The 57,671-nt window shown below is 52.3% G+C and carries 58 protein-coding genes and 2 riboswitches (1 of these 60 running past the window's edge); of the genes, 52 read left to right on the plus strand and 6 right to left on the minus strand.

Annotated features, from left to right (window positions below):
* Positions 1-343 precede the first annotated feature (343 nt).
* On the minus strand, positions 344-1,195 hold the full coding sequence (locus ACFPOF_RS28770) for a phytanoyl-CoA dioxygenase family protein (protein WP_378138834.1): 852 nt from the start codon (positions 1,193-1,195) through the stop codon (positions 344-346).
* A gap of 159 nt (positions 1,196-1,354) precedes the next feature.
* Here ACFPOF_RS28770 and ACFPOF_RS28775 point away from each other — a divergent pair, with 159 nt between their 5' ends.
* Both ACFPOF_RS28775 and ACFPOF_RS28780 read left to right on the plus strand, forming a co-directional pair.
* The gene (locus ACFPOF_RS28775) at positions 1,355-2,230 is read left to right on the plus strand and encodes an AraC family transcriptional regulator (RefSeq protein WP_378138835.1); all 876 of its coding nucleotides are present in this window, start codon (positions 1,355-1,357) and stop codon (positions 2,228-2,230) included.
* Positions 2,231-2,368: 138 nt separating this feature from the next.
* On the plus strand, positions 2,369-2,596 hold the full coding sequence (locus ACFPOF_RS28780; RefSeq protein ID WP_378138836.1) for a hypothetical protein: 228 nt from the start codon (positions 2,369-2,371) through the stop codon (positions 2,594-2,596).
* Positions 2,597-2,650: 54 nt separating this feature from the next.
* Here ACFPOF_RS28780 and ACFPOF_RS28785 read toward each other — a convergent pair whose 3' ends face one another.
* Entirely contained in the window at positions 2,651-3,178 is a 528-nt protein-coding gene (locus ACFPOF_RS28785; protein ID WP_378138837.1) for a transposase, read from the minus strand.
* A 159-nt stretch (positions 3,179-3,337) separates the two neighbouring features.
* On the opposite strand from ACFPOF_RS28785, the gene ACFPOF_RS28790 reads away from it, so the two are divergent.
* From ACFPOF_RS28790 to rsmI, 12 genes are all read left to right on the plus strand, one after another.
* Complete coding sequence (locus ACFPOF_RS28790; protein WP_378138838.1) at positions 3,338-3,523, plus strand: sigma factor G inhibitor Gin; 186 nt, start codon at positions 3,338-3,340, stop codon at positions 3,521-3,523.
* A gap of 90 nt (positions 3,524-3,613) precedes the next feature.
* Positions 3,614-5,080, plus strand: coding sequence for an aminotransferase class I/II-fold pyridoxal phosphate-dependent enzyme (locus ACFPOF_RS28795; protein ID WP_465251474.1), 1,467 nt, complete (start codon positions 3,614-3,616; stop codon positions 5,078-5,080).
* Positions 5,081-5,102: 22 nt separating this feature from the next.
* Positions 5,103-6,566, plus strand: coding sequence for a glycan biosynthesis hexose transferase WsfD (gene wsfD / locus ACFPOF_RS28800; protein ID WP_378138840.1), 1,464 nt, complete (start codon positions 5,103-5,105; stop codon positions 6,564-6,566).
* A 17-nt stretch (positions 6,567-6,583) separates the two neighbouring features.
* Positions 6,584-7,213: a dTMP kinase gene (gene tmk / locus ACFPOF_RS28805; RefSeq protein WP_378139014.1), complete on the plus strand. Its 630-nt coding sequence runs from the start codon at positions 6,584-6,586 to the stop codon at positions 7,211-7,213.
* Between the two features lie 83 nt (positions 7,214-7,296).
* Positions 7,297-7,626: a cyclic-di-AMP receptor gene (locus ACFPOF_RS28810; RefSeq protein WP_115995932.1), complete on the plus strand. Its 330-nt coding sequence runs from the start codon at positions 7,297-7,299 to the stop codon at positions 7,624-7,626.
* A gap of 24 nt (positions 7,627-7,650) precedes the next feature.
* Positions 7,651-8,094 (plus strand): YaaR family protein, encoded by a 444-nt coding sequence (locus ACFPOF_RS28815; RefSeq protein ID WP_378138841.1) that lies wholly within the window; start codon positions 7,651-7,653, stop codon positions 8,092-8,094.
* 26 nt (positions 8,095-8,120) lie between these two features.
* On the plus strand, positions 8,121-9,098 hold the full coding sequence (holB, locus tag ACFPOF_RS28820; RefSeq protein WP_378138842.1) for a DNA polymerase III subunit delta': 978 nt from the start codon (positions 8,121-8,123) through the stop codon (positions 9,096-9,098).
* Positions 9,099-9,100: 2 nt separating this feature from the next.
* Entirely contained in the window at positions 9,101-9,901 is an 801-nt protein-coding gene (locus ACFPOF_RS28825; RefSeq protein WP_378138843.1) for a PSP1 domain-containing protein, read from the plus strand.
* Between the two features lie 32 nt (positions 9,902-9,933).
* Positions 9,934-10,314 carry an initiation-control protein YabA gene (locus tag ACFPOF_RS28830; RefSeq protein WP_378138844.1) on the plus strand — a complete coding sequence of 127 codons (381 nt, stop codon included), beginning with the start codon at positions 9,934-9,936 and terminating at the stop codon, positions 10,312-10,314.
* Between the two features lie 492 nt (positions 10,315-10,806).
* Positions 10,807-11,256, plus strand: coding sequence for an RpnC/YadD family protein (locus ACFPOF_RS28835; protein WP_378138845.1), 450 nt, complete (start codon positions 10,807-10,809; stop codon positions 11,254-11,256).
* A 103-nt stretch (positions 11,257-11,359) separates the two neighbouring features.
* Positions 11,360-12,247, plus strand: coding sequence for a tRNA1(Val) (adenine(37)-N6)-methyltransferase (locus ACFPOF_RS28840; protein WP_378138846.1), 888 nt, complete (start codon positions 11,360-11,362; stop codon positions 12,245-12,247).
* Positions 12,228-13,202: a 16S rRNA (cytidine(1402)-2'-O)-methyltransferase gene (rsmI, locus tag ACFPOF_RS28845; RefSeq protein ID WP_378138847.1), complete on the plus strand. Its 975-nt coding sequence runs from the start codon at positions 12,228-12,230 to the stop codon at positions 13,200-13,202. The genes ACFPOF_RS28840 and rsmI overlap by 20 nt, the downstream gene beginning before the upstream one ends.
* 123 nt (positions 13,203-13,325) lie before the next feature.
* Here rsmI and ACFPOF_RS28850 read toward each other — a convergent pair whose 3' ends face one another.
* Entirely contained in the window at positions 13,326-13,580 is a 255-nt protein-coding gene (locus tag ACFPOF_RS28850; protein WP_027086730.1) for an AbrB/MazE/SpoVT family DNA-binding domain-containing protein, read from the minus strand.
* A gap of 320 nt (positions 13,581-13,900) precedes the next feature.
* Between ACFPOF_RS28850 and ACFPOF_RS28855 the strand changes: the two genes are divergently transcribed.
* The 15 genes from ACFPOF_RS28855 (at position 13,901) to ACFPOF_RS28925 (ending at position 27,222) form a co-directional block, all read left to right on the plus strand.
* Entirely contained in the window at positions 13,901-15,193 is a 1,293-nt protein-coding gene (locus tag ACFPOF_RS28855) for an HD domain-containing protein (RefSeq protein ID WP_378138848.1), read from the plus strand.
* A 21-nt stretch (positions 15,194-15,214) separates the two neighbouring features.
* Positions 15,215-15,988 (plus strand): TatD family hydrolase, encoded by a 774-nt coding sequence (locus ACFPOF_RS28860; protein ID WP_378138849.1) that lies wholly within the window; start codon positions 15,215-15,217, stop codon positions 15,986-15,988.
* A gap of 178 nt (positions 15,989-16,166) precedes the next feature.
* Positions 16,167-16,385, plus strand: a riboswitch (cyclic di-AMP (ydaO/yuaA leader).
* A 283-nt stretch (positions 16,386-16,668) separates the two neighbouring features.
* A complete protein-coding gene (locus ACFPOF_RS28865; protein WP_378138850.1) occupies positions 16,669-17,826 on the plus strand; it encodes a ubiquitin-like domain-containing protein in 1,158 nt (385 codons plus the stop codon).
* 152 nt (positions 17,827-17,978) lie between these two features.
* Positions 17,979-18,545, plus strand: coding sequence for a ribonuclease M5 (gene rnmV, locus ACFPOF_RS28870; protein ID WP_378138851.1), 567 nt, complete (start codon positions 17,979-17,981; stop codon positions 18,543-18,545).
* A gap of 6 nt (positions 18,546-18,551) precedes the next feature.
* The gene (gene rsmA / locus ACFPOF_RS28875; protein ID WP_378138852.1) at positions 18,552-19,469 is read left to right on the plus strand and encodes a 16S rRNA (adenine(1518)-N(6)/adenine(1519)-N(6))-dimethyltransferase RsmA; all 918 of its coding nucleotides are present in this window, start codon (positions 18,552-18,554) and stop codon (positions 19,467-19,469) included.
* 101 nt (positions 19,470-19,570) lie between these two features.
* On the plus strand, positions 19,571-20,449 hold the full coding sequence (yabG, locus tag ACFPOF_RS28880; protein ID WP_378138853.1) for a sporulation peptidase YabG: 879 nt from the start codon (positions 19,571-19,573) through the stop codon (positions 20,447-20,449).
* A gap of 149 nt (positions 20,450-20,598) precedes the next feature.
* The gene (gene veg / locus ACFPOF_RS28885) at positions 20,599-20,865 is read left to right on the plus strand and encodes a biofilm formation stimulator Veg (protein WP_378138854.1); all 267 of its coding nucleotides are present in this window, start codon (positions 20,599-20,601) and stop codon (positions 20,863-20,865) included.
* A 149-nt stretch (positions 20,866-21,014) separates the two neighbouring features.
* Positions 21,015-21,197 carry a small, acid-soluble spore protein, alpha/beta type gene (locus ACFPOF_RS28890; RefSeq protein WP_378138855.1) on the plus strand — a complete coding sequence of 61 codons (183 nt, stop codon included), beginning with the start codon at positions 21,015-21,017 and terminating at the stop codon, positions 21,195-21,197.
* A 188-nt stretch (positions 21,198-21,385) separates the two neighbouring features.
* Positions 21,386-22,249, plus strand: a complete 864-nt coding sequence (gene ispE / locus ACFPOF_RS28895) for a 4-(cytidine 5'-diphospho)-2-C-methyl-D-erythritol kinase (protein ID WP_378138856.1) — start codon at positions 21,386-21,388, stop codon at positions 22,247-22,249.
* 91 nt (positions 22,250-22,340) lie between these two features.
* Complete coding sequence (gene purR / locus ACFPOF_RS28900; protein ID WP_378138857.1) at positions 22,341-23,162, plus strand: pur operon repressor; 822 nt, start codon at positions 22,341-22,343, stop codon at positions 23,160-23,162.
* A 25-nt stretch (positions 23,163-23,187) separates the two neighbouring features.
* A complete protein-coding gene (locus ACFPOF_RS28905) occupies positions 23,188-23,592 on the plus strand; it encodes a RidA family protein (RefSeq protein ID WP_378138858.1) in 405 nt (134 codons plus the stop codon).
* A gap of 109 nt (positions 23,593-23,701) precedes the next feature.
* Positions 23,702-23,986 carry a septation regulator SpoVG gene (spoVG, locus tag ACFPOF_RS28910; RefSeq protein ID WP_115995948.1) on the plus strand — a complete coding sequence of 95 codons (285 nt, stop codon included), beginning with the start codon at positions 23,702-23,704 and terminating at the stop codon, positions 23,984-23,986.
* A 113-nt stretch (positions 23,987-24,099) separates the two neighbouring features.
* A complete protein-coding gene (glmU, locus tag ACFPOF_RS28915) occupies positions 24,100-25,503 on the plus strand; it encodes a bifunctional UDP-N-acetylglucosamine diphosphorylase/glucosamine-1-phosphate N-acetyltransferase GlmU (protein WP_378138859.1) in 1,404 nt (467 codons plus the stop codon).
* A 20-nt stretch (positions 25,504-25,523) separates the two neighbouring features.
* Positions 25,524-26,480, plus strand: a complete 957-nt coding sequence (locus ACFPOF_RS28920; RefSeq protein WP_378139016.1) for a ribose-phosphate diphosphokinase — start codon at positions 25,524-25,526, stop codon at positions 26,478-26,480.
* A gap of 97 nt (positions 26,481-26,577) precedes the next feature.
* Positions 26,578-27,222 carry a 50S ribosomal protein L25 gene (locus ACFPOF_RS28925; protein ID WP_378138860.1) on the plus strand — a complete coding sequence of 215 codons (645 nt, stop codon included), beginning with the start codon at positions 26,578-26,580 and terminating at the stop codon, positions 27,220-27,222.
* 70 nt (positions 27,223-27,292) lie between these two features.
* Here the strand turns inward: ACFPOF_RS28925 and ACFPOF_RS28930 are convergent, their stop codons facing one another.
* Positions 27,293-27,487: a hypothetical protein gene (locus tag ACFPOF_RS28930; RefSeq protein WP_378139018.1), complete on the minus strand. Its 195-nt coding sequence runs from the start codon at positions 27,485-27,487 to the stop codon at positions 27,293-27,295.
* 174 nt (positions 27,488-27,661) lie between these two features.
* Here ACFPOF_RS28930 and pth point away from each other — a divergent pair, with 174 nt between their 5' ends.
* From pth to ACFPOF_RS28975, 9 genes are all read left to right on the plus strand, one after another.
* Entirely contained in the window at positions 27,662-28,228 is a 567-nt protein-coding gene (gene pth, locus ACFPOF_RS28935) for an aminoacyl-tRNA hydrolase (protein ID WP_378138861.1), read from the plus strand.
* A 107-nt stretch (positions 28,229-28,335) separates the two neighbouring features.
* The gene (locus ACFPOF_RS28940; RefSeq protein ID WP_378138862.1) at positions 28,336-28,566 is read left to right on the plus strand and encodes an anti-sigma-F factor Fin; all 231 of its coding nucleotides are present in this window, start codon (positions 28,336-28,338) and stop codon (positions 28,564-28,566) included.
* 169 nt (positions 28,567-28,735) lie between these two features.
* Complete coding sequence (locus ACFPOF_RS28945) at positions 28,736-28,903, plus strand: hypothetical protein (protein ID WP_378138863.1); 168 nt, start codon at positions 28,736-28,738, stop codon at positions 28,901-28,903.
* A 367-nt stretch (positions 28,904-29,270) separates the two neighbouring features.
* On the plus strand, positions 29,271-32,792 hold the full coding sequence (gene mfd, locus ACFPOF_RS28950) for a transcription-repair coupling factor (RefSeq protein WP_378138864.1): 3,522 nt from the start codon (positions 29,271-29,273) through the stop codon (positions 32,790-32,792).
* Positions 32,779-33,882, plus strand: a complete 1,104-nt coding sequence (locus tag ACFPOF_RS28955; protein WP_378138865.1) for a peptidylprolyl isomerase — start codon at positions 32,779-32,781, stop codon at positions 33,880-33,882. The genes mfd and ACFPOF_RS28955 overlap by 14 nt, the downstream gene beginning before the upstream one ends.
* 238 nt (positions 33,883-34,120) lie before the next feature.
* Positions 34,121-34,210: riboswitch (cyclic di-GMP riboswitch) on the plus strand.
* A 93-nt stretch (positions 34,211-34,303) separates the two neighbouring features.
* Positions 34,304-37,156: a right-handed parallel beta-helix repeat-containing protein gene (locus ACFPOF_RS28960; protein WP_378138866.1), complete on the plus strand. Its 2,853-nt coding sequence runs from the start codon at positions 34,304-34,306 to the stop codon at positions 37,154-37,156.
* A gap of 204 nt (positions 37,157-37,360) precedes the next feature.
* Positions 37,361-37,753, plus strand: a complete 393-nt coding sequence (locus tag ACFPOF_RS28965) for a hypothetical protein (RefSeq protein WP_378138867.1) — start codon at positions 37,361-37,363, stop codon at positions 37,751-37,753.
* A gap of 140 nt (positions 37,754-37,893) precedes the next feature.
* The gene (locus ACFPOF_RS28970; protein ID WP_378138868.1) at positions 37,894-40,038 is read left to right on the plus strand and encodes a right-handed parallel beta-helix repeat-containing protein; all 2,145 of its coding nucleotides are present in this window, start codon (positions 37,894-37,896) and stop codon (positions 40,036-40,038) included.
* Between the two features lie 38 nt (positions 40,039-40,076).
* On the plus strand, positions 40,077-41,096 hold the full coding sequence (locus ACFPOF_RS28975; protein ID WP_378138869.1) for a glucosamine inositolphosphorylceramide transferase family protein: 1,020 nt from the start codon (positions 40,077-40,079) through the stop codon (positions 41,094-41,096).
* Position 41,097: 1 nt separating this feature from the next.
* Here the strand turns inward: ACFPOF_RS28975 and ACFPOF_RS28980 are convergent, their stop codons facing one another.
* Entirely contained in the window at positions 41,098-41,955 is an 858-nt protein-coding gene (locus tag ACFPOF_RS28980) for a metallophosphoesterase (protein ID WP_378138870.1), read from the minus strand.
* 159 nt (positions 41,956-42,114) lie between these two features.
* Between ACFPOF_RS28980 and ACFPOF_RS28985 the strand changes: the two genes are divergently transcribed.
* The 11 genes from ACFPOF_RS28985 to ACFPOF_RS29035 all read left to right on the plus strand — a co-directional run bounded on the left by ACFPOF_RS28985 (position 42,115) and on the right by ACFPOF_RS29035 (position 53,135).
* The gene (locus ACFPOF_RS28985; RefSeq protein ID WP_378138871.1) at positions 42,115-42,870 is read left to right on the plus strand and encodes a YveK family protein; all 756 of its coding nucleotides are present in this window, start codon (positions 42,115-42,117) and stop codon (positions 42,868-42,870) included.
* Positions 42,857-43,522 (plus strand): CpsD/CapB family tyrosine-protein kinase, encoded by a 666-nt coding sequence (locus tag ACFPOF_RS28990; RefSeq protein WP_378138872.1) that lies wholly within the window; start codon positions 42,857-42,859, stop codon positions 43,520-43,522. The genes ACFPOF_RS28985 and ACFPOF_RS28990 overlap by 14 nt, the downstream gene beginning before the upstream one ends.
* A gap of 82 nt (positions 43,523-43,604) precedes the next feature.
* Positions 43,605-45,452: a polysaccharide biosynthesis protein gene (locus ACFPOF_RS28995; protein WP_378138873.1), complete on the plus strand. Its 1,848-nt coding sequence runs from the start codon at positions 43,605-43,607 to the stop codon at positions 45,450-45,452.
* Positions 45,453-45,472: 20 nt separating this feature from the next.
* Positions 45,473-46,360, plus strand: coding sequence for a UTP--glucose-1-phosphate uridylyltransferase GalU (galU, locus tag ACFPOF_RS29000; protein ID WP_378138874.1), 888 nt, complete (start codon positions 45,473-45,475; stop codon positions 46,358-46,360).
* On the plus strand, positions 46,350-47,513 hold the full coding sequence (locus ACFPOF_RS29005) for a glycosyltransferase family 4 protein (RefSeq protein WP_378138875.1): 1,164 nt from the start codon (positions 46,350-46,352) through the stop codon (positions 47,511-47,513). The genes galU and ACFPOF_RS29005 overlap by 11 nt, the downstream gene beginning before the upstream one ends.
* A complete protein-coding gene (locus ACFPOF_RS29010; protein ID WP_378138876.1) occupies positions 47,498-48,607 on the plus strand; it encodes a glycosyltransferase family 1 protein in 1,110 nt (369 codons plus the stop codon). Before ACFPOF_RS29005 ends, ACFPOF_RS29010 begins: the two co-directional genes overlap by 16 nt.
* Before the next feature lie 3 nt (positions 48,608-48,610).
* A complete protein-coding gene (locus ACFPOF_RS29015) occupies positions 48,611-49,486 on the plus strand; it encodes a glycosyltransferase family 2 protein (protein WP_378138877.1) in 876 nt (291 codons plus the stop codon).
* Positions 49,487-49,512: 26 nt separating this feature from the next.
* Positions 49,513-50,592: an EpsG family protein gene (locus ACFPOF_RS29020; RefSeq protein WP_378138878.1), complete on the plus strand. Its 1,080-nt coding sequence runs from the start codon at positions 49,513-49,515 to the stop codon at positions 50,590-50,592.
* 10 nt (positions 50,593-50,602) lie between these two features.
* Positions 50,603-51,367: a glycosyltransferase family 32 protein gene (locus ACFPOF_RS29025; protein WP_378138879.1), complete on the plus strand. Its 765-nt coding sequence runs from the start codon at positions 50,603-50,605 to the stop codon at positions 51,365-51,367.
* Complete coding sequence (locus ACFPOF_RS29030) at positions 51,351-51,965, plus strand: sugar transferase (protein WP_378138880.1); 615 nt, start codon at positions 51,351-51,353, stop codon at positions 51,963-51,965. Before ACFPOF_RS29025 ends, ACFPOF_RS29030 begins: the two co-directional genes overlap by 17 nt.
* A 3-nt stretch (positions 51,966-51,968) precedes the next feature.
* Complete coding sequence (locus tag ACFPOF_RS29035) at positions 51,969-53,135, plus strand: DegT/DnrJ/EryC1/StrS family aminotransferase (RefSeq protein ID WP_378138881.1); 1,167 nt, start codon at positions 51,969-51,971, stop codon at positions 53,133-53,135.
* 41 nt (positions 53,136-53,176) lie between these two features.
* Here ACFPOF_RS29035 and ACFPOF_RS29040 read toward each other — a convergent pair whose 3' ends face one another.
* Positions 53,177-53,830, minus strand: a complete 654-nt coding sequence (locus ACFPOF_RS29040) for an acetyltransferase (RefSeq protein ID WP_378138882.1) — start codon at positions 53,828-53,830, stop codon at positions 53,177-53,179.
* A 304-nt stretch (positions 53,831-54,134) separates the two neighbouring features.
* Here ACFPOF_RS29040 and ACFPOF_RS29045 point away from each other — a divergent pair, with 304 nt between their 5' ends.
* The 3 genes from ACFPOF_RS29045 to ACFPOF_RS29055 form a co-directional block, all read left to right on the plus strand.
* Positions 54,135-54,731, plus strand: coding sequence for an acyltransferase (locus ACFPOF_RS29045; RefSeq protein ID WP_378138883.1), 597 nt, complete (start codon positions 54,135-54,137; stop codon positions 54,729-54,731).
* The gene (locus ACFPOF_RS29050; RefSeq protein WP_378138884.1) at positions 54,728-55,930 is read left to right on the plus strand and encodes a glycosyltransferase; all 1,203 of its coding nucleotides are present in this window, start codon (positions 54,728-54,730) and stop codon (positions 55,928-55,930) included. Before ACFPOF_RS29045 ends, ACFPOF_RS29050 begins: the two co-directional genes overlap by 4 nt.
* Before the next feature lie 126 nt (positions 55,931-56,056).
* Positions 56,057-57,671 carry the 5' portion of an asparagine synthase-related protein gene (locus ACFPOF_RS29055; protein ID WP_378138885.1) on the plus strand. Its footprint extends 338 nt past the window's final position, so the window shows 1,615 of its 1,953 coding nt (coding positions 1-1,615); the start codon lies at positions 56,057-56,059; its stop codon lies beyond the right edge, outside the window.

Here is a 57,671-nt window from a genome sequence, read left to right on the forward strand (position 1 = left end):
GATGAGGGAAAACCTCACGTCCGGTTTGATGAAGGGGGAGCTGAAAAAGTAGAAGGAGGGCTTCCGCCCCCCCAATGAAATTTCAGTTCTCTACTCTACTTGAACGTACGTAAACACGGTTTTCTCGTTGGAAGGATGTTCGAACACGCGCAAAATGTCTTCGTGGAAAAGTCCATTACAAATCGCCGATTAAGCGGGTTTAGCCGTCTGTACCCCCGAAATAACTGTATATATCCATTAACGTGCTCGTCCTTGGCATGAAAGAGACCAACTAACTGGATTTTTCCATGAAGCGAGAAGATGGCGCCAGCTCGCTGGCTGGCAGCTGCGGCGCCTATCTCTTTTAACGTGCACCAACGGTCGAGTAAACGACTGGGAAGTGGCTGCCTTGCATAATATCTCCTTTGTTGACGGTGACGTACTTGAGCATGACATGCCCGTCAGCAGGCTCGTAAGTTGTGTGGCCAGGCATATAATGAACGGCGATGGCGCGACGCTTCATCTGCGAGCGGTTGTTTGGGCTGCCGTGCCAAGTTAAGCTGTGATGGTAACCGACCTGGCCTTTCTTGATCTCAAAAGGAACGGCTTTAATCTCAGCACCCTCAGGCAGCAGCTCGGGATGACGATGGTAAGGCATGAATCCTTTGTCACTTGCCAAATGTTTCTGATGGTTACCCCACTTGTGGCTCCCCGGCACCATCCACATGCAGCCGTTCTCAATAACCGCGTCGTCGAGTGCAACCCATGCGCTGATCAGATCCGCTGGCTGGATAATTGGCCAGAGAGGATGATCCTGATGCCATGCCGTCGGTCCGCCGGTCACCGGAGGTTTGTATTGCACTTGATCGTGCCAAATACGCAGCGTGTCGGTTCTGCTCAGTTGAGCGATCTCTTCTGTCATTTGTTTATTACAAGCATGCTGATAGAAGGCATCGCTCGCCATCCAGATGTTGACGACTTGCACGACCTTCTCGTTTACGCTCATTTTCATACCGTCGTAAGGGGATTCGCCATTATCGTTTTCTTCTCCGGAGTCTAACAAATTGTGACTGAGCACCGGTTTCTTGGTCGTTTTACCTGCTAGCACATCGTCAAGCTCATTCCGTAGAAGTTCAACCTGCTCATCGTTCAGAATAATATCTCCTTTAAGAAATCCATTCTCGTCAAACTCCGCAATTTGCTCCGCTGTCAGCATAATGTTGCACTCTCCTTGTTTTGTTATAATGAAGTTGTTGGCATAATCATATCGCTTTGGGGAAGTTGTGTATTTCTCGAAATCCAATAACTGCTTGCGTTTTTCTAAGTATTTCGCGTCAGTGCATTCAGGTTTGCAACAGCGGAAAAGAGGGCTGGCATGACGGTACGTTACTTGGAAGATTTATTGCCAACGGTCAACTTCGCTAGCCGTGCGATCACGCAGACGCCCGTAGACTGGGGCATACGGATCATTCCAGACTGCCAGATCGTCTATGTCGTATCGGGACGCGCCGAGCTGTGTATCGGATCTGCAACATATGCGATTGGAGCCGGCGAATGCGTCTTCTATGGGCCGGAACAGCCGTATGGGCTAAGCGCTTCCGCAGGAACGGAATACTATAGCATTCATTTTCATTGGAAGAGTTCTTCTTCGATGCCGGTGCACCCGGCCTTTTATATTCAGCAATTGGACCGGAATCAACTTGGCGAATCGCGGGAAGCACCAAAGATTGCGATCCCAGACTGCAATGAAATCTCACTGCCGCCTGTCATGGTCGTCTCGGGCATTGAACTATTGTTCGCTAGAATTGTTAAGGAATACGAGATGGAGAAACCGGGGTATACGGTTGTCATGCGCTCGCTAATGATGCAGGCGCTTACGTTGATCGTGCGACAGATTGCCGATTCCAGGACATCAGGCACGCAACGAGGGCGTATCGATCCTGCGGTCCATGCGATGCAGGAACAGCCTAGTCGCAACTGGGCCGTATCGGAGCTTGCGGCGCTGTGCGGCTACCACCCGATCCATTTCTCGAAGCTATTCAAGGAAGAGATCGGCCTGCTACCGAAGCAGTACATTATCGCAGAGCGGATCAAACTGGCCAAGCGTGCTCTGCTTCAAGGAGAGAAGCTGGATGCGTTGTCGGAGCGGCTCGGTTTCACGAGCATCCACTACTTCAGCCACCAGTTTAAGAAAACGACCGGCCTGACGCCAACTGAATTTCGGATGAACGGACAGCCGAAGGAAGCGTAGGGCTTCAGCCTTCTGAACCGCCCCAACCACGCAGCAAACAAACAAATATGACAGGCAGGATACCCGTCCAATCCGTGAAGGTATATTTCTCATAATATGTCGGTGTGCAGAAATATAAAAAACGGGAGGACAATTAATATGGAGGAAATGTACCATTTGTGTAGGGGACATATGAATCGGAGAGTCCGAATTCATACGCGCTGCGGCTGTTTCGAGGGCGTGATCGTAGACCTGGATTGGGATAATGTTTATCTGAGAACGTCGGGAGACGCACGCATATCGGGCTGGTTCGGGGGCGGATTTACGCCCGGATTCGATATCGTGGCGTTGTCGTTGTTTACGCTGCTAGCAATTGCTTTAATTTAACAGCGCAGAACAACAAAAAAACAACATGCAGCCTCGCGGGTGCAAGTTGTTTTTTTATTGATGATAATATGACACCTCTCGCGATTCGAGACGGATAACGCCATCTCCTTTTTCTTTGCGCAGTTTATGTAGCAGTTGAATTCGAGGCGTCAACAGCCAGACGTGCCAATACACCATTGCGATGACGAGCGAAGAGTGGGCCCAAGGATAGAATAATCCTGCTACGCAGCACCCGACGAGAGCCAGATGAAAGTGCAGTCGTCGGAAAAGCCGAAGCTGGGTATCCATAATAGGCAGCGGACCGAACCAGGGCCAATCGCGGCGAAACGTCCATCGTTTCTCGGAAAGCTTGTCTACGCGTCTTAACGTCATGCGAAGCACGAGCGCGTGCACGAGAAGCATCAGAACGGCACCGACCACGGCATAGATCAATCCGGTCCACTCGTAGATCAAATAGAGAAATCCCCCTGCGAACAGGGCGGTTAACATGTAGCTGTATTTGCTTTCCGGCCGAAGCGCAATTTTGCGTATTAACGTATAATGATAGAAAGTGGCTTCGCGGCTGGCTTGCGTATCCGTCACGATTGCGTGTCCTCCCTAAAAAAGCGGGTTCTGTTCAATACTATCGGCGGGCGAAGGCTATAATGTTAGGAAAAAGCTTTGTGTTAACTTGATATATACGTTTATTTTCATAGAATTCGGGCATACTAGAGCTAACAATAGGAAAAGGCGGGGATGTTCATGAGCGAGAATGAACGCCGCACCTGCATGGTTTGCGGGGAGCCGAAAGATGAAGGAATGACGATTGTTACCGAATTCATATGTTCTTCATGCGAGAGCGAGATGGTAAAGACGGAGACAGAAGACGAGAAATATCCGTTTTTCGTGCGCAGAATGAGACGGTTATGGGTGAAGTTTCATGTTTGATAGTCACTCTGAGCGGTAAGAGGGAATGAGGGGCAACGGAAACGTTGTTCCTTTTTTTGCTATAATGGGACTTATTCGATTTGGAGGCATATGCGATTGAAACCCTATTCCGAAAAAGCACCGTTATTCGAAGCATTGGCAGCTCATGCTGCGCGCGGAGGTGCGGCTTTTCACGTGCCTGGGCACAAACAGCGGGCTTACGATGAAGGGGCGTCATCATTTTATCGCGCTCTGCTGCCGCTCGACGTGACGGAGCTGTCCGATACGGACGACTTGCATCATCCGGAGGGCGTGATTGCCGAGGCGCAGGCGTTGGCTGCTGCATGTTTCGGAGCGGAAGAGACGCGTTTCCTGGTCGGCGGGAGCACGGCGGGCAATTTGGCGATGATTCTGGGTATGTGCCGCCCCGGCGATCTCGTGATCTTACAACGCAACGTACATAAATCGATTATACACGGGCTCATGCTGGCAGGAGCACGGGCCATATTGCTGCAGCCGGAGATCGAACGCCTATCGGGGCTCGCGACGATGCCGAGCGTGGAGTTGCTGGCGCAAGCGCTGGATCGATACGGAGTCGAGGCCAAAGCCGTTATTCTGTCCACACCCAATTACTATGGGATGGCGACACGCTTACAGCCGCTCATCGAAATTGCTCACCGAACGAATGTTCCAGTCCTCGTAGATGAAGCGCATGGCGCTCATTTCGGTTTTCATTCCGATTTGCCAGAGTCGGCGCTGCGTTCCGGCGCGGATCTCGTCGTCCAATCGACGCACAAAATGCTGTCGGCAATGACCATGGGAGCGATGCTTCATATGCAGGGTGAACGGCTGCCGAGGGGGGCAATCCGAGAAGCGCTGACGATGATTCAAAGCTCCAGCCCTTCCTATCCGGTGATGGCTTCGCTCGACTTGGCAAGACGGGAAGTTCAAGCGGGCGGGGAGGCGGCGTTCGCCGAAGCTTTAAGCGCTGTAGCGCTTGTCGTTGAAGAGCTGGAGGGAACGAACTTCCGGGCGCTCGGATACGGTCCGTATGCGACAGAAGGCATAACGTACGATCCGCTCAAGCTTGTATTGTTCGATGCGAGCGGGCGGTTGAACGGTTTTCAACTGCGAGACGAGTTGGCCGAGCGATTATGTCTAGCGGAAATGGCGGATGATCGATACGTCGTACTGGCATTCGGTACGGGATCGACAAGCGCCGACGGATTCAAGCTGCTGGAAGCTTTGAAGGCGTTGTCTGCGCCCTCTCATGTCGAACACAGTCTGTTGCACTCCGTGCCGCCAGCCATAGCCGTCGATCCGAATCCTAACGTGCCGGAACCGGTAAAGTTCGACAGGGAGATTTACTCGTCCGAGTCGATTGCGTTGGAACGGAGCGAAGGGCGCACAGCTGCAGAATGGGTTATACCTTACCCTCCGGGCATTCCCGTCCTGTATCCGGGGGAACAGATTACGGTAAAAACGATTCGAGCCTTGCTCAAGTGGCGGCAAGAAGGAGCGAAAATACAAGGCGCGCAAGATTCACGGCTGCTTACGATCGAAGTTCGCGCCAATTGAAAGGTAAGGGAGACTCAAGGGTATGCTTGATGAAATATGGAAAAAAGATATGCGTGTACTGGTAGCATGGGTAACCGGTGTCATGGCGGTTGCACTCATCATAAGCTTAATTATGCTCCCGCCCATCGTCGGCATGGCGGACAACGGCGATTTCGGTCGCGTCTTCGCAAGTACGGGGATCATGCCGCTGCACCCGAACGATTCGCGGGACATGTTGTATTTCCGTTACGCCTATCAGAGCTTCGGTTACGGCGATTTCGGTATTGGCAGCTACGTCTCTACACATGTGCTGCTCGTGGCGCTCGCCGGGTTCATTGGCAGAATCATCGACGTCCATGTTTTCGACATCAGGGTGCTCGGCGCCCTTTATACGATTCTGTTCGTATGGGCTGTCACGCTGTTTGTCAGGCGTGCGCCAAAGGCGGATTCGAGGAGAGCGTCACTGTTTGTCGCAATCGTGCTGGCAGCAAGCCTGCTGTTCGTATTCGCCGATATTGGCTATCTGGCTTATTTTCAATCGTTCTTCGGTGAGCCCTATGCACTTGTCGGCATGCTGCTCATGGTCGCAGCGGCAATAGCGATCGCAACGACAGATCAACCGTCACGTAAGCTGCTGTGGCTGTTTATCACAGCCGCTCTGGCTGTTGCCACGTCGAAAATCCAGAATGCCCCGCTTGGCGTCGTCTTCGCGCTGCTAGCATGGAGGATGGCGGGACTACGAGCCGACGACGGCGTCTGGAAGCGCCATGCGCGAGTCGGGGCCGCGATTCTTGTCCTTGTCTCTGCGGTGATGTTAATAGCGGCGCCGGACCGGCTTCGTCATACGAACCTGTACCAATCGATCTTCTTCGGCGTGTTGAAGGACTCGCCGCACGTATCCGAGGATATGAAGGAGCTTGGCATTCCGGAGAAGTATGCAGTGCTCGCCGGTACGAATTATTTTCAGAGCGATACGGCCATCCCGCAAAAGGATCCCATCTTGCGCGCGGAAGTGTTGGAGAAGCTGGGTCCGAAGGATGTCGCGCTTTATTATGCGAGGCATCCCTCCAGATTCATGCAGAAGCTTGACCGGGCAGCGGCGAATGCCATGTTCATTCGGCCTTCGTATCTGGGCAACTTCGATCCGTCTGCAGGCAAACCGCCGGGCGCGCTTACACACACATACAGCACATGGAGCGCTTGGAAGGTGACTCATATGCCGACGAAAGCTGCGGCGTACATCGGGCTGTTCGCGGTGTATGTAGCAGCGCTGGCTGTTGTCTGGGGAACAACTGCGTCGCGCCGCATTCGGCTCGGTGCAGAGACGCTAGCCGTTGTCGCCTTGGCCGGAGCGTTCTCGTTCGTCATCCCGCTCATCGGCGACGGGGAAGCGGATTTGGGCAAGCATTTGTTTATGTTTAATGTAGCCTTTGATATGATGGTAATAAGCATGGTGACGGCTGCGGCTTACGGGCTCGCGAGGCTTGTCGAAAGGGGAAAGCGGTAGTGAACGGCGGGAGCGGGATGTTTATTACGATCGAAGGCGGCGATGGAGCGGGCAAGACGACGCTGATTACACGCCTGGATCAGAAGATTTATCAGGAAACGGGTAGAAGAACAATTAGAACGCGCGAACCAGGCGGAGTGCCTATTGCGGAATCCATTCGCAAAATCATTCTCGATCGCAACAACACAAAAATGGACCCTCGCACGGAAGCATTGTTATATGCCTCGGCGCGGAGACAACACTTGGTTGAAGTCGTCATGCCTGCAATTGAGCAAGGCAAAGTGGTCATTTGCGATAGATTTGTGGATAGTAGCTTGGCTTACCAAGGCCATGCGCGCGGGCTTGGCATTCAGAAAGTGTGGGAGATCAATCGGTTTGCGACAGAAGATTGCATGCCGGATCTTACGCTTTACTTGGATATCGATCCTGCGGCTGGGCTGGATAGAATTGCAGCTAACGAGCAGCGCGAAGTGAACCGGCTTGATCTGGAAGGTATGAACTTCCACAAGCTGGTGCGTGAAGGCTATCGGGAGGTTGTCGAAATGTTCCCGGATCGAATCAAAGTATTGGACGCTCATGTAGAACCGGATACGCTCGAAGAAGTCGCTTGGGCGATATTAAAGAAGAAATTGTTGAAAAAAGAGTAGAAAGAGGATTTTCGCGTAAGCGTGTCCAATTATTAATAAGTAGGCAGACCCCCAGTATCCCAAATCGAGGAGGCCTGATTTCGATGAAACTTCTTATTGCCGTCATTCAAGATAAGGACAGCAATCGACTGTCCAATGCGTTGATCAAAGAAGGGTTTCGTGCGACGAAGTTGGCCAGTACCGGCGGATTCCTCCGCGCAGGCAATACGACGTTCCTGATCGGGATCGAGGACGATCGCATTCAGAGCGCGCTCGACGTCATTCGCGCGAATTGCAAAGTTCGCGATCAGCTTGTGACCCCGGTATCGCCTGTCAGCGGTGCGGCAGATTCGTATATTCCGTTCCCGGTCGAAGTACAGGTGGGCGGCGCGGCCGTATTCGTCCTACCGGTCGAACGGTTTGAACATTTCTAAAATGATGTCGGGCGGTGAGCAATCGTGAAAATTCAACCCGGATTTTATCCGATGAGCAAGGCGGTGCAACGGGGAGAGACGCTTGCCCGTCCGGCACAGGCGCAAAATTTCGGCGATTTCATGCAGCAGCAAGAAGAGCAGCGGACGCATGAGGAGCTTCAGCGCAAGCTGGAAGATATTCGGCTTCAAGGGGATCGTCTAACCCGTTCCATGACCGTAAGGGAGCTTGTACTTTATCGGCAGATGGTTAAGGGCTTCCTGGAAGACACGGTCAAGCGGGGCATTGCACTTAAGGAAACAAGAGGCTGGGACCGGAGAGGTCGCGGCAAAAGATATAAGTTGCTCGAGGAAGTAGACGCGATGTTGATCGGTATGGGCGAGGAACTGCTTCATAGCGAGGAAGGGCGTCTGGACTTGCTGCAGAAGGTCGGGGAAATTCGCGGCATGCTGATCAACCTGGTTTTCTAAGTGCAACCTCTTTAAGGAGTACCATTATGGGTTTTCAACAAATTATCGGACAACACCGGGCAAAGGCACTGCTCCAGAATGCGCTATCGACCCGCCGGATCGCGCACGCGTATTTGTTCGCCGGGCCGGCGGGCTCGGGGCGGATGGAGATGGCAATGGCGTTCGCGCAAGCCTTGTTCTGCGAACGAGGCGGCAGCGACGCTTGCGGTGAATGCCTCGAGTGCCGCAAAGTCGAACACGGTAACCATCCGGACCTTCACGTCGTTTCGCCGGACGGGGCGGCGGTTAAAATCGAACAAGTCCGCACGTTGCAGAAGGAACTATCCTATCGCAGCGTCGGAGCGGGATATAAAGTGTACGTGATCGAAAGCGCGGAGACGATGACGGTGCAGGCGAGCAACAGCTTGCTCAAGTTTCTGGAGGAACCGCCATCTCCTGTCGTGGCGATCCTGCTTGCTCCGAGCGCACAAGCGGTGCTTCCGACGATATTGTCGAGAACACAGCTCGTGGCGTTCGTGCCGGGCGACCGGGAAGCATTGGAGAAGGCGCTCGTACAGGAGGGCAAATCTCCGCTTCTCGCCCGCGCGGCGGTGAATCTGGCAGCAGGTCTCCATTCCAGTCGCAAATTGGTAGAAGAGAATTGGTTTGCAGATATCCGAAACGTAGTGATACAATTAGGCAAGGAGAGTCCGGACCGGTTCGCCGCGGGGTTGATACAAGCCCAGCAGCAAGTGTTCAAAACCGAACTCTCGGAACATGTCGAAATTTTGCTACAGTTGTTAGCTTTGTGGTATAGAGATATGATTTACGTCATGACCGGTCGTCAGAACCAGATGGTGTTCCCTGATCAGGCAGATTGGATCGCGAAGGCGGCCTGGGGCCGGCACATCCAGTCGTGGGTCACGGTAATGGAATCGGCTCTTACGGCGGCAAGGCGCATCAAGGCTCACGTAGCGCCGCAGCTGGCGCTAGAGCAATTTCTGGTGAATGCGCGGGAGGGGTAGATTTGTACGATGTGGTGGGAGTCCGCTTCAAGAAAGCGGGCAAGATCTATTATTTCGATCCCGCCGAGCATCCGGTGTCCAAAGATCAGCATGTCATCGTGGAGACGGCGCGAGGCGTCGAATACGGCAAAGTCGTCGTAGGCCCGAAGACGGTAGGCGAATCGGATGTCGTTCTTCCGCTGAAGAAAGTCATTCGCGTGGCGGGCGACCCCGATGCGAAGGCGGTCGAAGAGAACCGTAGCGCCGCGAAGAGCGCTTTCACCGTTGGACTGCAGAAAATTAAGGACCACGCGCTGAGGATGAAGCTCGTGGACGTGGAATACACGTTCGACCGGAACAAAATCATCTTTTATTTTACGGCTGAAGGCCGCGTCGATTTTCGGGAATTGGTGAAGGACTTAGCGGGCGTGTTCCGTACCCGCATCGAATTGCGGCAGATTGGCGTGAGGGATGAAGCGAAGATGCTTGGCGGCATCGGTCCATGCGGCCGCGTGTTATGCTGCTCTTCGTGGCTCGGAGACTTCGAACCTGTATCCATCAAGATGGCCAAAGATCAGAACTTATCGCTGAACCCGACGAAGATCTCGGGCTTGTGCGGTCGGCTGATGTGCTGCTTGAAGTATGAGCATGACAATTACGAGAGCGCGAAGGAAGAATTGCCGGCCGTCGGCAAAACGGTCATCACATCGATGGGCGAAGGCAAAGTCGTCGGCATCAATCTCGGAAGCCGGAGCGTTCACGTACAGTTGTTCGAAGTGGGTAAAGTGAAGGAATTGCCGTTTGACGATGTCGTCTTGAAATAAGTAATCGGATGCCTTGAGGTGGATTGTTGTTCATGAAAGATATTTTCCTTCGCATGGATGAGCTCGAATCGCATCTAGGAAACGTTCATTCCGACTTCGGGCATCTCAAGCTGAAGATCAAGGAACTGCTGGAAGAGAATCAGCGACTGCGCATAGAGAATCAACAATTGCGCAAAGTGCTGAAGCGGGAATCGGAGCCTGCATTCTCCCCGATCCAGGAAGCGGCGGAAGAACCGGCTGCCGCCAAGGGAGACTCCTCGCAGGTTGCCGCGGAATCGTCTTCGGCCGTCGGTGAGGGCTACGATAATCTGGCCCGGCTGTATCACGAAGGCTTCCATATTTGTAATGTGTACTACGGTCACTTGCGTATGGAAGGCGATTGCCTGTTCTGCTTGTCATTCTTAAGTAAATAGGAATAAGAATATCGGTCGCGAAGCACGCGCCGCTTGCCTCCCAATGTGGGAGCAAGCGGCGTTTTGCTTTTGGTGGCCGTTGTCAAAGGGGGATTAGGTTTGGATGATCAGGAAAGCAGAAATTTTTCCCAGAGTTGGATGTGCTTCTCGATTATAGCCATACGAGGCTGCTGATGCAGGAGCTGCTGGTAGATGTGATCGGTAAAGAGACGAGAACTTAGGACTTGCTGCTGGAAACCCGATTTAAGCAGTTGGATGCTTATGTTCTTGTACATATGGAACCGCAATCGTACCGGCAGCATGAGTTTCATGAACGAATGTTTATTTATTTCAGCCGTCTATTTGAACGACATCGCAAGGAGCATCGCTTGATCATACCGATTGCCATTTTTACAGGGGATAGCGCTCGAGATGAGCCGGACTCGCTCGCCATGTCGATTCCCGGCCATGAAATTTGTGCAGTTCCGATTTTTGAAAGTTGAGTTAAAACGAATGAATTGGAGGACTTTTGTCGATTCCGACAATCCTGTGGCTACTGCGCTGTTAGCGAAAATGGGCTATAATGATACGGAGAGAAAAGAATTGCGAGCGGCTTATTTACGGATGATTCTAAAGTTGAAGAAGAAATTTGACGATGCGCGAATCGCACTTATTATGTCCGTAGCGGACACGTATTTTGTTCCGGATCAGGAACAAGACGAGGTTATTTTGAAGGAATTACGGGAGCAATATCCAGAGGAAGGGGATGCGATTATGGAACTGATGCCGGCTTGGAAACGTTGGGGTTACGAGGAAGGCATCGAAGAGGGCATGGCGAAAGGCAAGGAAGAGGAGAGAATCTTTATTATACGAAAGCTGCTAAGCAAAGGCTTCACTCCTGAACAAGTCGCCGAGTCGCTTGAACTTCCAATGGATCAAGTAAATAAATTTCGAGATCATTAATCGGTAAAACCCTCAACTCACACGAGTGAGAAATTGAGGGTTTTTAGTTTTCGGATTGGAAGTTCATACCATCGGAATAACGCAGAAATCGGAGGACCGCACGATGAATGAATACGGTAAGTCGTCGACTGCCGATCAAGCTGTCGATCACACTGTCGGTCATGCTTTGCTGGCCGGAGAACGGCTTGACGATCTACTGACCCATGACTTGAAGATTATCCAAAGCACCGAAGTGTTTAGTTTCTCGCTGGATGCCGTATTGCTTGCCAGGTTCGCAGGGGTTCCTGCAAGGGGGTGTGTGCTTGATCTATGCACGGGCAATGGTGTCATTCCGTTGTTGCTGACGACACGAACCGAGGCGGCAATCGATGCGGTCGAAATTCAGCCAAGATTGGCGGATATGGCGAAGCGAAGCGTTGGGCTTAACCGACTGTCGGACAAAATCCGTATTATAGAGGACGATTTGCGCTTGTGGAAGCCGGACGGCGATGTCCGATACGACGCGGTAACGGTGAATCCGCCTTATTTGCCGGTGCACAGCGGAGATCGCAAAACAAACATTCATCAAGCCATGGCGCGCCACGAGATCGGTTGTACATTGGATGACGTTATTGCGGCGTGTGCGAGAGCTGTGCGTGTCGGCGGACGCGTATCGATGGTTCATCGGCCGAGTCGATTAGCAGATATTATTGACTTGATGCGCCGATACCGGCTCGAACCGAAACGATTACGGTTTGCTCACCCCCGTAGAGACGCGGAGGCGAACATGGTCTTAATAGAAGCAACGCTTGGAGGTAAACCAGAAGTCCGCCTGCTTCCCCCAATTATCGTTTATGAAGAAGACGGTGAATATACACCCGAATTGCTGGCGGTGTTTTACGGACAAGCTGCGGAATTGCCGGGTTTCATACGGCCGAATGGCCGGCAAGCAATCCCGAGGAAAGAGAACGAGAAGGAGGGGACACTGGGCGATGACACGGATCAGCGATAGAACCGGAACCGGAGAAACGGCGGATGGAGAAAATGCGTCTGTGCAGAAGAGCTTCAGCGGTACGCGTGAAGGTGTCGGCACGTTATATTTGGTCGCGACTCCGATTGGCAATCTCGAAGACATGACGTTCCGCGCGATTCGGATCCTGAAGGAAGTGCAGTTGATCGCCGCGGAGGACACTCGGCAGACGCGAAAGCTGTTGACCCATTTCGAGATTCAGAACAGGCTCGTTAGCTATCACGATCATAACCGCGAAGCGAGCGGACCGGAATTGGTCCGGCTGTTGCTTGAAGGACAGAGCATCGCGCTCGTCAGCGATGCGGGAATGCCGGCAATCTCCGACCCGGGAGCGGATCTAGTCAGGGATGCGGTCGGGGAAGGCATTCCCGTCGTACCGGTACCGGGAGCGAACGCGGCGTTGTCCGCTTTAATTATGTCCGGTTTGCCGACGGAGCGTTTCCTGTTCCTCGGCTTCCCGCCGAGGGAGCGCAAAGGACTAAACAAATTACTCGATAATGTGGAGCGGGAAAGTGGTACGCTGCTGTTCTACGAATCCCCGCATCGAGTGAAAAAGACGCTTGCTGTTATTGCCGAACGATGGAGTGGAAGGAAAGTCGCAATCATCCGGGAACTGACGAAAAGACACGAAGAAGCGATACGTGGTACTGTAAGCCAGTGCTTGGCCTACGTCGAGGCCACGCCGCCGATCGGAGAGTGCTGTATCGCGATCGAGGGAGCTAGCGAGCAGGAGCCGGGACGTTTATCCGCGGACGGCGTTACGGGGATAACGGGAGAAGGACCGTGGTGGGCGGGGCTGGAGCTGGCGATGCATGTCGCCCACTACGAGCAAGCGGGACAAAGTCGTAAAGACGCGATGAAGTCGGCAGCTGTGGATAGAGGTGTCTCGAAGCGGGACATCTACCAATCTCTCCTGTTAACAACAGGGGGAAAATAAACGGATATCCACATGTGGACAAAAAAAGCCTCCCGGCATCGAGTCCGGGAGGGGGCTAAGGAGTATAAAAAGGTTGGAATTAACAATTATTAGAATTACAAATTTCATTATAAACTATTTTCTTTAATTTGTCACAGGTGAAGGTAAATCCTTCAAACATTCTCTGCAAACAATTTTTCCTTTAAAGTAAGTTACGTTCTCTGCGTTGCCGCAGAAAATGCATGCAGGCTCGTATTTCTTGAGCATGATGCGCTCTCCGTCCACGTAAATCTCAAGCGCATCTTTCTCTCCGATGCCCAGCGTGCGGCGCAGTTCGATCGGAATAACCACCCGGCCCAGCTCATCGACTTTCCGTACAATTCCCGTAGATTTCATCATTTGGTAATTCTCCTCTCATAGGGTTAAAATAAAAACAAACGGACATCAGTCATGCGCTTAGGCTTGTCCGCGTTCGCCAGAATTCGACAAAGTTCTCTGTTTTCTGCCTACTATCGTACCAACGATTCCCAAAAAAGTCAACCTGATAATCTCAATATTAATGAACTATAATACTGATAATCCTTATAAATAAGGCGGTTAGGAGAAATTATAAGCCAAAATTCAGTTAAAAACAAAGGAATTTATAATTCGACATTATTCGACAAAATTCTACATTTAGTGTCGAATTTGTCGAAACCTACGATAAAGAGGTGTTGGGGATGCACGATGCGCTGCAAGAGGAGAAAGTATTTAAGGACCCGGTTCATCATTCCATTTACGTGCAAGAACCGACAATCTGGAAACTGATCAATACGCCGGAGTTTCAGAGATTAAGAAGAATACGCCAACTAGGCACATCTTATCTCACTTTCCATGGAGCGGAGCACAGCCGATTCTCCCATTCCTTGGGCGTATATGAAATTACAAGGAAAATCATTTCGCAATTTGAGCGTAATCGATATGTCGATTGGCCGCAAGAGGAAAAATTGCTCAGCTTGTGCGCGTCGTTGCTGCATGACGTGGGCCACGGCCCCTTCTCCCACTCGCTCGAGCAAATTTTCGGAACGGACCATGAGCTGTGGACGGCCGAGATCATTCTTGGCGATACGGAAGTGAATCGGGTGCTGAGGGAGGTCGAACCGGAATTCCCGAACAAAGTGGCGGCAGTCATTCGGAAGAAGTACGAGAAGCCGATCGTCGTCAGCCTCGTCTCGAGTCAGTTGGACGCAGACCGGATGGATTATCTTCTTCGGGACGCTTATTTTACGGGGGTGAATTACGGCACGTTCGATCTTGACCGTATTCTGAGGGTGCTTCGTCCTTACCAGGGCAACATCGTCGTGAAGGAGAGCGGGATGCATGCTGTCGAAGATTATTTGATGTCTCGTTATCAGATGTATTGGCAAATTTATTTCCACCCGGTAACCCGTAGTTCGGAAATCGTGCTCAGACAAATCTTCCACAGGGCCGGACATCTGTTCCGAACCGGTTTCCGGTTCCGCTTCATGTTGCCTCCGCTTCATGCTTTATTAGAAGGAAATCTTACTCTGTCTCATTATTTGAAGCTGGACGAAGCGATGGCGCAGACGGCGTTCGGTCAATGGGTGGACGAGGATGACGAGCTGCTGTCGGATTTATGCCGCAGATTTCTGAACAGGCAGTTATACAAGTACGCTCCTCTAAGCCCCGAAGACAGCGGATGGCTGGAGGAAGTCAGCAAGGAATGGCTGCGGATCGGTCTTCAACCCGAATACCATCTGGAAGTCGATACGCCGATCGATTCTCCTTACGACATCTACAAGCCAGGTGCGTTGCCGGACGGCAAGGAGAAGCCGCCAATTTTGCTGCTTGGCGAGCAGGACAGATTAACGGAAATCTCGATGAAATCCGACATTATCCAATCGATTGCAGGTCTTCATCGCGGAAAATATTACGTGTATTATCCGGAAGATTTGGTGCGCCCGCACGCTCATCGGCTTAGTCCCGAGACACGGAACAAGCTATCTATATAATAGAAGGGAGACAACGTCATCATGCTTATCGACACACATGCGCATCTCGATTCTCCCAAGTTCGACAGCGATCGCGAGGAGGTCATTTCCCGCGCGCGGGAAGCAGGCGTAGATACGATCGTTAATATTGGTTTTAATCGGGAGACGATCCCGACGACGATGGCCCTTGCAGAAAAGTACCCGTTCATCTACGCCGCCGTCGGCTGGCATCCGACTGATGCAATCGACATGAAGCTGGAAGAAGATTTGGCGTGGATCGAGCGGCTGTGCAGCCACCCGAAAGTCGTTGCCATCGGGGAGATCGGGCTCGACTATTATTGGGATACGTCTCCGAAAGACGTGCAGCATGTCGTTTTTCGCGAGCAGATTCGGCTTGCCCGCCGTCTGAAGAAACCGATCGTCATTCACAATCGCGATGCTCACGAAGACGTGATCAGGCTGCTCAAGGAAGAGAAAGCAGATGAGATCGGCGGCATTATGCATTGTTTCTCCGGGAGCTGGGAGACGGCCAAGTTATGCCTGGATATGAACTTCCACATTTCGTTCGGCGGACCAGTAACTTACAAGAATGCCAGGGTGCCTAAAGAGGTGCTGGAGAGGGTGCCTTTGGACCGTTTGCTCATCGAAACGGATGCTCCATATTTGACGCCTCACCCCCATCGCGGGAAGAGAAATGAGTCGGCTTACGTTCGTCTTGTTGCGGAGGCGGCGGCAGAAATCAAAGGGATTTCTTTGGAAGAAATCGGAAAAATAACGAGTGAGAACGCCAAGCGCTGTTTTGGACTCGCGAGATAAACGGAATATTCGAGAGAAAAACGGAATGATTTTAAGAAAAAACTGGCTTTTTCCGCTCATTCCACCGAAGAAACGTCCATTTTCCCATGAAAATAGGGAAATTCGTCCGATGCGCCTTCTTTACACCTTTGTTGGATAGAGGTTATGATCTTCATCAGAAGTTTCAATATGACATTCCTTTTCCAGTGCGCTTAATCTCCCAATAGGGAGAACGGGGGACCCAACGCGGCGGCGAGTAAGCAATTCGTCCAAGGCGGTCCGAGCAATCTTGGGGTGAATATCGCAAGCGGCATGAACGCGCCTCCATCCGAGCCACGCGTCTTGACCGGGAGCGATTAGGGCGACTCTCTTTGCCCGAATCCGACAGCTAACCCCGTAAGCGTTATAGAGAGAGGTCAACTCGTGCCGCGATACTATTCTATCCATCCAACTGCGGAAGCCACGAACAGATCCTCTGTCTCGATGGCTTTTTGTGTTGCATGCGCAACTTTTCTCATACGCCCAGGGGTATGAACTCAAAGTTGAGAAGCACGACTGGACGAGGCGGCGTGAAATTTCGGGAGCCCCTACAAACAGATATGAGGGCGATCACCGAAGCGTCGTTAACATTATGGATTAGTCGCGTCTGACAAGTATCATGCATCACAGTCGACGGCGGGGCTATGAGGGGGAACGAGAAAATGGGCAGTATTCCTGTTGAGGAAACCCATGATCCACGACCGACCGGCAAGCTTATCGCACTGCGATGGAAGCATGAGCATTTGCGCGTAGCCATTTTGGGCGCAATTCTCGTTTTTGCCATCACGATGATGTTCATGTCGCTTTTGCAAAAGGCGGCCACCAAGAACATCACGATTATTGATAACGGAGTCGCCTCCGTTATTGCCACCCAGACCAACAGCGTCGAAGAACTGCTCGCGGAACGCAACATTCACGTCGGTCCTTACGACACCCTGTCAGGACAATTGACCGACAAGCTGGACGAAGGAAGCCGGATCGTCATTGATCGGGCGGTAAGCATAACGGTTAAGGCAGACGGTAAGGAGCAACGGGTTCATACGACCGCCGATACAGTAAGCGAGGCGCTCGGCACATTGAATCTCGGCATCGCGGGAGAGGATCGCGTTACTCCGGCGATCGGTACGTCGCTAGCCGAAGGAATGACCGTCTCGGTCGTCCGGGTGCGCAAGGAAATGACCGAAACGAAACTTCCGATTGCGTTTAAAGTCTTGGAACAGAAGAACGCCGATCTGGAAGTTGGCAAAACGAAAGTCATTAAGCAAGGCAAAGCGGGTGTTGTCGTCTACAAGACGGAACGCGTCTATGAGGACGGCAAACTCGTCAGCCAGGAAATGGTCGAGAAAGTCATTGCGCAACCGGCTGTACAGAAGGTTGTTGCTATCGGCACGAAGAAGAAGGCGGAAGTGGCGACGGCTTCCTTCATGGGAAGACCTCGAGCCGGCGAAGTCCAATTCGTCAGCTTGAACGGGAAGCAGGTTAAAATCCGCCGTCTGCTGACGAACGTGACGCTTACTGCGTATTCCGCGGGTTTCTCGTCGACAGGCAAGAAAAAAGGCGATTCCGACTACGGCGTCACTGCCTCGGGAGCGGTCGTCCAGGAAGGTCGCACGATTGCGGTCGATCCGCGCGTCATTCCGATCGGTTGGTGGGTATACATCGAAGGGATCGGCTTCCGCAGAGCGGAAGATACCGGCGGGGCGATCAAGGGCAAGAAAATCGACGTCTACTACGAGAGCGAATCCCACGTCGATAAGTTCGGCACGAAGCGCGGGTTCAAGGTATACGTCATCGGCCCGGTCAAACCGTCTGCGGATTGATCGACGCCTTATATGCGAGTTCAGGAATCGGGGAGAGGCCTATGCGGCTTCTTCCCGATTCTTTTGCCATGGAAGCAAAGGTGCGCACTTGATGTATCGGTCAAGTTCATATACGCTTGTAACCATAAGATTACGGCAAAGGCGGTAACAGGTTGAACATCCGGGAAGTCATCGTTGTCGAAGGCAAGGACGATACGACCGCCGTGCAGCGGGCGGTCGGCGCGGATACGATCGAGACGGGCGGTTCGGCGATCGATGAAAGCGTCCTGCGGCGCATCGAACTGGCACAAGCCCGCAGAGGGGTTATCGTGCTGACCGACCCCGACTCGCCGGGAGAGCGTATACGCAAAAGGGTGTCGGAGCGGGTGCCCGGCTGCAAGCACGCGTTCTTGACGAAGGACGAAGCAAGAAGCCGCCGGGGCATCGGCGTCGAACATGCGACAGACGATGCCATCCGCAGGGCGCTGGCGAGCGTCAGAGATCCGGAAGCGGCTGCGGGCAGCGAGACCGTTATGGCAGATGGGCTGGAGTGGAGCGATCTGCTCGATGCGGGGCTGATCGTGCACGCTTCGTCGGCCAGAAGAAGGGAACGGATGGGCGAACTGCTTGGCATCGGTTACGCGAACGGCAAACAATTTTTCAAGAGATGCCGCATGTTTCGGATTACGCGGACGGAGTTTCTGGCCGCACTCGAACAGGTAGAGCGGGAAGGGCGATAGAGGAGCATGAAAGAAACGAAAGAGCAGGGCGCACACAAAGTTCAGGCGGAGAAGGCAATCGCGACATCGGGGCGCACGCGGGACATTATTCGCAAACACGGCTTTACGTTCAAGAAAAGCCTCGGTCAGAACTTCTTGATCAACGGGCACGTGCTGGACAAGATCATCGAAGCGGCGGATCTGGACGAGACGAAGGGCGCGCTCGAAGTCGGTCCCGGCATCGGTTCGTTGACGGAGAGACTCGCCAAGACAGCTGGCAAAGTGACGGCGGTCGAGATCGACCGGAGGCTCCTTCCGATTCTGGAAGATGTATTGTCCCCCTATGGCAACGTCAGCGTCGTGCATGGGGACGTGCTAAAGACAGACTTGCGCGCGCTGTGGGAAGAGAAGTTCGCAGGTTTGTCCGGCGTTAGCGTGGTCGCCAACTTGCCTTATTACGTCACGACGCCTATTATCATGAAGCTGCTGGAGGACAGGCTGCCGCTAGAGAACATCGTTGTGATGGTGCAGAAGGAAGTGGCGGTACGTATGGCGGCAAAACCGGGCGGTAAGGATTACGGCAGCTTAACCGTCGCGGTCCAGTATTATTGCGAGCCCGAGGTCGTCTGCGTCGTGCCTGGCAGTTCTTTCATCCCGGAGCCGAACGTTGAATCCGCCGTCATTCGGCTGAAGCGGCGCCCGGCGCCCGCAGTCGATGTGCGCGACGAGGATAGCTTCTTCCGCGTCGTGCAAGCTGCGTTCGCGCAGCGGCGCAAGACGCTTGCGAACAACTTGACGGCATTCTCCGGCAAAGACCGCAAAGGCGAGCTAGCCGAGCTGCTGACGGCAGTCGGCGTGCAGCCGGAGCGTAGGGCCGAGACGCTTAGCCTGGAGGAATTCGCGGCGGTGTACGAGGCACTGGAGAAAGCCGGCATGTCGAACTAGAACTAAGCAGCGGCTAGGAATGGCGGATGACGATCGGATTACGTCCGGACGCGCACAGGCGGACGCCCTCCACCATAGGATAGACGAAGAGGTGATTGCCCATGAAGCAGGGGGATCTAGTTATTCGCAAATCCTATGGCGGGGACGTTTTGTTCCGGGTTGCGGCTTTCGTCGCCGAGCAGGCCGTCCTTAGAGGGATGGATTATCGGTTGCTGGCCGACGCTCCCGTGAATGATCTTCAAACGGTACGGAATCCGGACGAGCTCGGTGGGACGCGCCAGGCGCGCATCCACGCGAACGAGTCTTTGCGCAGAATGAACGAGGAACGAAGTCGCCAGACGGGCAGGGTGGGTTTCTCGACAGTGCTGGACGACCGCCGGCAGCCGTTCTTCGAGATGCCGGGCAAAGTGCTTCATCTGGACGGAGACGCCAATTACTTAAAGAAAAGTATGCAGGTGTACGGCCAGCTTCGCGTTCCCGCGGAGGGGATGCACTGCCACGAATCGCAGATGCCGCAAGTGCTTCAGCAGATGCTGTATCAATTCCATCCGGACATCGTCGTTATTACGGGCCATGATGGGGTGCTGAAGCAGCGTGAGGACTTGCAGCAGCTCAGCAGCTACAAGAATTCGCTGAATTTCGTTCGGGCCGTTCAGGTCGCCAGAGAGTACGAACGGAATCGAGACTCCCTTGTCATCGTCGCCGGCGCCTGCCAATCCCATTTCGAGGCGCTGTTGTCCGCAGGGGCCAACTTTGCAAGCTCGCCGGGAAGAATTATGATCCATGCGCTGGATCCTGTCTACGTGGCCGTCAGGGCGGCGTTCACGCCCTTCAGGGACACGGTGAACATCGCCGACGTCATCGCCCACACGATCAGCGGACGTCAAGGCATGGGCGGCATCGAAACCATGGGACGATATCGGATCGGAGTGCCGAATTTGAAAACAACGGCAACTGAGCAAAATGTGAACATTGTGTGACAAATCGCGAGCTTGTTTCGGAAAAACCTCGTATCCTCAAGGAAAATGACCGTTGACACGAAAATGGCATCGTTGATATAATATTCTCTTTGTTTGACACCTCCCCTGATTTTAGATATAATTTACAGGGAAAGAGGTGGTAGTGGATCATGGCTAAAAATGCGCTTCTCGAGATCAAGCGAAGCCTGGAGCCGCACGTCGGTTCCAAAATCATGCTCCGCGCCAACGGTGGCCGTCGTAAGACCATCGAACGCACGGGCGTGTTGGAAGAAATCTACCCATCGGTTTTCATCGTAAAGCTGGACGAGGAACAGAACGCTTTTAAGCGGGTATCGTACAGCTACGCGGATATTTTGACGGAATCCGTGGAAGTCATGTTGTGCAATGACGAGGGACAGGTACGAATCAATTATTGATCGCACCTGCGCGGTTTAATGTACGGGCAGCCGGCGCGCCAATCGGGCGCGGGGCTGCCCGTTTTGCATGTGCGGACGTCCCCGGGGCATCCTAACGGGTAGGCGCCGTACGTCGGCGCCAAGCATGCGGGCCAGGAGGCGAACGGTCGATGAGCCGAAGAAGAAGCGTAATGTCCGAACAGCTGAAGACAGAGCTGGCCAAAGATTTGGGGTTCTACGGCAAAGTGCAGCAAGAAGGCTGGGGCGGCATTACAACCAAAGATGCGGGCAATATGGTGAAGCGGGCGATCCAGATGGCCGAGCAAGCGGCGGCCAAGTCGCAGCAGCCGTAACGGCAGTCGGTCGGTATCGTGTGAAGAGGGCGACATTCCGCAGGGCGGGATTCGGCCTCTTTTTCGCATTTCGGATTTCACTTTGTTATAATTATTTAATGATTTTTGCATGACGAAACAAAAGCGGATCGGAACGGATCAAACCGGTATTCATTAAGCTTGAACGGTTTTTTACATAGGAGCGGTGGATGGAAATGACGAAAATCTACGAGAAAGCCCCGGCCAAGATCAACCTGCTGCTAGATGTGCTGCGGAAGCGGGAAGACGGGTTCCATGAAGTTGAAATGATTATGACGATGGTCGACGTGGCCGATCGTCTGGAGATGGAAGAGCTTCCCCGCGACCAGATTGTGCTCACAAGCCAAGTCGGATTCATTCCTCTGGACGAGAAAAACTTGGCATTTCAGGCGGCGAGGCTGCTGAAGGAACGTTACGGGGTTACGCGAGGCGTCTATATGCATCTCGACAAACAAATTCCGGTCGCGGCGGGGCTTGCCGGCGGCAGCAGCGACGCGGCTGCTGCACTGCGCGGACTAAATCGTCTGTGGGATTTGCAATTGCCATTGTCCGAGCTGGAGGCGCTCGGTGCGGAACTCGGTTCCGATGTGCCGTTCTGCATTCGCGGCGGTACGGCGCTGGCGACTGGCAGGGGAGAACGTCTCGAAAGCTTGCAGGCGCCTCCGCAATGTTGGGTCATACTCGCTAAGCCGCCGATTAACGTATCGACTGCGGACGTGTACGGCAAGTTCCGCGTCAACGACTTAAAGTCCCATCCATCGATTCCGGACATGCTCAGCGCAATCTCGCGCCAATCGTTCCCCGACATGTGTGCGGCACTCGGCAACGTGCTGGAGTCTGTGACTCTTCACCGCTACCCGGAAGTTAAGCAGATCAAGGATTGCATGGTGAGAGCGGGGGCTGACGGCGTGCTCATGTCGGGCAGCGGGCCGACCGTATTCGGACTCGTCTCCAAGGAAATTAAAGTCGCACGCGTTTATAACGCTTTAAGAGGCTTCTGCAAAGAAGTATTTGTGGCAAGAATGCTTACATAATGGAGACATTTGGTCGGTTTATGTTGAAGAAAAACGGATGATAATGTTATGATACGTTTACAATATTCGGATTTGGACGGGAGAGGAGCACGTGAAAAAATTGAAACGAAGCGCCAGGCTCGTTGAAATGACGCAGTACTTATTGGCCCGTCCTCATACGTTAATTTCTCTTACAGCTTTCGCTGAGCGTTACCAGTCGGCGAAGTCCTCGATCAGCGAGGATTTGGCGATTATCAAGGAAGTGTTCGAGGACGAGGGGATAGGCGAATTGACCACGCTTGCGGGTGCTGCCGGCGGCGTAAGGTTCGTGCCGAAGTGCCGCAAAGATTTGGCGCTCGAGAAGATCGTAACGATCTGCCGGGAGCTTGAACAGCCTGACCGGCTGCTACCGGGCGGCTATTTGTATATGACGGATTTACTCGGCCAGCCTGCGCTTATGCAGGAAGTCGGCCGGATGTTCGCGTCCGTATTCGCCGATCGGAACATCGACGTGATTATGACGGTGGAGACGAAGGGCATCCCCCTCGCCCATGCGACAGCGCAATATTTGAACTTGCCCGTCGTTATCGTTCGGCGGGATCATAAGGTGACGGAAGGCTCGGCGGTCAGCATCAATTATGTGTCGGGCTCGACGAAGCGCATCCAGACGATGTCGCTCGCCCGCCGCGCGCTAAAGGAAGAGTCGCGTGTGCTGATAATCGACGACTTCATGAAAGCCGGCGGTACGATTCAAGGGATGGTTGATTTGCTTCACGAGTTCCGTGCGGTTGTCGCCGGAGTCGGCGTGTTCGTCGAATCGGGCGAAGTCGAGAACGAGGAACGACTGCTGCACGATTATGTGTCTCTTGCACGTCTGACTGAAGTGGATTTGAAGACGAGACAAATTAAGGTACAGCCAGGGAACTTTTTCTAACTTACTCACACAGGAGGGCTTAAGAATGACGTCCAAACTGAAGATCGTGTCTACGCCGGAAGCGCCAGCTGCTATCGGCCCTTATGCGCAAGCGGTGCTCGTCGGCAATATGTTGTATACATCGGGTCAAATTCCGCTTACTTCTTCGGGAGAGCTGGTCGTCGGCACGATCCAGGAGCAGACACACCAAGTGCTCACCAACTTGAAAGCGGTGCTGGCAGCGGAAGGTGCAGAACTGCGCGATGTCGTGAAGACGACGGTGTTTTTGAAGGACATGAACCAGTTCGCAGACTTTAATTCGGTGTACGCTTCTTACTTTGGAAGCCACACGCCAGCCCGCTCAACCGTAGAAGTGGCAAGGCTTCCGAAAGATGTGCTTGTCGAAATCGAACTGATTGCGGCGATATCTGTCGAAACTGTCAGGAATTAAAAATTTATTTCAATTTTAACAATGCTTTTACCATATTTAAGAAGGAATTGGCTCATCTGCGTGGAATATTACACCAAGTCTTTCTGAGGGACAAAGGTGGTGAACACAGGTGCAGATTACAGACGTGAGACTCCGCCGCGTCAATTCGGAGGGGCGTATGAAGGCGATTGCTTCCATCACGATCGACAATGAATTCGTCGTACACGATATTCGGGTCATCGATGGCAACAATGGCATGTTCGTCGCTATGCCGAGCAAACGGACTCCGGACGGAGAATTTCGGGACATCGCTCATCCGATTTCTTCGGGGACGCGCGAGAAGATCCAAGCGGCCGTTCTGGCGGAATACGAACGTGCAGCGCAAGAAGAAGAAGTTATGGTCGAAGGGGCATAATAATGTACAATCGAGAAGAGAGCCGGACAGGCTCTCTTTTCAATTGTAAGAGAATAAGCTATGATTCTGATGAAGTGGGGGGAAGAAAGCAAACCGAAAGGAGTTTATTCATCATGACGAAGAAAATGGCGATCGTGCTTGCCGCAGGACAGGGCAAGCGCATGAAATCGAAGTTATATAAAGTATTGCATCCCGTATGCGGCAAACCGATGGTTGAGCATGTGCTGGACGCGGTGCGGGGGGCTGACATTCAGCGTTCCGTCGTCATCGTCGGTCACGGCGCAGAAGCGGTGAAGGAGAAAGTCGGCGGAGGGGCGGTCGAATTCGCGTTGCAGGAACAGCAACTTGGAACAGGACACGCAGTCCTGCAAGCTAAGGCGCTTATCGGCGACGAGGACGGTGTTACAGTTGTCATCTGTGGTGATACGCCTCTGGTTAGAACGGAGACGATCGAAGCGATGTTGACGGCTCACGTCTCTCAGGGAGCGGCTGCGACGGTGCTGACTGCCGAACTGGATGAGCCTGCCGGATACGGACGGATCGTGCGCGGAACGGACGGCGCTGTGTTAAAGATCGTTGAGCACAAGGATTGTTCTGTGGATGAAGTGAAGATTCGCGAGATTAATACGGGGACCTATTGTTTCGATAACCGGAAGATGTTCGACGCGCTATCCCGGGTGACGAATGCGAACGCGCAAGGCGAATATTATTTGCCTGACGTTATCGGCATCTTGAAAGGTGACGGCGAGAAAATCGTTGCGCACATCGCGGCCGATCCGGCGGAATCAATCGGTGTGAACGATCGCATCGCTCTTGGTGAAGCGGAACGACTCATGCGGCTGCGGATTAACGCTGGGCACCAGATGAACGGCGTGACTTTGATCGATGCGGAGAATACGTATATTGAAGCGGGAGTGTCGATCGGCTCCGATACGGTCATCTACCCGGGAGCTGTGCTGAAAGGACGGACGGAGATCGGTTCTGATTGCCTGATCGGGCCGCAGTCGGAATTGACCGACACGATCGTCGGCAATGGCGTGACGATTCGTCAGTCGATTGCGGAAGGAGCCGTTATCGGCGATGACAGTACAGTCGGTCCGTTCGCGTATTTGCGTCCGGGCGCGAAGCTTGGGCAGAACGTGAAAGTCGGCGATTTCGTAGAGATTAAGAATGCGACAATCGGAAATCATAGCAAGGTGCCTCATCTGAGCTATATCGGAGACGCGGTTGTCGGCTCCAAAGTCAACATCGGCTGCGGAGCGATTACGGCCAATTACGACGGGCATAATAAATCGAAGACGGTCATCGGAGACGACGCGTTCATCGGCAGCAATGCCAACCTGATCGCGCCGGTTAAGATCGGAGACGGCGCTTACGTCGTCGCCGGCTCTACCATTACGCACGACGTTCCGGACAACGATCTGGCGATCGCCCGCGAGCGTCAAGTCAACAAGCCAGGCTATGCGGAGAAGTTCCGGGCGCGCGCGCGCGCCAAAAAGGAAAGAGAAACCGAATAACAAAGGCGGTTACGATGGCGATGGCCTATTCGGATCCAACATTAAAGCTATTCTCGTGCAGTTCCAACCCTGCTCTCGCGAAGGCGATCGCAGGGAATATCGGAGTCGAGCTTGGCAACGTGGCTATGAAAAGGTTCAGCGACGGGGAAATTCATGTCCAGCTAGATGATAGCGTTCGGGGCGACGACGTATACGTCATTCAGTCGACAAGCGCGCCGGTAAACGATCACCTGATCGAACTGCTTGTCATGGTTGATGCGCTGAAGCGGGCCTCCGCGGCGACAATTAACGTCGTTGTCCCCTATTACGGTTATGCGCGTCAAGATCGGAAAGCGAGATCGCGTGATCCGATTACGGCGAAGTTGGTCGCAAACCTGATTGAGACTGCGGGAGCGCATCGGGTCATCGCGATGGACCTGCATGCGATGCAGATCCAGGGCTTCTTCGACATCCCGGTCGATCATCTGCTTGGCGTTCCGATTCTGGGGGATTATTTTCACGGGAAAAACCTCCTGTCCCCCGTCGTTGTTTCTCCGGACCACGGAGGCGTCGTTCGTGCCAGAAGATTGGCGGATACGCTGCAAGCCCCGCTTGCGATCATCGACAAGCGCAGGCCGGAACCCGGCGTTGTCGAAGTGATGAACATCATCGGCGATGTTTCGGGCAGGACGGCGATTCTGATCGACGACATTATTGACACGGCCGGTACGATCTGCCTTGCCGCCAATGCGCTCAAAGAAGCCGGAGCTCGCGATATTTACGCTTGCTGTACGCATCCCGTCTTGTCCGGCCCGGCTATTTCCCGGTTGGAGGAGTCGCCGATCGTGGAGATCGTCGTCACGGATACGATTCCGCTTAAGGATCCGAACTGTACATCGAAGATGCAGGTGTTGTCCGTCGCACCGCTTATCGCCGAAGCCATCGTGCGCATACACGAGAAACAATCGATTAGCAAGCTGTTCGAACCGCACGCTTGAGGATGCTCGTCGTTTGTCTTTCGTCGCCAATTCCTATGTTTAATCCCCACCTTCCTAGGGCAAAACAAGATCAAGCTTAACCGAGGAGGTAGTGGAGATGACGGCGACTTTGCAAGCGCAAGCTAGAAATGCGACCACAAAGGGCGAGCTACGGCGCATTCGCGACGCGGGGAAAATACCCGGGGTCGTCTACGGGAAAGGGCTGGCATCGCCGGCTGCGATCGAGATAGATGCCAAAGAGCTTGCGAATGTGTTGAGCGGCCACTCTCATGCAGTGTTGGAGATGGACGTGCCGGGGGCAGGCGTTCAGCCCGTCATGTTATCGGACTTGCAACGAGATCCGATCTCGCGCAAAGTGCTGCACATTGATTTCCATCGCATCGATATGAACGAGAAGGTATCGACGGTCGCCCGTGTGGACGTCTTTGGCGTCTCCCCCGGAGAGAAAGAAGGCGGCATGCTGCAACTCATCCTCCACGAAGTGGAGATCGAGTGTTATCCGAAGGACATTCCGGACGTCATCCGAATCGATGTCGGTACGCTGGAGATGGGCGATCACCTGACGGTTGCCGATCTGCAGCTTCCCGCGGGCGTCGAAGCGACACAGGACCCGGAAACGGTCGTCATCGCGGTGCTGGCTCCTCAAAAGGAACGCACGGAGGATGAACTGGAAGCGATGGCGGATGAGGCGGAGGAAGACCGCAAGCATTCGGAAGCCGCGCAAGCGGTGGATAAGGGCTGAACATAAAAGAGGGCCGCGCTGTTATGGCGCGGCCCTTCTCGTAGGCGTCTACATCGCTCTCGCTTAAAGCTTAATAACCTGGCCGGGAGACGAAGGTAAATTGCTTGCGGTTGTAGAAAATATTGTTGACCTGAACAAATTCTTTGCCATAATATTCGATGAACCCGATGTCGCTATGGCGTCTGCCGCAATAAATTTGCACGGGCACTTCTAAACACATATGATCTAAGAAGTGTTGATCTTCGTAGATCATTTGGCCGTTCATGTACACGTCAATTCACCCCCCTTTCTCTGTGGATGTAGTCTGCGAATTGTATGTGTACTCATTAGGACACAGAATCGACGGCAATCGTTGCACCTCTTTCGCTAAAATTTTCGGAAATCCGGGAAAACCCGAATCCAGACACTTAACAAGATATATTGAAGGATGTGGAAAGTTATGCGTTGGATCGTCGGATTGGGGAATCCCGGCGCCAATTATGCCCGAACCCGCCATAACGCGGGTTTCATGGTCATCGATGAGTTGGCTCGCCGGTGGGGCGCTGAAGTCGGCACGAACAAATGCAAGGCGTTAGTCGGCGAGGCTCGCGTCGGCCAGGAGAAGGTTGCATTGATCAAACCAATGACGTATATGAATTTATCCGGAGAGTCGCTTCGCGCGTTCATGGACTATTACAAGACGACCATCGACGATCTTATCGTCGTGTATGACGACCTCGATACCGAGACGGGACGCATTCGGCTTCGCTACCAAGGAAGTCCGGGCGGCCATAACGGCATTAAATCGATTATTCAGCATCTCGGAACGCAGACATTTAACAGAGTACGAGTCGGCATTTCTAGGCCGGAGCCGGGCATCGTTATTTCCGACTACGTGCTGTCATCCTTCCCTAAGAAGGAGCAAGAATCGCTGCGACAATCGATCGAGGAAGCATGCGACGCGATAGAGTATGCGCTGCAGCACTCGTTCGAGCAGACGATGGCCAAGTTCAACGCCAAAGCGTAAGAGCGGATGGTATGGGGCGTGCGGATCGGCATGAACTTGTCGGATTCGGGGAATACTGGAGGAAGAAGCGGCTATTGCCGCATATCCGAACTCCAGGAGGCATACATATGGCTGTAAACTACGTCTGCAGGCATTGCAACATGTCCCTCGGGCGGTTCGAGAGCGCCGAAGTTGCGGAATACCGGCTCGGTTTGCAATTCTTGACCCCCGAAGAGCGAAAGCGTATAATAGCGTATAATTCCAACGGGGACGTGACTGTACGGGTCATTTGCGAATATTGCAGCCAGACGTTGGACGCTCATCCGGAGCTTGCTCTGTTGTCCAATCCGCTGCAGTAATCGCCGGTTCTCGCGTGTCAGTTATCGTTAAGGAGTCCTTGGCTTGTGCCGGGGCTTTTTTCTTGACGGTTTTCGGTATGTCGAAGATTATTTCGACTATTGTACCGGCTGCGTTGTGTGTTTGGCGGCCGCATGGTAGGCGTCGTTGCGAGAAAGCGATTGTTGAAAGGTGCAGATTCGGCGGAATAGGCCGGTAAAACCGGCTTACAGCGTGCTGACGGTGCAGATTCGGCGAAATAAGCCGGCGAAACCGGCTTACAGCGTGCTGACGGTGCAGATTAAGCGGAATAGGCCGGTAAAACCGGCTTACAGCGTGCTGAAGGTGCTGAATCGGTGAAATAAGCCGGCGAAACCGGCTTACAGGCTGCTGACGGTGCAGATTCGGCGGAATAGGCCGGTAAAACCGGCTTACAGCGTGCTGAAGGTGCAGATTCGGCGAAATAAGTCGGTAAAACCGGCTTACAGCGTCTTGCCACCACCTATGTGACGGTTGGACGGAGCCGCCCGCGTCGCTCCGCCATTTTCGCAAGCAGTTGCCCAGTGCCGAGGAAGTTTTATTTTCGAAGATGCAAAAAGTGAATCGGTTGCGCCATAGACGTCATGCCGCCGTCCATCGGACGACGGCGTCCTGTCGTTGGCGCGTCGGCCGAACGAGACAGATCTCTTAAAGTGCGCAAGGCGTGTATTCGGAGAGGGGAAATGCCATGAAGCCGCTCATTCAATCGCTGGTGACCGACCCGGACTTGGTCAGCGTTATCCAGGGGCTCAGAGGCGGTATGCGGGAACAGCTCGTCGCGGGCCTGTCGGGCTCCGCGCGCCAAGCGGCAATTGCCGGGCTGTACCGGGAATTGCAAAGGCCTATTCTTGTTGTTACTCATAATATGTTTTCCGCTCAGAAGATGGCGGAAGATCTGCAGGAATGTCTCACGCCCGAAGAAGTGCTGCTCTATCCCGCCAACGAGCTGATTGCAGCCGAGACAGCCATCTCCAGCCCGGAAACATCCGCTCGTCGCCTGGAAGTCATCCTCAAGCTTGCGGAAGGCTTTCGAGGTGTTCTTGTCGTGCCGTTCGCAGGTATTCGGCGGTTCCAACCCGACTTGAAGACGATGTCGGAGGCGCACATCGACTTGAAAGTCGGTCAGACGCTGCCGATGGAGCAGTTCCTTCGTAACATGGTCGAGCTCGGCTATGAGCGGGTTGACCGTGTTGAGCAGAAAGGGCACATCAGCGTGAGGGGGGGCATCGTCGACTTTTTCCCGCTTGCGTCCGCATGCGCTTATCGCGTCGAATGGTTCGACGACGAGCTCGATTCGATTCGGACGTTCGATCCGACGGACCAACGCTCTATCGACAAAATCGAGCAATATACCGTTCAGCCGAGTCGGGAATGGATCGCTGGCGAGCGTCGATTCCAGAATGCGGCACAGCATGCGCATGACCTGCTTGATAAACAACTAGAGAAAATGTCCGACCGGCAGGCCAAAGAACGGCTAAGCTCCGAAATTACCCGGGAAATCGAACTTTTACGGCAAAATGTGTATTTTTCCGAAATTTACAAATACATTTCCCTCCTCTATCCGGAACGCCAAACGTTGCTGGATTATGTCTCGAAGGACACGATTCTGCTCATGGACGAACCGAACAGGCTGGGGGAAACGGCACGTCAATTGGAACGCGACGAGTCGGAGTGGACGACCCATCTGCTCTCGCAAGGCAAATCGCTGCCCGGCTTCGTACTAGCGGTAGGAGCGGAGCAGGCGCTATATCCGAAAGGTTATCAAACCGTTTACCTGTCGCTTTTCGTCAGGCAAATTCCGCATACACAGCCGCAAAACATCATTAATTTCGTATGCCGCTCCATGCAGAACTTTCACGGGCAGATGAACGTACTTAAGGCAGAGATGGAACGCTGGCGCAAAAGCGGCGTTCGTATTCTCATGCTCGCAGGCAACGCCGAACGCGCCGATCGGATGCGCCGGGTGCTGGAAGACTACCATATCGAGACGCCAGAAATTTTGCAGGGCAACTTGCAGAGCGGCTTTGAGTTGCCGTCCATCAAACTTGTCGTCATTACCGAAGGCGAGATGTTCACTCAGAAGCAGCGGAAAGCGCGTCGAGTCGATCGCCATTTGGACAATGCGGAGCGGATCAAGAGCTATACCGAGCTTAAAGTCGGCGATTATGTCGTACACCAGAATCACGGCGTCGGCAAGTATTTAGGCATTGGCACGCTAGAAGTCGGCGGATTCCACAAGGACTACCTTCATATCGTCTATTCGGGCGGAGACCGTCTGTCTGTTCCGGTCGAGCAGTTCGATCTGATCCAGAAGTATGTCGGCAACGAAGAGAAAGAGCCGAAGGTCAGCAAGCTGGGCGGGGCGGAATGGAACCGGGTCAAGTCCAAAGTACGCTCCTCTGTCCAGGATATCGCGGACGATTTGATCAAGTTGTACGCCGAACGCCAGGCGACAACCGGCTTTGGTTTCGGCGAGGACACTCCCTATCAGAAAGAATTCGAGGAGATGTTCCCGTACGAGGAGACGGTCGATCAGCTGCGAGCAATCCGGGAAATCAAGAAGGATATGCAGATTCCTCGGCCGATGGATCGACTGCTCTGCGGAGACGTCGGGTATGGCAAGACGGAGGTTGCTATCCGCGCGGCATTCAAAGCGGCGATCGAAGGCAAGCAAGTGGCCGTGCTTGTACCGACGACGATTCTTGCGCAGCAGCACTATGAGACGTTTCGCGAGAGATTCTCTGGGTATCCGTTTAATATCAAGGTGCTCAGCCGTTTCCGCTCTCGCAAGGAACAGACGGAATCGATGAAAGGCCTGAAGACTGGCGCGGTGGACGTCGTCATTGGCACACACCGTCTGCTGTCGCAGGACATCGTCTTTAAGGATCTTGGTTTGCTGATCGTCGACGAGGAGCAACGCTTCGGGGTGACGCACAAGGAGAAGTTGAAAAAGCTCAAGACAAACGTGGACGTGTTGACGCTGACGGCGACGCCGATTCCACGCACGCTCCATATGTCGATGCTAGGCGTTCGCGACTTGTCGGTCATCGAGACGCCGCCAGAGAACCGATTCCCGGTTCAGACGTACGTCGTGGAATACAGTCCGACGCTTGTCCGCGAAGCGGTAGAGCGCGAACTGGCACGGGACGGCCAGGTCTATTATCTGTTTAACCGCGTGCAAGGAATCTATCAGATGGCGGAGCAGATCAGCGCTCTCGTGCCAGCCGCTCGCGTCGCAGTCGCTCATGGCCAGATGTCGGAGCAGGAGCTCGAGCGCACGATTCTCGATTTCCTCGACGGAGAGTACGACGTACTCGTCAGCACGAGCATTATCGAGACGGGCGTAGACATCCCGAACGTGAACACGCTGCTTGTCCACGATGCGGATAAGATGGGCCTCTCGCAACTGTATCAGCTCCGTGGGCGGGTCGGCCGGTCCAACCGGATCGCGTATGCATACTTCACCTACCAACGGGATAAAGTGCTGACCGAGGTGGCGGAGAAACGGCTGCAATCGATCAAGGAGTTTACGGAGCTTGGCTCCGGATTCAAAATAGCGATGCGGGACTTGTCCATCCGAGGAGCGGGCAACCTGCTCGGAGCGGAGCAGCATGGCTTCATCGCGTCGGTCGGATTCGACTTGTATTCGCAGATGCTCTCAGAGGAGATTCAGAGTCGGAAGCTAGAGATGGGCGGCGAGGCGTTGCCGCCGCAGCCGGTCAACACGCAGCTTGATCTGGGCGTGGATGCTTATTTGCCTCCCGAATACATCTACGACAGCATCCAGAAAATCGAGATTTACAAGAAAGTGGCCGCAGCGGTGTCTTTGGAAGACGTGGAAGATTTATTCGAGGAACTGATCGACCGATTCGGAGAGCCGCCGAAAGCGGTGCTGAACCTGATGGCTGTGGCGAGGTTAAAAGTATATGGACGCAAATTTGGCATCGAGTCCATCGTTCGCCGCGGGGACGAGATGACAATGAAGCTCGACGAGCGTCGTCGTTCCGACGTGGATGCGGGCAAGGTGAAAGCTTTGGAAGCGAAGTTCCAAGGCCGGATCGCATCCGGTATCGCGGAGACGCCGATGGTCGTGCGCTTTAGGTTGCGCGGACTCGACGAGAACGGCATATTAGCGCTTGTCGAGGATTTTCTGATACAATACAAAGAAGCGACAAAATCGAAGGGGGAACTACAGGATGTTGCACCATAAACGCATGTCGTATCGCCGGCTTGCTTTGCTTGCGCTGGCGGCGGTCATGCTCGTCGCGCTGATCTCGGGCTGCGGCAAGAAAGACAATAAAGCGACCGTAATCGCCACGTACACGGGCGGAGAAATTACGGACAAGGACTTCGACAAGTATGTCGCGTTCCAGACGCTCATGAACCCGCAGAGCGCTATGTACATGTCGATTCCGCAATTGAAAGAAAACTTCGTAAAGCAATATATCGTGACGAAGGTACTTTCCAAGGAAATTCCCGAAGACAAGAAAAAAGAAGCAAAAACCGCTGCCGACAATTTCAAGAAGCAACTTGAAGATGCGATGAAGTCCCAAGCGGAAGTGAAGAAGCACTTGGAAGATAGCAAGTTGTCGGTCAAAGAAGCCGTTGCTTACTTCGAAGAGCTCGTATCGTTCCAGTCCTACTACTCCGCCAAGGGAGAAGAGATCAAGCCGACGATTAAGGACGAGGAGATCAAGGCGGAATACGAGAAGGCACCTTCGGATTACAATATCGTTACCGTTCGTCATATTCTGATCGGCACGAGCGATCCGCAGACGGGCGCTGAGCTGAAGAAAGACGACGAAGCGTTGAAGCTTGCCAAAGAAGTGAAAGCACAGCTTGAAGCAGGCGGCGACTGGACGGCATTGGCGAAAGAATACTCGACAGACACCGGTTCCAAGGATAAAGGCGGCTTGTATGAGAAGCAATTGGCCAAAGGCTGGGTCGAGGAGTTCAAGAAAGCTGCGAATACACAAGCCATCGGCGTTGTCGGCGATCCGGTCAAGACGGAATACGGATACCATATCATGAAAGTCGAGAGCCGCGAAGAAGCTTCTTCGTATGACAAGCTGTCCGACACGGCGAAAGATGCCATCAAGACGGATCTTGCCTCGACGAAACTTAACGAGTTCTTGACGAAAGAGCAAGATACGTTGGGGATTAAAGTAACGCTGCCTAAAGAAGAGACGCCTAGCCCGTCCGCTTCGCCAAGCGCAAGCGGTTCGAAATCTCCCGGCGCTTCCCCGAGCGCTTCTCCAAGCCCATCGGCGTCGCCAAGTGCGAGCTCATCGGCGAAATAATCGGACAAGCATACTGAACTGAAGGTTCAAGCGGAAACGCTCCGATTCCCCGGCATTTGCGGGTATCGGAGCGTTTTTTGTTCACTCAAGAGGGGAGCCTGTACCGGAAATCGTCGCTTGGAATAGAATAATGCAGAGCGAAAATGAGAAAACATTCATATTTAATGCTTACGTCCTACGTAATGCAGTCTTTCGCACTATATAACGTGGAAGATTTTGTCGATATTCTATTACTGCACATATGGAAAGGCAAACTTTGGGAAACCGAAGGACGCAAAGCTATAGGGGCTATTGCCGCAGATCGCGGACGTGCCAGCCAGTTGCCGAAGTGAAATATTCGTACCCTCTTGCAGGTATCGAATTTCATCGGTATCTGTTTTTTTCCGTCTTGGACAATCTGTCGGAGGGAAGGGAAGAGGACATGCGAAAAATGAATGCGGGGATCAAAATCGGATGTGCACTGTTGTTAGTATGGGGATTGATGTTTTCCACGATGGGGGCCGGGGCTGCTTTCGCAGAGACACAGTCGATCGATGCGAAAGGCATTCCCTCAAGCAATACGCCGGCAACGCCGGTTGCGCAAACTACAAAAGTTGCGCCAGACGAGAATATGGCAGCGCCGACGCCAAGCACGGAGCCAGCTGAGGTAACGCCTGCTCCGAACGCCGAAACGAGCGATCTCGCGCATAATGATTTTTCCTTGGAGATTGCTGCGCCGACAGGGCTGGCCGCCGAGTACGAAGACGGTGCAATGAATTTGACATGGAACCCGGTCGAGCACGATAAACTGGTTGGGTATAATGTTTTTCTTGATGGCGTTCAAGTGAATGGAACCCTCTTAAAGGTGAACAAGTACCGTCTTGTCGGGCTGGAAAAAGAACAGAGATATGTCGTGCAAGTGTCTACGGTATATCAATCGAATCTAAGCGAAGGCTTAACGATAGGCGTTCCGACTGACGTTCCGCCGAAGGAAGAACCTGTGGTTCCGATAACGGGTTTGCGGGCGACTGGAGCGCCGGGTAGTGTGATGCTTCAATGGGAGCAAGCGGCTACCGATAAAGCGGTCGGCTACAATGTGTATGCCGACGGCGAGCTGCTGAATGCGGCGGGCTCGACTTCCTCGACAACGTTCATGGCGCAGGGGCTTGTATACGGCCATGTCTATGAATTCAAGATCGAAGCAATCGGGGTTGACGGGAAGGTTGTCGGCAAGAGCGACGCCGTGAGCGGCACTCCGACGCATTATCTGGTGGAACTTGATCGTTGGGGCATTCGCAACGACGGCAGCGATCCGGCAGGCACGACCGCCGGTCTGAACAACATGTTGCAGTGGGCTTACGGACAAGGCATCCATGCTGTATTCTTGCCGTCGGGAACGTACACGATCAGCAAGGACAGCCAGATTAACATGGTTGGCGATATGCTGTGGGAACTTCCTACGGACGCTGTCATCCAAAAGGAAACGAACGGCAAGGAGTCTTATTATTCGCTTGCGATCCAGTACGGAGCAAACAATGTCACGATCAAGGGCGGCTGGTACAAAGGCGATCGCGAGACGCATAATTATTCCGGCAAAGACAACGCTTATAGCCCTGGAACGCACGAAGGCGGTTTCGGCATTTATATCGAAGGGGCTCGGAATGTTACGGTGGAAGGGGTTAAAGCTACGCATTTCACCGGTGACGGGTTAATGATCGGCGGCGCTGCGCAAATGGGGTCGGACGTGTATGCGGGAAACTTTGAATCAGGCGGTTTGGATGCCTCCGGTATGCCGGCGGAGGATAAGAACAAAGTTCGCACGAAGAACATGTACAGTTTGACGAAGAACCAATTCGTCGAACAGAAGTTCTTCGAGCTGTCGAATTGGCAAAATGCTTCGTCGGAATTCGAAATTGATTTCTACAACGACAGCAACGCTTTCGTAGCCAAGACGATGACGAAGTTGCGCGCGAGGATCGATATCCCGAATGGCGCTACCAAGATGAAGATCGTGATCAATAAATCCGGCGTTATCGGTATCTACGGTGAGTATTGGCAACGGCTTCAAGCGGAAAATACGATCGTGCGCAATTCCGAATTCGCCTACAATCGGCGCCAGGGGATAACTGTGGGCGGCGGCAATCACACGTTAATCGAAAACAATCGCATTCACGACATTAGCGGAATCGCTCCTATGTCCGGCATTGACGTGGAGGGTGGATATGGGGAAAATGGCCATTGGAATAGCGACGTAACGATTCGCAATAACGAGTTTTGGAACAACGCCAGATACGACGTGATTTTGTATGATGGACGAGGGGCATTGGTTGAAAACAACCATCTGGCTTCGAAAGGCGTCATTGGTCTGGCTGTTTCGTCGAGTTATGCAGGAGATGCGATCGTTAAGGGCAACCATTTCGACGGGTCGCGTATTATTGCTTATCACGACGTTCAATTGCTGAACAACAAGTTGAATGATTCTTACACGACATTCGAAGGACCGAATATTAAAATTGATGGATTAGATATATCGAATGGTACTTTGGCAATCTCGGCCAAGTCTGATGGAGCGGTTCGAGTTTCCAACGTGACCATCAACATCACGGACAATACGAAAGAGGGCGGATTGTCCGTTTACGGAACCGGAGCAACGGCATTCCGTAACGTCACGATTAGCGGTCAGTCCAAGCTGAGATCCTTCGTAGGAGCTTCCACTGCCGCCAATAAGTTCGAGCGCTTGCGGGTGCTGGATTACAATCCGACTTATGGACTTTCATTGCCGGCGGGAACGTATACCGATTCCGAGTTCGTTGCTGCGGAAGGCGGACGTCTAGGATTTGTGGGCATTAGTCTTCCTGCGAAGTACGTATTCGAAAGAGTGCGTTTCCAGACGAATACGATGGGTTCGACAGCGGTCGTCGTACAGAAAGCGGGCGCCGATGTAACCATACGCGATTCAATATTTGATATGAAGGGCAACGACCAAGCCGTTTCCGTGCAGACGGCAAGCCGTTTTATTTTCGAGCGAAACACGGTGAATGCTATGGCAATGTTGAAGACGGCGTCCGAACTTGTCAGAATCAACGATTATTGGGAACGAGCCAACCCGTACGACGTCTTGGACGTTCTGATTGCAGACAATACGATTAACGCAAACATGGCAGTGCTAGGCATTCAGACGGTGTATGCAGGTAAAGACGCCCCTGCTTACACGATTCGGGACAATACGATGAATAGGGCCATTCTTTCCGTCAAGTCAAACGATATTGCGACGGGCAACTTTACGAATCCGTGATCATTCGATGTTCAGTGCGTGAGAAAAGTCCTAAAGTATCCTTTGCGGGGAGTTTTAGGACTTCTTTGCGCATCTGTGCCGTCATTCAATAGTTCGAATCTCCTAAACCCAAGATTTACAAACTCGCAGTTCTGCTATAATATGTATATTGTTGGTTGATTTTCGGTTTTATTAGATACATAGGGAAAGGAGAAAAGGGCAATTATGTCTAAATTTACTCGAATTGCGGCACTTGCGTTACTGGTTACTTTGCTTGCGTTCCCGATTTCGGCCTACGCTTCGTCGAAGAATTCATCTAACGATAACGACGGCGGCTCGTACTTTACTTCTGTCGCTCAGAAAGTTTCATTTTTGTTTACAGGCAACGGTCACAGTGACGACGGCAAAGACGAGAAGAAAGACAAAAACGACAAGAACGACAAAAACGACAAGAACGACAAGAATGACGACAAAAAAGACAAGAATCATTCGGATGACAACCATTCCTGGAACGGTAACGGCTGGGGACATTGGTTCAACGGCGAAGATTGCGATGATCCATGGGATGACCATGGTCAAGACTCGGCAAAATTGTGGAAGAAATATTGGTGCTACTAGGGAAAATAATTGAATTCCGCCGGCTCGTGGCCGGCGGTTTTCTTTATCATATATTCGATCTGAGTTGCCGCCCGGTGTGAAGCTGGCGATCTGCTTCAAGGATGCAATTCAACGGTTTTAATAAAGATAGGAGAGTAATCATGCAAGCGATAAAGAAACTGGCAAAACCGATTGTCGCGATGTTGCTTCTACTGATCCTGATGATTAGTGCCGGCAATCAATCGTTTGTCTATAGTGAATCGCCAAGCCCCTCCACGCAAACAGCCTACGTCGTCGAGTTGAGTAAATGGAGCATCTATAACGATGGGACCCATGCGGTAGAAACGACGCAGGGGATAAACAATTCATTGGCATGGGCGCACAAGAGCGGTATTTCATCCATTCTTCTGCCCGCAGGTAACTACTTGATCGACAAGGACAGCCGGATTGAGATGGTGTCCAACATGACGTTGGAATTGTCGCCTGATGCCACGCTGACGAAAGAAACAAACGGCAAAGAGAGATACGAGTTGTTGCGCGTCGGCCCCGACATCACGAACGTCACGCTTAAAGGGGGCACGTACAACGGCGACAAAGCGACCCATAACTATTCCAATAAAGACAATAAATACAGCTACGGTACGCACGAAAGCGGCTTTGGCATTTTGCTGGAGGGGGCGTCTGACGTAAAGGTCGAAGGCATTAAAGCCTTTAATTTCACGGGTGACGGACTTGCCATTTTCGGTTACGGCACGATAATTACCGATCTATATGAGAACGCTTTTTTATCGGGGGGTATCGATGCCAAAGGCAAGAAGGTAAAGGACACTTCGCGCTTGCGGACAGCAAAGCCGCTCTACTTCAAACATGAAGTATTCAAGAATGCCAACACATTCGAGTTTTCGAACCGACAGAACTTGCCCAAAGCGTTCGAGGTGGCCTTCTATCGTGCGGACGGCACCTTCATTTCGAAGACGGCGGCCAATATTCAAGAGCCGATAACAATTCCGGCCGGAGCCGATTATTGCTACGCGATATTTCAACAGAAGTCGGCCAAGAAAGCCTATCTTGAAATGTGGCATAGGACGGTGTCGCAGCGGGTAACGATTACAGACTCGGAGTTCGCTTATAACCGCCGCCAAGGCGTAACAGTCGGCGGAGCGGATGAGGTGTTACTTGAAAACAACTCGTTTCACCATATGAAAGGCACTGCACCGGAGTCGGGCATCGACGTGGAAGGCGGCTTTGAAGTCAACGGTTTCTTGAACAGCCGAATTACAATTCGCAACAACGAATTTTACGATAATGCGGCTTACGACGTCATTTTGTTCGATGGCAAAGATGCCGTGGTAGAAGGCAATCATATGGCGTCCAAAGGCGTGATTGGGCTGGCCGTATCCCCTCCATTCACGGGAGCGACAATTAAAAGCAACCATTTCGATGGCACTCGCATTATCGCCGAGCATGATGCGGTATTTACCGACAATCGGATGAACGATGCAATGACCAGATTTGTCGGACCGAACATTCGTATCGACGGGATGGAGCTCACCGATTCCACATTCGGTGTCAGCGCTAAAGTGCCGTTTGGAGTCGAAGTCGCCAATGTCACGATTACAAATGCGACTAAGAAAGATACCGGCCTTTCGATCTGGGATCAACCTATTCGCGTAACCAACATGACGATCCAGGGCGAGCCCGCTCTTCGTTCTATTTCGGGCAACGTCAAACCGGGCAGTATATTCGACAACTTGAGAGTCATTGGATATAACGGCAATTACGGCTTGTCGCTTCCGCCGGGAACCTACTCACGATGTCTGTTTGAAGGCTCGGATGGAGGCAAGTTAGGAATGGTCAGAGCGGATTTATCTGGGAGTTATACGTTTGACAGATGTGTGTTTAAGCCGGGCAAATCTGCTATGGGTGCTCTTATCGCCGAGAATGTTGGGATGGCACTAACGATTACGAACACCAGGTTCGAATTGTCGGGTGACACGCAGGCGGTCAGCGTGCAAGCGGCGCGTAGCTTTGATTTCCGGCGCAATGCGGTATTTGCCGAGTACTTGACGGCAGATAACATAGAAATCATCAAGATCAACGATTACTGGAAACGAAACGAAGAATACGACGTTAAGAGTGTCAACATAACGGGCAACTCCATTCGGACGAACAGGACCGCGTTCGGTATTTCCACCTTGTATGCCGGCAAAGGCGCGCCTGCCTACTCCGTTCACTACAATACGCTCACTCGTGCGAAGCTTTTGTTAAAAGAGAATGATAAAGCGATCGGGAATCTGATAAAGTAACTGTAAGTATTGCACAGTATGAAAGAAGGCGCCGCTATATGTGGGAAGATATTTTTATTTTGTTTGGAGCGGCTATTCTGTGCGGCTTTCTAGTCAAAAGGTATCATCGGCCGATTGTGACGAATGAGTGGTCTATTGCCGTATTCGCGACAGATGGCGTCGCCCGAGACAGTCGGTTTATTCAACGAATACCAAGTCCTAACCTGCGGGCATCCGATGTGACCGATGCAGCAGCGGAACTGGTAGCGGATCCTTTTCTTGTGATGGATCAGGATCGCTATTATTTGTTTTTCGAAGTTTATAACAAAATTACTGAGAAGGGCGAGATTGCCGTAGCGATTAGCGATGACAGATTGAACTGGCGCTACGATAAGCTCGTGCTTGTGGAGAAGTTTCATCTGTCCTATCCGCAAGTGTTTAAGTGGCAGGAAGAGTATTATATGTTGCCGGAGACAATCGAAAGCGGCAAGGTACAGCTTTACAAGGCTAAAATTTTCCCGTACGAATGGGAGCCGGTCAGTCAGCTTCTGGATCGTCCGCTCGCTGATCCTTCACTTTTTCATTATCAAGATAAGTGGTGGATGTACGCCGGAACACCGGGCAATCTGCATTTATTCAGCTCTCCTATGTTGGAAAGCGGGTGGGTCGAGCATCCGCAAAGTCCTCTTATTACGAACGATGATCGGGTCACGAGGCCGGGCGGCAGGATAGTCGTGTACGGTGACGATATCTATCGCTACGCACAGAGCGGTATTCCATACTATGGAAAGTCAGTCAGCGCGTTTAGGGTAACGCTGTTAAATGACACGGAATACGAGGAAGTTGAAGAAGCATTGGTCTTGGAAGGAACAGGCGGGACATCGGACTGGCAAAGAGACGGCATGCATCATATCGACCAGATTCGGTTATCCGATCAGGAATGGCTTGTCACTGTAGACGGGCATCGAGGAATAGTCAGACATTATTTACGATGGAAATGGGATAGGTGGACAACTCGCCTGCAGTGGCGCAACGCGCACAAACGGGGTTCGTCCGGCGGTGAGACGCTCAACCGCTAAGCTAGCCGAGCGTTAATACCGTCAGTTCCGGTCTGCATAAAAATCTCACGGGGTGGGCGGAGACGCCGACCCCTCTGTTTGTGTAAAGATACATGCCATCTCGAATTTTATATAACCCTTCGGAGTATTTGCGAGCCATTTCGGGCAAAACGACAGCGCCGATCCAGGGAAGCTTTACTTGCCCGCCGTGACTATGTCCGGAAAGCTGCAAATCGACGCTGAAAGCCGATGCTTGGTCCGCAAGGTCCGGTTCATGGGCGAGAAGTAATGTGAAATCGGCAGATCCTGGACCTCCCAGCGCGAGCTGTAAATCCGGGTTTCCGCGCATTGCGTCGTCGACACCGGCGACCCTAAGACTGCATTCCCGATAATCGAGCGTGTGCGAGCGATTGTCCAGCACGGTAAACCCGCCTTCGGTTAATGTGCGTGTGACGTCTGAGGAGCTTGTAACGTAATCATGATTGCCTAGGACAGCCCATTTGCCAAGAGGTGCTTCCAGGGAGTGCAAAATGCCCGAACATGCCGATGACGTCGGTTGCGCATCCACATGGTATAGATCGCCGGTAAAGCAAATCATATCGGGGCGCAGCTTCATGATAGACTGTGCAAGCGCTTGGAACCGAGAGATGCCGAAATGGTGATCCAGATGAACGTCGGAAAATTGAACGATTCTCTTTCCTACCAAAGTAAGCGGCAGTCCGGGATACGACAGGAGATGTTCCGTTATTTCGAGCCTATGCGGCTCAATCCATCTCGAGTAGCCGTAGGCGGCGGCCGAAGCGGTAACGGCGCTCCCTCCAAGCCAGCGGAAGCCTTTCTTCAAAAACTCCTTCCGGCTTATGTGTACTTGATCTTTCAACTGCAGCCTCCCCTTTCATCGTAACCATTATAACAAAAAGATCGATATACCGAACAAATGAGGGTGAGAAAAGTAGCCTGCACATTGACATGTTCTTTATAAAGAACTAAAATTGAAAACAACACATGTATTTTCAAGCGGAATCGAGCGGGTGAAGGCATGGAAGAGGAACGCACGTTCAAGGAAGATCAACATACACCTGCAAGCGGGGTTAAAGAAATCAACTTAAAAGAACTTTTTAACGTAATTCGTAGAAGGCTTTGGATTGCCGTGGTCACTACGATCGTGTGTGCGATTCTGGGGGGTATGTATAGTACTCGTTCTCAGACTCCAATGTATGCGTCCACTGCCCGCATTATCATCATGGTGGATAGCGAACAAATGTTAGGAACGGTTAAAGCATTTCTTCGAGAGCCGGTTGTTTTGAAACAAGCAATCGCTGAACTTGGAGGGGACGTAACGGTCGGATACCTCCGCAACTCCATCAGTGTCGGAAGCGTGGAAGGCACATTAATTACGTTGGTTACGGCAGTCGACACCGATACCCGGTCAGCGGCACGCATGGCAAATGCTACGGTAGATGCTTTCTCCAAACAAATCACGAGATACTTTCCGACGGCCAGTGCCCAAGTGTTGACCGAGGCCGATCCGGACGCTGTATCCGCTCCGATAAATCCTCCAAGCAATCGAGCCTTTATTTTTGGTACAATAGCGGGTCTGTTTGTAGGGATTGGATTAATATTCCTTGTGGATTCTTTGGACGATACCATTCGGACGCGGCGAGATGTTGAGCGTCAGTTGAATATGTATCTATTAGGGCAGACGACAAAGTTCAAGAAACGGGACGTCGCCGCAAGGGCTAGACGAAGCAAGACCGTTCAGAAGAGAGGCGAATCGATAAATGTTCAAGAATAAGAAATTATCGAAAACATTAATTGGCGGTTGCCTCGCTTCTTATCATCAGCCTTACTCTAATTTGGCGGAGCAATTCCGAGAAATCCGCAACAATATTACGTTTGCGGCGCGTGGCAATTTGCGTTCTCTTGTCGTGACATCTCCGTCGGACGGGGAAGGCAAGACAACGGCTGCCATGAACCTGGCTATCGGTTTTGCCCAGCGCGGAGAACGTGTTCTTCTTGTGGATGCTGATATTCGCAAGCCGCTGTTGCATTCTTTGTTCGATATGCAGGCATCTCCGGGTTTGTCCGAAATTCTCGTCCAGCAAGCGAAGCTTGAAGAGGCCGTTAGGGAGACCAATATTCCCAATCTGAAGCTTCTTCTCGGCGGCTCGTTCTATCATGAAGCGATGAACCGTCTGGAATCCGTAGCGATGACCGAGCTGTTGAACCAGGCCAGGGCTCTTTATGACGTCCTTGTATTCGACTGTCCATCCGTTCTCGGCGCGTCCGACGTGTGCACGTTGGCAAGCCGCTGCGATGGCACGGTTCTCGTCCTTTCCGGCGGACGCACGAACAGCAACAAAGCTTTACTGGCCAAGAGAAACCTGGAATTCGGTAAAGCGAACATACTTGGCGTCGTGTTGATGAACGGTAAGAGTATTACGTAGTCCGGGCCGAAGAGGGCCCGAAAAAATTTTGAACCTCCGTTCTTTATAAAGAACATTAACGAGACTTGAGGATGTGAAACTATTGGGATATAAGCAAAGATTGGCATTTTTGACTCTCGTTGACTCGCTTATCGTCATCTTGGCCATCTTTATCGGGCGTTCGCTCGTCGTAGCGCCACTGGATACATTCTCGCTCACTATGATCGTGACTTCCGGAACATTGCTGGTTAGCCATCATTTGTTTGCGATCAGGTACAAGTTGTACAAGAAGGCGTGGGAGTATGCGAGCGTCGGGGAACTGATCTCGATTACGAAATCCATCACGTTATCGGTGACTGTGGCCGCGGTCGTTCAATGGTCGACATTCGGCCATGCCTACGCACGACTGCTTGTCGTCACGTGGATGCTTCACCTTCTGTGCATCGGAGGTTCCCGATTTTGCTGGCGCGTAACACGCAGTTTGCTGTTCGGAAATCAGGAAGAGCAAAAACAAGAAGGAGAGAAACAGCGCCTGTTGATCGTAGGGGCAGGGGCGGCGGGAACGATGCTTGTGAGGCAGTTGATGTCCGACCCGTCCAATTCCCAACTGGTTCCAGTCGCTTTCGTCGATGATAAATTGGCCAAGCTTCATCTCGATATTATGGGCGTTCCGGTTATCGGAAGAATTACCGACATTGGACGTCTTGTCGAAGAACATCAGATCGAATGCATCGTTATCGCTATTCCGTCATTGAATAGCCAGCGACTGAAAGCGATAGTTGAAATTTGCAGCAAGACGAACGCTCGAATGCAAATTATGCCTAAGCTTGAAGATATCGCGATCGGCAAAGTGTCGGTCAGTCAGTTCCGCGATGTCCAGGTCGAAGATTTATTGGGAAGAGAGCCGGTCGAGCTTGATCTTGGCAAAATATCGAGTTACATCACGGATAAAGTCGTTCTGGTTACTGGCGCAGGCGGTTCGATTGGGTCGGAAGTATGCCGCCAAATCTCAAAGTTCAATCCGCGCAAGCTGGTACTGCTCGGGCATGGAGAGAATAGCATCTATTCGATTGAAATCGAGCTAAAGGCGCTGTATCCGAACACCGACATCCAGTTTTACACGGAAATCGCCGACTTGCAAGACGAGAAGAAAATTATCGCCATTATGGAAGAACATCGACCGGACGTCGTCTACCATGCAGCGGCGCACAAACACGTGCCTCTCATGCAGCGCAATCCGGAAGAGGCCGTTAAAAACAACGTTATTGGAACGTTAAACGCATCGCGGGCAGCAAGCTTGGCAGGCGTCGGCACTTTCGTTATGGTATCCACGGACAAAGCGGTGAATCCAACAAGCGTCATGGGATCAACGAAACGGATTGCCGAGATGATTATCCAGCATATGGACGGCTTCAGCCAGACAAAATTCGTCGCTGTCCGATTCGGCAACGTACTAGGAAGCCGGGGCAGCGTCATCCCATTGTTCCGCAAGCAGATCGAGAAAGGCGGACCTGTCACGGTTACGCACCCGGAGATGGTTCGCTACTTTATGACCATTCCCGAAGCTTCCCGGTTGGTCATCCAGGCTGGAGCGCTCGCCCGCGGCGGAGAAATCTTCGTGCTCGACATGGGCGAACCGGTGCGAATTGTCGATCTGGCGAAAAACGTCATCCGGATGTCCGGCTATTCGCTGGAGGAAATTCCGATTGAGTTTACTGGCATGCGGCCCGGTGAGAAGTTGTACGAAGAGTTGTTGAAAGAGAACGAAGTGCATGATGTACAAGTGTTCCCGAAAATTTATATCGGCAAATCGACAGAAGTGAATTACGGACGGATCGAGCGTTTGTTGCAAGTGTACTCCTCCCTTTCCGTTATCGAGCTTCGCGAGTTGCTGCTCAATATCGCCAACAACCGAATGGAGCCGAATACCAAATCGGTTTTGTCGGTGTAAACAGGAGGACAAATTCTTATATGGCTAAAGTTAAAAAGGCAATCATCCCTGCCGCTGGGTTAGGAACGAGGTTCCTGCCGGCAACGAAAGCGATGCCGAAGGAGATGCTGCCGGTCGTAGACAAGCCGACGATTCAGTATATCGTCGAGGAAGCGATCGAGTCGGGAATTGAAGATGTTATTATTGTCACGGGCAAAGGCAAGCGCGCCATTGAAGATCATTTCGACAACTCCATGGAGCTCGAGAAGGTGCTGTTCGAGAAGGAAAAATTCGAGTTGCTTAGCGAAGTCCAGAAGTCGGCGCGTATGGTCGATATTCACTACATTCGGCAGAAGGAGCCGAAAGGGTTGGGTCATGCGATCTGGTGCGCCAGGAAGTTCATTGGCCAAGAGCCGTTCGCCGTGCTTCTGGGCGATGATATTATTGCAGCAGACAAGCCGTGTCTGAAGCAAATGATCGAGAAATTCGACCGCTATCATTCGTCTATTATCGGCGTTCAGCATGTTTCAAACGAGGAAGTGTCTCGATATGGCATCGTTGACGGACGAATCGCCGAAGAGTCCTTGTATCAAATTCGCCATCTCGTAGAGAAGCCAAAGCGGGAGGATGCGCCATCCAATCTGGCCATCATGGGCCGCTATATTCTTACACCGGGTATCTTCGATATTCTCGGTACGCAGCAGCCCGGTTCGGGCGGTGAAATTCAACTGACGGACGCAATCGAGTCGCTAAATCGATCCGAAGCGGTCTATGCGTACGATTTCCAAGGAACGCGTTACGATGTTGGAGAGAAAATGGGCTTTATCCAGACGACGATCGAGTTCGCGCTTAAGCGCAACGAACTGCGCTCAGATTTGCTCGATTATATGGCACGCGTGCTGGAAAGGGAAGCCGAGCATGCCGGGTAAAGTGTTGTTCTGCGCGACGGTGGATTACCATTTTCGCGCTTTCCATCTTCCTACGTTGCGCAAGTTCAAGGAAGCCGGATGGGATGTGCATATCGCAGCCCGCGGTCAGCTTGAGCTTCCTTACGTCGATCGCAAGTTCGACATCCCTTTCTCCCGTTCCCCTTTCAGCTTGGACAACGTTAGTGCTTACCGGCAAGTGAAGGCGTTAATGGACAAGCACGAATACAACCTTGTTCATTGCCACACGCCGATGGGCGGTGTCGTAGCCCGTTTGGCTGCGAGAAACATTCGGCGCTCGGGTGCGAAAGTGTTGTATACGGCTCACGGGTTTCATTTCTACAAAGGGGCGCCGCTCCAGAACTGGCTGCTTTATTATCCGATTGAGAAGTGGCTCGCTCGGCATACGGATTGTCTGATTACCATTAACGATGAAGACTTCGCGCTGGCGGCGGAACGGAAGCTAAGAGCGGGGCAACTGGCGCACGTTCACGGAATCGGTATTGACGCGAGTCGGTTCAAGCCGCTGGAGCCCGCAGAGAAGTCTGCCTTGCGGCGTCAACTCGGCTATCGGGACGACGAACTGCTGCTGTTCTATGCGGCGGAGTTTAACGTGAATAAAAATCACCGGGTTCTCATCGAAGCGATGGCGATGTTGAAGGATCGCGCGCCTGCGGCAAAAATGTTATTTGCGGGCAAAGGTGGGCTAGAGCAGGAGTGCCGGAAATTGGCCGAACAGCTCGGCGTCGCTTCTCGTATCGACTTCCTCGGCTATCGGGACGATATTCCTCGCATTGTACCCGCATGCGACATCGTTGTGTCAGGCAGCTTGCGAGAAGGGCTGCCAGTCAACATTATGGAAGCGATGGCCTGCGGACTGCCTGTTGTGGCATCGCGCAATCGCGGGCACAACGAACTGGTGGAGCATAATGTCAGTGGCTTCTTGCTCGATCCCCTTGATGCAGCAGGGTTTGCTGCGAGGTTGGAAGAGTTGGCCAGTTCCGAGCGGCTGCGATTCCAGATGAAGAAGGAAAACTTGCGACGCATCGACCGCTATACCCTTCATAGAGTGCAAGCCGAATTAACAGATATATATATGCCTTATGCACCCGAATTACAGATAGAAGCGGAGAGATCTCGTTGGGCAGCCCCATAAGAGTGCTTCACGTCATCGTTAATATGAACAGGGGTGGCGCCGAAACGCTCGTTATGAACCTCTACCGGAATATTGATCGTTCCCAGGTTCAATTCGACTTCCTGACGAGCAAAGCGGGAGTGTTCGACGAGGAAATTCGCCAGATGGGCGGCGTCGTGCACCGAATTCCTTATATCACGGATCAAGGTTATCGCGCTTATAAGAAGTCTTTGCTTGCTTTCTTCCGAGAGCACCGCGATTATCATATCGTTCACTCCCATATGGACCGAATGAGCGGCCTTGTGCTGCATTGCGCCCAGCAGGCTGGAACCCCCGTCCGAATCGCGCACAGTCACAACACGAGGAGCGAAGGCGGTTACGCCGGTCGTCTGTTCAAGTGGTACATAGGTAGGTCTCTTCGTAATGCAGCCACGGATCGGTTTGCTTGTTCCGATGATGCAGCCAGGTGGCTCTTCGCGGGAAAGGCAGCACAGTCCGTCCTTTTGCAAAATGGAATCGAAAGAGAGCGGTTCGCTTACGACGACCAAGCAAGAGCGCAAGTGCGAGAGGAGCTTGGACTCCCCGACTCATCGTTCGTTGTCGGACATATCGGGCGATTTCTATTGCAGAAGAACCATGCCTATTTATTGGATCGATTCGCTGAGTTATGTGCGATTCGTCCGGAGGTTTTCCTTTTGTTGGCGGGCGACGGACCGCTTCGTTCGGCCATGGAGCAGCGAGTCCATCAATTGGGCATTGCCTCCAAAGTGAAGTTTCTTGGCGTCCGAGGCGATGTTCACCGCTTGCTGCAAGCTTTCGACGTGTTATTGTTTCCTTCTTTGCACGAAGGGTTGCCGGTAACGCTTGTCGAAGCGCAGGGCTCGGGGCTTCGTTGCCTTGTCTCAGATGCGGTGTCGGACGAAGCGGACATGGGGCTTGGCCTCGTTCGATATTTTCCGCTTGGCGACAAGAAGCAATGTCTCGATCAACTGATCGAAGCGATGGATCGGCCGCAACCAAGAAGAATCGCTCCGGACGCTCTTGCTGCGAAGGGCTACGACATTAAGGACAAGGCGAGTTGGGTCCAGCAATACTACTACTCCCGGACGAGGTAACCGATGAAGACGTTGACCGTATTTACCCCGACGTACAATCGGGCTTATTGTCTCCACCAAGTATACGAGAGTTTGTTGCTTCAGACGTGCGACGACTTCGAATGGCTGATTATCGACGACGGCTCGACGGACAACACCGAGGAACTGGTTAAGCAATGGCTTTCCGATGGGAAGATTGCATTACGCTATCATCGTCAGAACAATCAGGGGATGCACGGTGCGCATAACACGGCGTATGAACTGATGGAGACGGAGCTGAATGTCTGCATCGATTCGGACGATTATATGCCCGGAGATGCGGTCGAGAAGATCGTAAATTTCTGGCGAACGCACGGAAGCGACCAATATAGCGGAATTGCCGGGCTGGATGTTGACACAAGCGGAGCGGTTATCGGAACGGCTTTCCCGGCAAACAAACGTTCTTCGACGCTGTTCGCGCTGTATCAACAGCATGGCGTAACGGGTGACAAAAAACTCGTCTACCGAACGGAGTTGACGAAGCAGTTTCCTTACCCCATATTTGAGGGAGAGAGGTACGTCGGACTTGCCTATAAGTACCACATGATGGACCGGCAATACGAACTCCTGCTTATGAACGAACCGCTTTGCTGCGTCGAGTATTTAGCGGACGGCTCGTCCAGGAATATGCTTCGACAATATCGCGCCAATCCTAAAGGGTTCGCCTTCTACCGCGTGCAGTTGATGAATCTTCCGTTCGCGAGCCTCTCATTCAAATTCAGGCAAGCCGTGCACTATGTGTCAAGCTGCCTGCTGTCCCGCAACGGCAAGTGGCTGAGTGAGACGCCGAACAAAGGATTGACGCTGCTGGCTGCGCTTCCCGGCTTCTTGCTGTATCTCTATATCCGTAAGAAAACCTAGATCGTGGCCGGCAGAAGGGATGCTTCATGACGATACTGTGGCTGACGTTGATGTTCTCCTATATGTTTGCTTTATTGGCGAGATACTTCTCCGTTCCCGCCGGGTTAGGCTCGTCAACTGCGACCGTGACTCCCAACCGGTTGTATGCGGTGCTTGCCGCAAGCACCCTGATTCTGGTGTCCGGACTACGCAACAATATCGGAGACACGTTTTTTTACATGCATGCCTACGAAGTTAATGACTTCAGTTGGTATGCGATTTTGCAGCAGAAAGATATTGGATTTAATCTGTTGCAGAAGCTGCTCAAGGAAATAACGGACGACCCCCAATTGCTCATCTTTCTAATGGCGCTATTCACCAATATTCTTATCGTCGCCGCTTTGTATCGGTACTCCCGTTTGTTCGAGGTTGCCGTGTTCATATACATCACGTCGGGAGCCTACATCGTCTCAATGAACGGTATGAGGCAATATTTTGCTGCTGCCATTGTCATCGCCGCGACGAAGTATTTGATTAAGGGAAGATGGAAACCGTATTTCGCCATCGTTCTGTTGGCTGCAGTTTTCCATCAGAGCGCGCTGATTATGCTTCCGATTTACTTTCTGGTCCGTAGGAGAGCTTGGACGGTGTCTTCTTTTGTGTTGCTCTCCATGGCCGTCGTCATCGTATTCGGATTCAACCAGTTTCAGAATCTGTTATTCGCTGCGCTTAAGGATACGTCGTATGGGGAATACCAGCAATTCCAGGAAGGCGGAGCCAGCGTGATACGCGTTATTTTCTACGCGTTACCGCTCTTTGTGGCCTATTTCGGCAGGGATAAGCTGCGTAAGCTGTATCCGAACATCGACGTCTTCGTCAACCTCTCCATCATCGGTGTTGTCATTATGATTATTTCGACCCAGAACTGGATTTTCGCGCGTATGGCTATTTATTTCTCGCTCTATCAAATCGTGTTGATATCGTGGATAATCAAAATATTCCGCGAGAAAGATCAGAAGCTGATTTATGTGCTACTGCTCGGCTTATACTTGTTTTTTTTCTTTTTCGAAAATGTCGTTACGCTGGGTCTTGAGTATCGCAGCGATTACTTGACGTGGTTCAGATAAGGAGGACGGCATGGGCAACGCAGCTACCATTCCGCGCATCGTCCATTACTGCTGGTTCGGCCGCGGACCGAAACCGGGTAAAATCGAGAAATGCATGAAAAGCTGGCGTAAGCACCTCGGCGACTACGAATTTATCGAGTGGAACGAGGATAATTTCGACGTCGGCTGCAACCGCTATGTAAAAGAAGCATATGAAGCGAAGAAATACGCGTTCGTGAGCGACTACGCTCGTCTGAAAGCACTCTACGAGCACGGCGGCGTTTATTTGGACACGGACGTAGAAGTCATCCGGTCACTGGACCGATTTCTGACGCACGAAGCGTTCTCCGGTTTCGAGGACGAGACGTTCCTGCAATCGGGCACGATGGGCGCTGTGAAAGGCCATGTTTGGATCGAAGAGCTGCTTCGTCATTACGACGGAAGATGTTTTCTGTTGCCGGACGGTAAATTCGACACGACGACGAATACGGCGGTGATCAGCGAGATTTGCGCGAAGCACGGTCTAGTTCTGAACGGTCAGTATCAGGCGCTCCCGAATGGTGTAACCTTCTATCCGCGGACGTATTTCAGCCCTTATGACTATATTAACGGCGGAAGTTATCGAACATCCGACAGCTATACGATTCACCATTTTGCACAGTCATGGTTACCGCTTCGGGTCAGGTTGCAAGGGCGAGTGAAGCGGGTCGTAAGTCGGGTTATCGGGCCGTCGAATATTGCGAGGCTGCGAAAGATTGTATCGGGCGGAGTGAATTCCAGTGAAAAGAACGTTTGACCTGCTCGTGGCTGTCCCTTTGCTATTGCTGATGTTGCCCGTTCTTATCGTGACTGCGATCCTTGTTCGCGTTAAGCTTGGCTCTCCGGTTCTGTTCAAGCAGCAGCGTCCAGGACTTCATGGTCGCCCTTTCAACATGTATAAGTTCCGCAGTATGACGAGCCAGCGCGATGCACAGGGGCAATTGCTGCCCGATGACGTCAGATTGACTCGGTTTGGGCAGACGCTTCGAAAGCTGAGCTTGGACGAACTTCCTCAATTGTGGAACGTCGTAAAAGGGGAAATCAGCCTTGTCGGTCCTCGGCCGCTGCTGATGGAGTATTTGCCTCTCTATACGGAGGCCCAGGCGCGAAGACATCACGTGAAACCGGGCATTACGGGCTGGGCACAAGTGAATGGCCGCAACGCTATCTCATGGGAACAGAAATTCGAACTGGATACGTGGTACGTGGATCATTACAGCTTCAGGCTGGATTTGAAGATTTTGTTCCTGACCTTAAAGAAAGTCGTACGGTCCGAAGGAGTGTCCAGCGGCGGCCATGTGACCATGCCCGTCTTCCGGGGGAGCGTTCACCATCAAGAAGAAAGCAGGGGATAGGCGATGAAGCAGCTCGACCGGATATATTTATCCTCGCCCCACATGAGCGGCAGAGAGCAGCAATACATACAGGAAGCGTTCGACACGAATTGGGTGGCGCCGCTCGGTCCTAACGTAGACGCGTTCGAGGCGGAGATCGCGGCGCATGCAGGCACGGCCGGCGCGGCGGCGTTAAGCTCCGGGACTGCGGCGATTCATCTGGCGCTGGAACTGCTCGGCGTCGGCGCCGGAGACGTCGTGTTCTGCTCGTCGCTTACGTTCATAGCCAGCGCTAATCCGATTCTGTACCAAGGAGCGGAGCCGGTCTTTATCGATTCGGAGCCGGAGACGTGGAATATGTCTCCCGGCGCGCTACGCCGGGCGTTCGAAGAGGCAGATCGGAAAGGTAGGCTGCCCAAGGCGGTGATCGTCGTTCACCTGTACGGACAGAGCGCCAAGATGGCAGAGATCACGGAACTGTGCGAACGTTACGACGTTCCGATCGTAGAAGATGCGGCTGAGTCGCTCGGTTCGACATATCACGGCATTTCGAGCGGTTCGATAGGCAAGTTTGGCATTTACTCTTTCAACGGCAACAAAATCATTACGACATCGGGCGGCGGCATGCTCGTCTCGAACGACGAACAAGCGCTGAAGCGGGCACGCTTTCTGGCGACACAAGCCCGTGATCCCGCGCTGCATTATCAGCACAGCGCGATGGGCTACAACTATAGGATGAGCAATTTGTTGGCAGGAGTCGGCCGGGCGCAGCTTCAAGTGCTGCCGCACCGGGTTGATGCGAGGAGGGCCGTATTCGAGAGGTATAGCCAGGCGTTCAAGGACGATCAAGGTTTCCGGTTCATGCCGGAGCTGGAAGGATCGAGATCTAACCGCTGGCTGACCACGCTGACCATTGATCGGGAGCAGACGGGGGTGGCGATTCCGGAACTGATTGGCGCGATGGCCGAGCGCAACATAGAAGCGCGGCCCGTCTGGAAGCCGCTGCACCTGCAGCCGTTATTCGCCGGAGTTGCTTACTATGCTCATGAAGAGAACGATAGCGTGTCGGAACGACTGTTTGAATCGGGCATTTGCTTGCCGTCGGGCTCCAACCTGTCGTCCTCTGATTTGGATCGAGTGATCGGTTGCATTAGAGAACAGCTTAAGATCGCTTCCGGACTTCGCGTCTGAGTCAAGCAATAGATTTTGTTCAAGAAAGGCCGGGAACTACGCTACAAGTAGCGTTCCCCGGCCTTTCTTGCGCGGATTTCGCGCGCAGGCGTACCATATGCGACACTGTAGTCTGCGATGGGTGATAGAACGTTAGCCCCTGCCCCGACGACGGTATGTTCGCCTATGGAAACGGAATGAATGATTTTAGCCCCGATGCCTAGCGCCGTATAAGCACCTATCGACACACCTCCGCCTGTGGCGGCATGAGGGGCGAACGATACAAAGTCGCCAACGGAACTGTCATGGTCGACAGACGCAAGCGTGTACAGAATGCAATGCTTGCCGATGCGTGTATCGCTGTTCACGACAGCACCTGCCATAACGACAGAGCCTTCCCCGATTTCGGCACCTCTTGCGACGGAAGCGTTCGGGTGAATGGCGGTGATGAACGGCAGATCCGGTCTGATGGAGCGGATAGCCATAGCTACCTCGGCCCTCAGCCAATTGTCCCCTATCGCCACGATTAACCCTTGAACACTTTCATCGACTGCCAAATCATTTTCATTGCCCAATACTTGGTATCCGTAGACGTTTGTCCCCGGTGGCTTAATTCTGTCCAACAAACCTGTGACCCGGCATTCGCCTGCTTTCTCAATAACGTCGATGACGGCTTTGGCGTGTCCTCCGGCACCATAGATTAGTATACTTTTCAAGTTGAGTTCCTTTCTCGCACCTGCAGCTTGATGTATGCCCTATTTGCTAGGCGGCATAAGAATATTCTAATTTTATACAATGCTTGGGAGGGGGACAAGCCTATCTTCCAGCCTTGTGGAGGCCATAGTCGCACGTGATCAGAGCTGTCTAAAGAATTGACAACATTCTTGCACGGATGGTACGCTAGGATTGTTCGTTAAAAAGAACAAAAACCGGTTATTCTGCTGATTGGAGAGACGCTTCATGGGTTTCCTTAGGAAGGCAATACGAACGATTTGGTCGCAATACCGAGAGAGAGGTATCATGAGCACATTGGTCATGAATATTTCTCAATTGATTGCAGTTCTTAGAGGTTTTTTCTACAGACTTATCTATGTTGGAAATTTACATGTCGATGGAGCCATATTGGCTATGCAAGCTAATAGTTCGATAGAGATTTTTAATAAGAATGCGAATGTCTGGATCGGGAAATTCGTGTTCCTCCGGAAGAGCGTCAGCATAAGAGTGGACTCGGATGCGGAATTGCGTTTGGGTGAGAAAGTGTTTATCAATGACAACTGTACAATCAATTGCGCTTACAGAATTACAATCGGGGCGCATACTAAAATTGCCCCTAATGTCTGTATCAACGACCATGATCATAATTACAAACAAGCGGGAGAAGGACATTTGGTCAAAGATGAGGTTACAATTGGTTCCCATGTCTGGATTGGCTCGAATGCTGTTATTTTGAAAGGCGCAACAATAGGCGACAATGCGGTTATTGCAGCAGGTAGCATCGTAAAGGGAAATGTTCCCCCCAATACGTTGTTTGTGAATCGAAGAGAAAATCAATATATTCCATATACGAAAGCAGACGGAAACGAGACTCCATTACCTCTGGCGAAGGGATCAATATGAAGAAAGAAGTTCTGATTTCAGTTTTCGACATGGAGATTGGCGGAATTGAAAGAAGCCTTATTAATATGTTGGAAAGCTTCGACTATGAAAACTATAATGTAAGCCTCTTCGTTTGTAGCCATCAAGGCGAATTCATGAATTTGATCCCGCGACAGGTTCATTTGCTTCCGGAGATTGGTGCGTATACGGTATTTCGCAAGTCGGTTGCCCAGTGCCTGCGGGAGCGGCGTTATTCCGCTGCCCTGGTTCGTATTCTGGCCAAATCGATGGCATCGATTAAAGCTCGTCGAAGACGGCTTGTCGAGGGTCCGGGATACATTCAGATGCAATTGGAGTCCCGCTTGTCCGTCCCTATTATTCCGAGTTTTAAGAAAGAATACGACTTGGCGATCAGTTACGCCTGGCCGCACGAAATTGTGATCAGAAAAGTAAGGGCAAAGAAGAAAGTCGCATGGATTCATACGGACTACAGCAAGCTCGAGATTGACAATCAACTGGACTTGGCGGGGTGGAGGAAGTTTGATCGCATTGCTTCCATATCCGATGCTTGCACACAATCGTTCTTATTTCGATATCCGGAGTTGCGCGATAAAATCGTCCCAATCGAGAATATTACATCTCCAGGTTTTATAAGAAGCCAGGCAACCGAGCCACTTCATATGGAGATATCGGAGGGTCCATTTTTTAATATCGTATCCGTTGGAAGACTATCATTCGTGAAAGGGTTCGATACAGCCATTCAAGCCTTAAAGATTCTTCACGAAGCAGGTTTAACTGATATTAGATGGTATGTAGTAGGATACGGGGGGCAAAAGGACGAACTTCGCACATTAATCGCCGATAACAATTTGCAAGAAAGTTTTAAGCTCATAGGGAAGAAGTCGAATCCGTATCCCTACATTCAGAGATGCGATCTATACGTACAACCATCCAGGTATGAAGGAAAAGCCGTAACCGTAACGGAGGCGCAGATTTTAGGCAAGCCCATCGTTATAACGAACTATCCGACTTCGACCAGCCAGGTGACGAATGGTCTTGATGGCATAATCTGCGAGGGGAGTCCAGAAGGGATTGCCGAAGCGATTAAGCGAATGTATACGGATTCCGAGTTGCGGGAGAGCCTTACAAATTACTTGAAAGAAAAGAATCACAGCAATGATTCTGAACTGATAAAGCTCTACGACCTTATTCCGTCTTGAAATTCCCTTGAGCGTTGTTCCACGCCTTTTCAATCAAGCCAGCTTGATGCGGGGAACCAATTGACAATATAAGGGGGCGAATGGTACACTCCAATTGTTCTTTATAAAGAACAATTGGAGGAAGCAATGAGCGCAATCGCGGGAATCTATCAATTCGATCAACGACCGTTGGATCCCGATGAAGGATCAAGGATGATGTCGGCCTTGGAGCGGTTTCCTGCGGACGACGCTCAGACTTGGCAGCAAGATGCGGTGTTCATCGGCTGTCGGTCACAATGGATCGTTCCCGAGTCGATTGGCGAGAGGTTGCCTTTCTACGATGCTGACAGGAAGCTGGTCATTGCAGCGGATGCTATCATTGACAACCGGGAGCAGTTGTTTCGGTTGTTATCCATTGAAACTTACCGCCGTCGGTCGATGACTGACAGTGAGTTGATTTTGCTGGCTTACGAGAAGTGGAGAGATAATGCTCCGAAGCACCTGGTCGGCGACTTTGCTTTCGTCATCTGGGATGAGAGACGCCGAAGATTATTCGCGGCAAGGGATTTTTCCGGGGGCCGCACTTTATATTATTGCATGCAGGGCAGTCGCGCGGCCGTCTGTACGTTAATCCAACCGCTGCTAGCGCTGCACGGCGTGACAAGGGAACTTCACGAACCTTGGCTTGCGGAGTATCTAGCGATTACGGGCATGATCGATACGGCAGACACTTCTTCTACCGTATATCGATCGATACAGCAAGTTCCGCCTTCCCATTATTTGACCGTCGACGCTCAAGGGTTGAAATTGTCTCAATACGAGGTGCTTTCTTCTATCCCCCCTTTACGATTGAAGTCCGATGAAGAGTACGTCGAAGCTTTCCATGAAGTATTTCAGGAAGCTGTCTCCTCCAGACTGCGGACAAGCAGGGAAGTCGGCGCCCAACTGAGCGGGGGGCTGGATTCAGGGACGATTGTCAGCTTTGCGGTTAGAGCGCTTCGCAAGGACGGCCGTAAGACGCTACATACGCTCAGCTACGTTCCCCCCAGGGATTTTAAGGATTTCACGCCGAGAAGCGAGATGGCGGACGAAAGTCCGGCCATTCGTTCCATCGTCAAACATGTTGGCGGCATCTCGGACCGCTACTTGCCATTCGAGGGGCGAAGTCCGCTGACGGAAATTGAAGATTTCCTCGACGTTATGGAGATGCCGTATAAGTTTTTCGAGAACTCTTTCTGGTTAAAGGGAATGTTCGAAGAGGCCCATCGGCTCGGCGTAGGCGTACTGTTGAACGGCGGGAGAGGCAATATGAGCATTTCCTGGGGTTCCGCCATTGACTACTACGCTCTCCTATTGAAGAGATTTCGTTGGATCAAGTTACTCCGGGAACTACCTTTATATAGCGAGAGAGCCGGCGGTGCAAGATTTCGCCGAATTGCCGAGCTTGCGGGTGTCGCCTTCCCCGTCATACACAAATGGAGATCGTCGGACGCGGTTTATCGGCTGCCATCGCTGATCAACCCCGATTTTGCGCTGACTACAGGCGTGTTAGGCAAGTTGAAGACATACGGTATGGACGAAACTGGCTGGTTCGCGTCCTCGAACGTCTACGAACAGCGTCGAAGGCATTTTGAAGATGGTTTTCACTGGAATGCGAGTAATACGCTGTCGACAAAGCTATCCATGCGGTATTCACTGTGGAAACGCGATCCGACGAACGATTTGCGCGTCATCCGCTTCTGCCTGTCCGTGCCGGAAAGTC

The sequence above is a fragment of the Cohnella soli genome, assembly GCF_042655525.1.
Lineage (GTDB): Bacteria > Bacillota > Bacilli > Paenibacillales > Paenibacillaceae > Cohnella > Cohnella soli.

Bases quoted from the DNA above. Each gene is read 5' to 3' on its own strand.
- ACFPOF_RS29025 (WP_378138879.1), top strand. From the start codon at position 50,603: ATGGGCAACGCAGCTACCATTCCGCGCATCGTCCATTACTGCTGGTTC.
- ACFPOF_RS28865 (WP_378138850.1), top strand. From the start codon at position 16,669: ATGGGCAGTATTCCTGTTGAGGAAACCCATGATCCACGACCGACCGGC.
- rsmI (WP_378138847.1), top strand. From the start codon at position 12,228: ATGACACGGATCAGCGATAGAACCGGAACCGGAGAAACGGCGGATGGA.
- ACFPOF_RS28790 (WP_378138838.1), top strand. From the start codon at position 3,338: ATGAGCGAGAATGAACGCCGCACCTGCATGGTTTGCGGGGAGCCGAAA.
- glmU (WP_378138859.1), top strand. From the start codon at position 24,100: ATGACGAAGAAAATGGCGATCGTGCTTGCCGCAGGACAGGGCAAGCGC.
- ACFPOF_RS28850 (WP_027086730.1), bottom strand. From the start codon at position 13,580: ATGATGAAATCTACGGGAATTGTACGGAAAGTCGATGAGCTGGGCCGG.
- ACFPOF_RS28890 (WP_378138855.1), top strand. From the start codon at position 21,015: ATGAGCCGAAGAAGAAGCGTAATGTCCGAACAGCTGAAGACAGAGCTG.
- ACFPOF_RS28960 (WP_378138866.1), top strand. From the start codon at position 34,304: ATGCGAAAAATGAATGCGGGGATCAAAATCGGATGTGCACTGTTGTTA.
- ACFPOF_RS28930 (WP_378139018.1), bottom strand. From the start codon at position 27,487: ATGAACGGCCAAATGATCTACGAAGATCAACACTTCTTAGATCATATG.
- ACFPOF_RS28970 (WP_378138868.1), top strand. From the start codon at position 37,894: ATGCAAGCGATAAAGAAACTGGCAAAACCGATTGTCGCGATGTTGCTT.
- ACFPOF_RS28920 (WP_378139016.1), top strand. From the start codon at position 25,524: ATGGCCTATTCGGATCCAACATTAAAGCTATTCTCGTGCAGTTCCAAC.
- pth (WP_378138861.1), top strand. From the start codon at position 27,662: ATGCGTTGGATCGTCGGATTGGGGAATCCCGGCGCCAATTATGCCCGA.
- ACFPOF_RS28990 (WP_378138872.1), top strand. From the start codon at position 42,857: ATGTTCAAGAATAAGAAATTATCGAAAACATTAATTGGCGGTTGCCTC.
- ACFPOF_RS28810 (WP_115995932.1), top strand. From the start codon at position 7,297: ATGAAACTTCTTATTGCCGTCATTCAAGATAAGGACAGCAATCGACTG.
- ACFPOF_RS28965 (WP_378138867.1), top strand. From the start codon at position 37,361: ATGTCTAAATTTACTCGAATTGCGGCACTTGCGTTACTGGTTACTTTG.
- ACFPOF_RS28770 (WP_378138834.1), bottom strand. From the start codon at position 1,195: ATGCTGACAGCGGAGCAAATTGCGGAGTTTGACGAGAATGGATTTCTT.
- ACFPOF_RS28780 (WP_378138836.1), top strand. From the start codon at position 2,369: ATGGAGGAAATGTACCATTTGTGTAGGGGACATATGAATCGGAGAGTC.
- tmk (WP_378139014.1), top strand. From the start codon at position 6,584: ATGTTTATTACGATCGAAGGCGGCGATGGAGCGGGCAAGACGACGCTG.
- ACFPOF_RS28955 (WP_378138865.1), top strand. From the start codon at position 32,779: ATGTTGCACCATAAACGCATGTCGTATCGCCGGCTTGCTTTGCTTGCG.
- ACFPOF_RS28840 (WP_378138846.1), top strand. From the start codon at position 11,360: ATGAATGAATACGGTAAGTCGTCGACTGCCGATCAAGCTGTCGATCAC.
- ACFPOF_RS28940 (WP_378138862.1), top strand. From the start codon at position 28,336: ATGGCTGTAAACTACGTCTGCAGGCATTGCAACATGTCCCTCGGGCGG.
- galU (WP_378138874.1), top strand. From the start codon at position 45,473: ATGGCTAAAGTTAAAAAGGCAATCATCCCTGCCGCTGGGTTAGGAACG.
- ACFPOF_RS29035 (WP_378138881.1), top strand. From the start codon at position 51,969: ATGAAGCAGCTCGACCGGATATATTTATCCTCGCCCCACATGAGCGGC.
- ACFPOF_RS28975 (WP_378138869.1), top strand. From the start codon at position 40,077: ATGTGGGAAGATATTTTTATTTTGTTTGGAGCGGCTATTCTGTGCGGC.
- ACFPOF_RS28860 (WP_378138849.1), top strand. From the start codon at position 15,215: ATGCTTATCGACACACATGCGCATCTCGATTCTCCCAAGTTCGACAGC.
- rsmA (WP_378138852.1), top strand. From the start codon at position 18,552: ATGAAAGAAACGAAAGAGCAGGGCGCACACAAAGTTCAGGCGGAGAAG.
- ACFPOF_RS29005 (WP_378138875.1), top strand. From the start codon at position 46,350: ATGCCGGGTAAAGTGTTGTTCTGCGCGACGGTGGATTACCATTTTCGC.
- ispE (WP_378138856.1), top strand. From the start codon at position 21,386: ATGGAAATGACGAAAATCTACGAGAAAGCCCCGGCCAAGATCAACCTG.
- ACFPOF_RS29020 (WP_378138878.1), top strand. From the start codon at position 49,513: ATGACGATACTGTGGCTGACGTTGATGTTCTCCTATATGTTTGCTTTA.
- ACFPOF_RS28795 (WP_465251474.1), top strand. From the start codon at position 3,614: ATGCGATTGAAACCCTATTCCGAAAAAGCACCGTTATTCGAAGCATTG.
- wsfD (WP_378138840.1), top strand. From the start codon at position 5,103: ATGCTTGATGAAATATGGAAAAAAGATATGCGTGTACTGGTAGCATGG.
- yabG (WP_378138853.1), top strand. From the start codon at position 19,571: ATGAAGCAGGGGGATCTAGTTATTCGCAAATCCTATGGCGGGGACGTT.
- holB (WP_378138842.1), top strand. From the start codon at position 8,121: ATGGGTTTTCAACAAATTATCGGACAACACCGGGCAAAGGCACTGCTC.
- ACFPOF_RS29045 (WP_378138883.1), top strand. From the start codon at position 54,135: ATGAGCACATTGGTCATGAATATTTCTCAATTGATTGCAGTTCTTAGA.
- ACFPOF_RS28830 (WP_378138844.1), top strand. From the start codon at position 9,934: ATGAAAGATATTTTCCTTCGCATGGATGAGCTCGAATCGCATCTAGGA.
- veg (WP_378138854.1), top strand. From the start codon at position 20,599: ATGGCTAAAAATGCGCTTCTCGAGATCAAGCGAAGCCTGGAGCCGCAC.
- ACFPOF_RS28985 (WP_378138871.1), top strand. From the start codon at position 42,115: ATGGAAGAGGAACGCACGTTCAAGGAAGATCAACATACACCTGCAAGC.
- ACFPOF_RS28835 (WP_378138845.1), top strand. From the start codon at position 10,807: ATGAATTGGAGGACTTTTGTCGATTCCGACAATCCTGTGGCTACTGCG.
- mfd (WP_378138864.1), top strand. From the start codon at position 29,271: ATGAAGCCGCTCATTCAATCGCTGGTGACCGACCCGGACTTGGTCAGC.
- ACFPOF_RS28775 (WP_378138835.1), top strand. From the start codon at position 1,355: ATGACGGTACGTTACTTGGAAGATTTATTGCCAACGGTCAACTTCGCT.
- ACFPOF_RS29050 (WP_378138884.1), top strand. From the start codon at position 54,728: ATGAAGAAAGAAGTTCTGATTTCAGTTTTCGACATGGAGATTGGCGGA.
- ACFPOF_RS28925 (WP_378138860.1), top strand. From the start codon at position 26,578: ATGACGGCGACTTTGCAAGCGCAAGCTAGAAATGCGACCACAAAGGGC.
- ACFPOF_RS28855 (WP_378138848.1), top strand. From the start codon at position 13,901: ATGCACGATGCGCTGCAAGAGGAGAAAGTATTTAAGGACCCGGTTCAT.
- ACFPOF_RS29015 (WP_378138877.1), top strand. From the start codon at position 48,611: ATGAAGACGTTGACCGTATTTACCCCGACGTACAATCGGGCTTATTGT.
- ACFPOF_RS28905 (WP_378138858.1), top strand. From the start codon at position 23,188: ATGACGTCCAAACTGAAGATCGTGTCTACGCCGGAAGCGCCAGCTGCT.